The organism is Nonomuraea antimicrobica, from assembly GCF_039536965.1.
GTDB classification, from domain to species: Bacteria; Actinomycetota; Actinomycetes; order Streptosporangiales; family Streptosporangiaceae; genus Nonomuraea; species Nonomuraea antimicrobica.
On the sequence record NZ_BAAAZP010000096.1, the window covers coordinates 1 to 41,841 of the forward strand.

The window sequence follows — 41,841 nt, forward strand, 5'->3', positions numbered from 1 at the left end:
TCACCGGCCGCCACGGGCTCACCGGGCGCCGAGGGCTCCCCGGCCGCCACGGACTGGCCGGGCGCCGAGGGCTCCCCGGCCGCCACGGACTGGCCGGGCGCCGAGGGCTCCCCGGCCGCCGTGGGCTCGGCAGACTGAGCGGGCGCTGGGGGTGCTGGGGGTGCCGTGGGAACTGGGGGCGCTGCGGGGCGGGCGGCGGCGATGATGTCGGCGTCGCCCACCACGGTCAGCTCGGGGCGCTGGGGCTCGGGCAGGCGGCGGACGAGCTCCTGCAACTGCGCGTGCGACTCCACCGGCCACAGCGCGCAGCGCGGGCCGAGCGACACCACGCCGTCGTCCATCACGACCCAGGCGGAGTCGTGCAGCCGCCGCAGCGCGCCGACCGCCCAGTTGCGCATCAGGTCGTCGGTGCGGCCGATCAGCTCGCGGTAGGTGTCGAGCACCAGCTCCACGGGCGCGGGGTCGCCGGGCCACGGGTCGACGGACAGGTCGCTCCAGCAGCACTTGAGCACCGCCGCCAGCACCCGCCGCGTCTCGCCGGACCGCTCCACGGGAACGGCCGCCACCTGGTGCTCGTCGAGCAGGGACGGCGTCACCCCGTCGGGCCACACGGGCAGCGCCTCGCCGGTGGAGTCGCCCCGCGTCAGCCGCACCATCCCCGGCGCCGCCGCCTCCCCGGCCGCCAGCCGCACGGGCCCGTGGGCCCGCGCCAGCGTGTGCGCGCGTTCAGCCGCCCCCATCACCTGCGCTCCCGCCCCCATCACCTGCGCTCCCGCCCCTATCACCTGCGCTCCCGCCCTCATCGCCTGGGATCCCGCGCCCATCGCCCGGGATCCCGCCCTCGTCACCTGCGATCCCGTCGTCATCACATGCGCTCCAGATGCCCGTCGGAGAGCCACGTGGGCTCCCGCACCGGATCGATCGCCAGCCCGTCGGACCAGACCAGCCGATAGGGCAGCTCGGGCCGCAGGTCCACGGTCGTCAGGTCGGCCAGCACCCGCCGCGCCGCGGGCCACTCGGAGCCCAGCACGTCGCGCAGCGCCACCCGCGAGGCGTCGCCCAGCAGCGACTCCGCCATCCGCGTCAGCCGCTCCAGCGCCGCGCTGGGCGAGGTGTCGAGCGAGGACTCGGGCCCGGCGTCGGGCAGGTTGGAGCGCGGGGGAGTGGGCTGGGCGGGGGCGGGGCGCGGGGCCTCGTCGACGGCGCGGGCGATGGCGGCCGGATCGTGCCAAGGCGCGGGCGCGTCGAACACGAACCCGTTGAGGACCGCCGCCAGCCGCTCCTTGGACGCCGTCTGCGCGAACGTGCGCCACGTCTCCGTCGGCAGCAGCGTCAGGTTGCGGGTGGTGCCGGCCGAGTCGGCCAGGCGGCCGGCCGCGCGGCGGGAGGCGTCGCTGTAGGCGTAGATCGCCGCGCGAAGGTCGGTGCAGACCCGGTCGAGCTCGGGCCAGCGGGTCAGGATGGTGCCGTGCAGGCTCTGCGCCCGCCGCGCGATCTCCTCGGTGCCCCACAGCTTGGGCGCCTGCTCGCGCAGCTCCTCGATCGTGCCCGTGGTGAGGGTGATCAGCTCGAGCGCCCAGAGCCGGAAGGCCCGTGCCAGGTTGAGCGCGCTCTGCCTGGCCTCGTCCATCGTGGTGCGCGGGTCGGCGACGTTGAGGTCTTCGAGGGCGAGCAGCCGGTGCATCTCCGACTGGCCGCCGTCGTCCATCATCCGGCGGATGAACATCAGCCCCACCACGCTGGTGAACGAGGCGCGGTAGCGGAGCTGGTTGGGCTTGGGGAACACCTCGCGGATCGCGCCGAGCCCCTTGAGCACGCGCAGCCGGTTGTCGAACTGGTCGGTGGGGTAGGCCCGGCAGGCGAAGCGCATCTGCTCGTGGGTCAGCCACTCCTCGCCCGCCTCCGCGAACGCCGCGAACAGCGTCTCGGCGATGTCGACCAGGGCCGGATCGTCGACCACCGCCCCGCTGTCGCGGGCCAGCGCGGCGAACATACGGCGGTAGGTGGACAGGACCGCCTCGTCGGTGAGGACGGAGTCGAGGGTCAGGGGCTGTTCGGACACGGCACTAAGGTACGGCGTCACACCGACACTCTTGGCACACTCGCCCCCCGACTCCCACGACTACCACCCGGTACGCCTAGACAAGGCGTCCAAGAACGGCTCCGTAAGGGATGGCCGAGCGCTAGGGTGATGCCCGATACTACGGGGGAAATCGATAAATCGCGGTAAGTAGTCGTATATGTCGGGATGAGTAACGCTGGGCGGACCCGGCTACCTGAACGACGCTCTGGTGGCGACTCCGGACGGCGGGTTCCCCGAGGGCCCGCTCTTCGAGCGCACCGACTGAGAAGGGGACTCAGTTGACCCAGTACAACTACCAGGACCACTTCGAGCAGCAGCCCTACGCCCAACAGCCGCCGCCCCAACCGCAGCAGCCCCAACCGCAGCAACCGCAACCGCAGCAGTCCGCGCAGCTCGCCGGCCAGTTCGCCCAGCGCTTCCAGTTACTGGCCACGAACATCGAGCGCGTCATCCGCGGCAAGCACGAGGTCGTCGAACAGGCCCTGATCTGCCTGTTCGCCGAGGGCCACCTGCTGGTCGAGGACGTGCCGGGCACCGGCAAGACCACCCTGGCCCGCTGCGTGGCGGCCAGCGTGGACGCCGAGTGGCGGCGCGTCCAGTTCACGCCCGACCTGCTGCCCAACGACATCACCGGGGTGTCGATCTTCAACCAGGCGCACCAGAAGTTCGAGTTCCACCACGGGCCGGTCTTCGCCAACATCGTGCTCGCCGACGAGATCAACCGGGCCTCCCCGAAGACGCAGGCCGCGCTGCTGGAGGTGATGGAGGAGCGCAGGGTCACGGTGGACGCCGAGCCGCACCCGGTGCCCCGGCCCTTCCTGGTGGTGGCCACGCAGAACCCGGTGGACATGGACGGCACGTACCCGCTGCCCGAGGCCCAGCTCGACCGGTTCCTGATGAAGATCTCCGTCGGGTATCCGGACCACGTGTCCGAGGTCGAGGTGCTCAAGGGCATGCCGACGGGCCCACAGGTCGAACGGCTGCCCGTGGTGGCACGCGCCTCAGACGTCGCCGGGATGATCGACTTCGCCTCGCGCATCCACGTGGCCGACCCGGTCTACGACTACATCGTGGCGCTGTGCGGGGCCACCCGTACGAGCCCGTACCTGCGCCTCGGCGCCAGCCCCCGGGGCAGCCTGGCGCTGCTGCGCGCGGCGCGCGTCAAGGCCGCCGCGACCGGACGGCACTACGTGGTGCCCGAGGACGTCAAGGCGCTGGCCCTGCCGGTGCTGGGCCACCGGCTCATCCTGACGCCCGAGGCGGAGCTGCGCGAGGTCACCGCCTCCGCCGTGCTCGGTGAGATCCTCGCCGGGATGCCGGTGCCGCAGGCGGCGTGAGGCCCGGCACACGGTCCATGACGCTCGCGACCCCTGCGATGATGCCCGGGTGAGAAGCGTCGAGGCCCAGCTCCTGCACCGCCCGCCCGGCCTGGAGGCGGGCGAGATCGTCCGGCGCCTGACGGCCGTGCAGGCCCAGGACGTGCCCCCCGCCCTGCTCGCCTTCCGCGCCCGCTCGGCCACCCTCACCGCGGCCGACGTCGAGGCCGCGTGGCAGGCCCGCGAGATCGTCCGTACGTGGGGCCCGCGCGGCACCCTCCACTTCGTGCACGCCGACGACCTGCCCTGGATCCACGCCCTGACCAGCCGCGCCACGAACACCCTGCGCCGCCTGACCGAGGAGGGCGTCACCGGCGACGACCTGCTCCCGCTGATCGGCCGCGCCCTGGCAGGCCAAGGGCCGCTCACCAAGGCCGAGCTGGAGGACCGCCTGGCGGGCCGGGCGCGCGGCCAGGGCGTCGTGCACCTGGTGGCGCTGGCCGCGCACCACGGCCTGGCCGTGCTGGGGCCGATGCGCGGGGGCAAGCCGACGTACGTGCACACCGTCGACTGGCTCGGCGCCCCCGTCGTCCCCGAGCCCGACCGCGAGCGCGCGCTCGCGGAGCTGGGCACCCGCTACCGCCGCGCCCACCACCCCGCGACCCCCGATGACCTGGCCGCCTGGTCCGGCCTCCCGCTCGGCGAGGCCCGCACCGCCTGGCGCCTGAGCGCCGCGCACCCTCCGCCGCCCAAGGAGGAACCGGTGGCCCGCCTCGCGCCCGCCTTCGACGAGTACCTGATGGGCTGGCGTGGCAGCGACCAGGTGCTGGCCGCCGAGCACGCGAGGAAGGTGTTCCCCGGCGGGGGCGTCCTGCGGCCGTTCGTGCTGGTGGACGGCGTGATCAGGGGAGTGTGGGGACGGGAGGGGACGCGGGTGGGCGTGCGGCCGTTCGACGAGCTGCCCGAGGGGCTGCTGGACGACGAGATCGCCGACGTACGCCGCTTCCTGACCCGCCCATGAGCCCCCGCCGGAGCGCGCGTCGCGTCAGAGCCAGTCGCGGCGCTTGAAGACCGTGTAGAGCAGCAGGCAGACCACGCCCATGAGCACGATGGCGAACGGATAGCCGAACACCCAGTGCGTCTCCGGCATGAAGTCGAAGTTCATCCCGTAGATGGTGCCGACGAGGGTGGGCGCGAAGAGGATGGCGGCCCAGGCGGAGATCTTCTTGACCTCCTCGCCCTGCCGGATGCTGGCCTCCGTCATCCTGGCCATCTCCGCGTTCTGCGCCTGGGTCACCAGCGTGGAGTTGACGATGAGGATGTTCTGCAGCATCTGGCGGAACGACGAGATGCGCTCGGTCACGGTGATCGCGTGGTCGGCCACGTCGCGCAGGTAGCTCTGCAGCTCTTCGGTCACGCCGTACTTGCGCGCCCCCGCGATGAACCCGTGGACCATGCCGACGAGCGGCGCCGTGGCCCGCTGGAACTCGATCACCTCGCCCGACAGGTCGTAGACGCGCCGCGACACCGACGGGTCGCCGCCGAAGACCTGGGCCTCGATCTCCTCGATGTCCTTCTGCAGCCCGGCGACCACCGGCGCGTAGCCGTCCACCACGGCGTCGAGGATGGCGTACAGGACGGCCTGCGGGCCCTGCCGCAGCAAGTCGGGGTCGGACTCCATGCGCTTGCGCACGGACTGCAGGTCGGGAGCCTCGGCATGGCGTACGGTGATCACGAAGTTGGGGCCGACGAAGACGTGCACCTCCCCGAAGGCCACCTCCTCCACGTCGTCCAGGTAGCGGGCGGCGCGCAGCACCACGAACAGCGTGTGGCCGTACCGGTCGGCCTTGGGCCGCTGGGAGCCGACGATCGCGTCCTCCAGCGCCAGCTCGTGCAGCTCGAACTCCTCGCCGAGCTTGACCAGCTCCCACTCCTTCGGGCGGTAGAGCCCGATCCAGGCCATGGCGTCGGGCATCCGCTTGAGCCGTTCGAAGGCGTCGGCGAGCGAGCCGGGGTCGTCGATCCGCGCGCCGTCCTGGTAGATCGCGTTGTCGATGACCGTCGGCCGGTCGGGCGGCTCCTCCGTGGCGCGCGGGTCCATCGAGTGTTCGGGCGCTTCCTCGCGGACCTCTCCGCTGCGCCTGAACCCCTTCACCCTGGCCATGACCCCTCCTCGGCGTTATACGGACGTCAGTGACATATATCGATTTTTCACCCCTCCATCAGACCATGGCCACGCCGTTGTCCCACCACACGGCCCGCAGCCGGGCGTCGCCGGGATCGAGCCGCCGCCGCACCCGGCAGACGGGCGGCGGAGGGACCGGGACGCCCTCAGGTGGGTTTTCATAGGAACTCTCGGCGGCAGAGGCGTTGCGGAGCGATTAGGGTTTGTCCTCGATGGACAAGTTCTGGGCCCACCTGATCAAGGTTCAGCCTGACCCCGACCCCCTGGTCGTGGTGATCTCGGCTGTGGTCGCGCTCGCGCTCGTCGGTTTCCGCATGCCCTGGCACCTGTCAAGAGGGCTGATCACCATCGCCCACGAGGGCGGGCACGCGGTCATGGCGCTGCTCACGCGACGCAAGCTCGAAGGCATCCGCCTGCACTCCGACACCTCGGGCGTCACGCTGACCCGGGGCAGGCCCACCGGCCCCGGCATGGTGCTGACCGCGCTCGCGGGCTACGTCGCGCCCTCGCTGCTGGGCCTGGGCGCGGCGTGGCTGACCGAGGCGGGCCGCATCTCCCTGCTGATCTGGGGGGTGCTGCTGTTCCTGGTCTGCATGCTGCTGCTGATCCGCAACCTGTACGGCGCGCTCATCCTCCTGGTCACCGGCGGCGCGGTGTTCGCCCTGATCATGTACGCCCCCGCCGAGGTGCAGCAGGCCGTGGCCATGGTCGCGGTGTGGTTCCTGCTGTTCGGCGGCGTCCGGCCGATCATCGAGCTGCAGCGCAAGCGGCGCAGGCGCCAGGCCAGAGACTCCGACGCCGACCAGCTCGCCCGGCTGACGGTCCTGCCCGGAGGGTTCTACGTGTTCCTCTTCATGGCGGTGGCGCTGGCGTCCGTGGTGTTCGGCGCATACCTCATGAACCCACTCTGAACGCCGCGCACCCCAGCAGCGCACGCGGACCACCGCCACCGGGCAGCCACGGGACGAGGACCCCGCGAACGAGGACCCCGCCCCCATCGACGAGCAGCCCATCACCGCCGCACCGCATCAGAGGCGCGGTGGCCAGGTCAGCCCAGTAGTTTACGGGCCGCCTGCTCGATCTCCTCCTCCGACAGCAGCACGTGATCGGCCGCCCGCCCGAGCGGGATGAAGCTGTCGGACGAGGTCACCCGCGCGATCCTCCCGGTGAACCCGGCGTCGAGCAACTCGGTCACGATGCCCTCGGAGACGCCCCCGGTGCGCCGGGTCTCGTCGGCGATCAGCACGTTGCCGGTCAGCTCGGCCGCGCGCAGCAGGTCGTCCATCGGCAGCGGTGCCAGCCAGCGCAGGTCGAGGACGCGGCAGCCGTACCCCTCCTGGGTGAGCCGCACCGCGGCGCGCAGGCTCATCCGCAGCCCGTTGCCGAACGTGACGATCGTCAGGTCTCGCCCGTCGCCGTAGGAGCGCGCCCGCCCGATCGGCACGTGCGTCTCCGGCCAGCGCGCGGGCGGCGCGTACGACGCCGTCCACCCGCCGTCGCCCTCGTCGAACAGGTCGCGCGTGTGGTAGAGCGCGATCGGCTCCAGGAACACGCACACAGAACCGGAGGTGCGGGCCGCGGCCAGGCACGTGCGCAGCATGGCGGAGGCGTCGTCGGGACGCGCGGGCGAGGCGATGACCAGCCCGGGGATGTCGCGCAGCGCGGCCACCGCGTTGTCGTTGTGGAAGTGGCCGCCGAACCCCTTCTGGTAGGCGTAGGCGGCCACCCGCACCACCATCGGGTTGGTGTAGGCGCCGCGCGAGAAGAACGACAGCGTGGCCGCCTCGCCGCGGATCTGGTCGAGCGCGTTGTGCAGGTAGGCGAGGTACTGGATCTCCGGCACCGGCAGCAGGCCGGAGACCCCCGAGCCGAGGGCCAGCCCCAGGATGGCCTGCTCGTCGAGGAGCGTGTCGAACACCCGCGCCGCCCCGAACCGCTTCTGCAACCCCCTGGTCACGCCGTAGACGCCGCCCTTCTTGGCGACGTCCTCGCCGAACACCGTCATCTCGGGGTGGACGGCGAGCGCGTCGGCGAGCGTGCGGTTGATCGACTGGGAGAGCGTCATGGGCTTGTCGTTCTCGGGCAGCGAACCGGCGAACGCCTTCTCCCGCACGGCCGGCGGGGCCGCCGTCGGGGCGATCTTGGCGATCAGGTCGGGCTTGCGCGGCGCGATCGGCTCCATGACCTCCTTGGCCGAGCCGAGCCGCGGGCTGCGCGTGGTCTCGCGGGCCAGCAGCAGCACGTGCTCGCGTACGGACTCGTACGTCTTGAGCAGCCCCTCCGGCGTCTCCAGCCCGGCCTCCACCAGCAGCGCCGCCGTACGGACCAGCGGGTCGCGGTCGAGGTCGACCCTGATCTCGCGCTGGGTGCGGTAGGCCGACTCGACGTCGGACCCGGCGTGCCCCATGAGCCGCACGGTGGACAGGTGCAGGAACGCGGGGGAGCGCCGCTCGCGTACGTGCTCGACGGCGCGGACGGCGGCGTCGTAGGCGGCCACCAGGTCGCAGCCGTCGGCGGCGAAGTATTCGATGCCGGGCCGCCGCGCCGCCGCCTCCACCCAGCCCTTGGCCGTGCGCACGCTGATGCCGATGCCGTTGTCCTCGCACACGAACAGCAGCGGCAGCCCCATGCCCTGGTAGGTGGCGTAGGCGGCGGTGTTGAAGCCGGACAGGGCGCTGGCGTGGTTGATCGAGGCGTCGCCGAAGCTGCACACCGCGATCGCGTCGTCGGGCCAGGCGGAGCGGACCCCGAGCATCCCCGCCCGCTCGATGGCGAACGCCACGCCCACGGCCCTGGGCAGGTGGCTGGCGATCGTGGAGGTCTGGGGGATGACGGCCAGCTCCGGATGGCCGAACACCTTGTGCCGGCCACCCGCGATCGGCTCGGCGGACGCCGCGGTCAGGCCCATGAGCACGTCGCGGATGCCCTGCTCGGGCAGCCGCCCGGCCTGCTCGGACCGGGTCAGGTAGAAGGCGCCTGAGCGGTAGTGGAGCAACGCCGGGTCGGTGGGCCGCAGGGCGGCGGCCACGGCCGCGTTGCCCTCGTGACCGGAGGAACCGATCGTGTAGTGGCCCTCGCCCTGCTCGCGCAGCCAGCGGGCCGCGATGTCGAGCAGGCGGCTGTCCAGCTGCCGCCGGAACAGGGCCCTGCACTGCTCGCCGGTCAGGGTCGTGCCCTCGCGGATCGGGAGCCCTGGATCTCGCGGGGGACCCGCCTCCAGCGTCACAACCGTCTGGGCGAAATGAGTCTCAACTGTGTCGCGCGCCACACCTCCGATTATGTCGTTCGATCGGCCCTGACGTCTCACGGACGGCGCCGACCATGTTGTGGAGCGGTCCGATTGGCCCGGACTTATAACTCTTTGTCAGAATTCTCAACTTTCCTGGGGGCGCGTACGTCTATTGAGAGAACACACGTGGCACCCTCAATGCCGCGTTGAAACCCCTGGGGTCTCCGGAAGGAAAGGAACCCGCATGTTACAGCGCATCCGTGCGGCCGCCCTCGCTCTCGTGGTCGGCGCCGGGACACTCGTCCTGGCCCCGTCCGCCGCGACCGCGGCAGCCGCCCCCACCATCTCCGCGGTGGATCTCAGCCCGGCCGCGCCGATCGTCGTCTCCGGCGGCGACGTCAGCGTCACGTTCAGCTTCACCACCACGGACGCGACCACGGCCGATCTCAAGCTCAACGGAGACCCGGTCGCCGTCACCTCCGCGCCGGTCACCGGCGGCCTGAAGTGGACGGGCACCAAGTCGTTCGGCCCCGGCGCCGCCGGCAAGTGGAGCTACACCGCCACCGCCCACGGTGACGGCGACATCGCCAAGTCCGGCTCGTTCGACGTCGTCAAGGCGCTCACCACCAAGATCGCCGACTTCGACGCCGGCCCCGACCTGGTCGACAAGGGCGACACCGTCAAGGTCTCCGGCCGCCTCCTCGCCGACGCCAAGGGGTACGACGGCCAGAGCGTCACCATCACCTTCCGCGAGCGCGGCACCGACGCCTACCGCCACGTCGCCAAGGTGACGACCGGCCGCGGCGGCTGGTTCGGCGCCCGGGTGCGGGCCGAGGCCACCGGCTGGTGGCGGGCCGAGTTCGCGGCCACCTCCGTGGCCCTGGGCAGCACCAGCGACACCGACCGGGTCGACGTCAGGCACGGCGACCTCGGCAGCCGCATCACCGGCTTCGACGCCCGGCCCGAGCCGGTGGACAGGGGCGACAGGCTCTCCCTGTCCGGCACCCTGAAGGTCGAGGACGGCGGCAGCGCGTCGGGCCGGCGCGTGGCCGTCTACTTCAAGGAGGAGGGCACGTCCCGCTGGGAGTACGTCACCAGCGACGTGACCGACCGCCACGGCCGCTTCTGGGCCTCCGCCGTGGCCTATGACTCCGGTTGGTGGCGGGCGGAGTTCGACGGCGTCCGCGGCGTCAACGGCTCGGTCAGCGGCGCCGACTGGGTGCACGTCAACCAGCCCGCCCCGGCGCCCGAGCCGGAGAAGGCGGACACGCGGCTGACCAAGTTCAACGCCACCCCGGAGCCGGTCAAGCGCGGCAAGTACCTGATGTTCAGGGGCGTGCTGCAGGTCGACGACGAGGGCTCGTGGGACGGCTACAAGGCCAAGGTGGCGCTCTACTTCAAGCCGCTGGGCTCGAAGAAGTGGAAGTACGTGAAGTCGACCTGGTCGAACACGAGCGGCAGGCTCTACACCAAGACCAAGGCCGCCAAGTCGGGGACCTGGAAGTTCGTGTTCGCCGGTGACGGCGACACCTACGGTGACCACAGCGGCACGGACTACGTCCGCGTCAAGCGTTGATGTCGAAGCGCTGACCCCCGTACGGCGGGGGCTGGGGCCCGGGACGTGCTCCCGGGCCCTTCGGCGTTCAGGCGCGCCGCCGAGTCTCCCCGGGGGCCGGGGAAGTGCGGGCGGCCACCCCTCCTGAGCAGGGCGAAAAGTTAGTGATCCTTAACAGCGGCGTTGATCGCCGCGCGCGCCATCGCGTGCAGGAGCGGGCGCATCTCTTGGGCGGGCAGCTCTCCCGCGCTGTGCGGCGTCGAGTTGAGCAGCCCGAACGCCGCGTGCGTGGCGGCGCGCAGGCGGGCCGCCGGGCACTCCGGGTGCAGCTCGGCCAGCACCGTCACCCACTCCTCGACGTAGAGCCGCTGCAGCCGCCTGATCTGCCTGCGCTGCGGCTCGGGCACGTTGCCCAGCTCCCTGTCGTGGACGGTGATCAGCGCGGGCTGCTCGATCGCGAACGTGATCTGCACGTGGAGCAGCGCGTCCAGGGTCTCATCCGGGCCTGAGGCGGAGGTGACGACCGCGCCGGCCGACTCGCGCAGGCGCGAGCTGACGTCGAGCAGCATCTCCGACAGCAGCGCGTCCTTGCCGTTGAAGTGCCGGTAGAGCGCGGGGCCAGAGACGCCGACCGCGCCGCCGATGTCCTCGATCGAGACGCCGTGGAAGCCGCGCGCCGCGAACAGCCGGGCGGCCGCGTCCAGGATCTCCGCACGCCTGTTGCCGCGGCTGCGGGTAGAGGAGGAGACGGTGGTCACGTCTCACATGCTAGACGATTTCGTTAATGATGACTAACATCCGAACCATGAGAGGGGAGCCATGAGCGGCGACTGGCCCGTGCTGAGGTCTGCGGCCGACCCGGGGAGCGCGGCGTACAAGCAGAATGCCGAGCTGAACGAGCGGCTCGCCGCCGAGTTGCTCGACCGGCTGGCGACCGCGGCGCTGGGCGGGCCGGAGAGGTCGCGGCGGCGGCACGTCGAGCGCGGCAAACTGTTGCCGCGCGAGCGCGTCGACGGCCTGCTCGACCCCGGCTCGCGCTTCCTGGAGCTGTCGCCGCTGGCCGCCGACGGCCTGTACGACGACCAGGCGCCGGCCGCGGGCATCATCACCGGGGTCGGCCGCGTCTCAGGCCGCGAGTGCGTGATCGTGGCCAACGACGCCACGGTCAAGGGCGGCACCTACTACCCGGTCACGGTCAAGAAGCACCTGCGCGCGCAGGAGGTGGCCCTGCACAACCGCCTGCCGTGCGTCTACCTCGTCGACTCAGGCGGGGCGTTCCTGCCCAGGCAGGACGAGGTGTTCCCCGACCGCGAGCACTTCGGCCGCATCTTCTACAACCAGGCCACGATGTCGGCGCGCGGCATCCCGCAGATCGCCGCCGTGCTCGGCTCGTGCACCGCCGGCGGCGCGTACGTGCCCGCGATGAGCGACGAGGCGGTCATCGTGCGCGGCCAGGGCACGATCTTCCTGGGCGGCCCGCCGCTGGTGAAGGCGGCCACCGGCGAGGAGGTCACGGCCGAGGAGCTGGGCGGCGGCGACCTGCACGCGCGCGTCAGCGGCGTCACCGACCACCTGGCCGACGACGACGCCCACGCGCTGGCCATCGTCCGCGACATCGTCTCCACCCTCGCCCCGCGCGCCCCCCGGCCCTGGGAGACGACCGCGCCGGAGCCGCCCGCCCACGACCCCCGCGACCTGTACGGGATCGTGCCCGCCGACACCCGCCGCCCGTACGACGTGCGCGAGGTGATCGCCAGGATCGCCGACGGCTCGCGCTTCCTGGAGTTCAAGGCCGAGTACGGCTCGACCCTGGTCACCGGCTTCGCCCACGTGCACGGGCACCCGGTGGGCATCCTGGCCAACAACGGCATCCTGTTCAGCGAGTCGGCCATGAAGGGCGCCCACTTCATCGAGCTGTGCGACCAGCGCCGCATCCCCCTGGTCTTCCTGCAGAACATCAGCGGCTTCATGGTCGGCAAGGCGTACGAGGCGGGCGGCATCGCCAAGCACGGGGCCAAGATGGTGACGGCCGTGTCGTGCGCGCGGGTGCCCAAGTTCACGGTGGTGATCGGGGGGTCGTTCGGGGCGGGGAACTACGCGATGGCGGGGCGGGCGTACTCGCCCAGGTTCCTGTGGATGTGGCCGAACGCCCGCATCTCGGTCATGGGCGGCGAGCAGGCCGCGAACGTGCTCACCACCGTCGGCGACGCCGACCCCGACGCGATCAGGGCCCAGTACGAGCACCAGGGCAACCCGTACTACTCCACGGCCAGGCTCTGGGACGACGGCGTGATCGACCCGCTCGACACCCGCACCGTCCTGGGCCTGGCGCTGTCCGCGGCGGCCAACGCGCCGCTCGAACCCGCCGGTTATGGCGTCTTCAGGATGTGACGCATGTTGTTCGACCGTGTTCTCATCGCCAACAGGGGCGAGATCGCCGTACGGATCGCGCGTACGCTGCGCGGGCTCGGCATCACGTCCGTGGCCGTGCACACGCCGTCCGACGCGGCGGCCAGGCACGTGCGCGAGGCCGACGTCGCCCTCCAGGTGCCGAGCTACCTGGACGGCGAGGCGATCGTGGGAGCCGCGCTGGAGTCGGGCGCCCAGGCAGTGCACCCCGGATACGGCTTCCTGGCCGAGAACGCCGGGTTCGCGCGGCGGTGCTCGGCGGCCGGGCTGGTGTTCGTCGGCCCGCCGGCCGAGGCCATCGAGGCGATGGGCGACAAGATCCGCGCCAAGGCCACGGTGTCGGCCGCCGGGGTGCCGGTGGTGCCGGGCGGGGCCGAGCCAGGCGACGTCCTGGCGGAGTGGCGCGACTTCCCCGCCCTGATCAAGCCGTCCGCGGGCGGCGGCGGCAAGGGCATGGTCCTCGTACGCTCGGCCGCCGAGCTGCCCGACGCCCTCGAATCGGCCCGGCGTACGGCACGGGCCGCGTTCGGCGACGGCACCCTGCTGATCGAGCGCTACGTCGAGAACCCGCGCCACATCGAGATCCAGATCCTCGCCGACGCCCACGGCGACGTCGTGCACCTCGGCGAGCGTGAGTGCAGCCTGCAGCGCAGGCACCAGAAGATCATCGAGGAGGCGCCGTCGCCCTTCGTGACCCCCGAGACGCGCGCTCGCATGGGCGCGGCGGCCGTGGAGGCCGCCCGCGCGGTCGGCTATGTCGGCGCGGGCACCGTCGAGTTCATCGTGGACGGCACCACCGGCGCACACCACTTCATGGAGATGAACACCCGGCTGCAGGTCGAGCACCCGGTCACCGAGCTGGTCACCGGCCTCGACCTGGTGGCGCTCCAGCTCCGGGTGGCGGCGGGCGAGCCGCTGCCGTTCGGGCAGCCTGACGTACGGCTCGACGGGCACGCGGTGGAGGCCCGCGTCTACGCCGAGGACCCCGCGCGCGGCTTCCTCCCGACCGGCGGCCGGGTGCTCCTGCTGCGCGAACCAGGCGACCAGGGCTCGGCCGCCACCGGGCAGACGGTCGTCAGGGTGGACTCGGGGCTGGTCGAGGGTGGGGTCGTCGGCAGCGAGTTCGACCCCATGCTGTCGAAGGTCGTCGTCCGGGCGCCCGACCGGGCCGCCGCGCTCAGGGCGCTGGACCGGGCGCTGGCCCGTACGGCGGTGCTCGGCGTGGTCACCAACATCCCCTTCCTGCGCGCCCTGGCCGCCCACCCGGCCGTCCGGGCGGGCGAGCTGGACACGGGCCTGGTCGAGCGGGTGCTGCCCGGCCTCCTACCGGCCGTGGAGGCGCCGCAGGAGGTGCTCGCCGCGGCGGCGCTCGTCTTCCACGCCATGCCCCAGGGCGACGACCCGTGGCAGGTCACCGACGGCTGGCGGCTGGGTGAGCGGGCATGGACGACGTGGCGGCTGCAGTCGCGCGACGGCGTGCACGCGATCCAGGTCCGCGGGCTGCCCGAGGAGTCCGCCGAGGTCCGTATCGGTGACGAGACGGTGCCGGCCCGGATCCGCCGCGACGGCGCCGGCCTGGCCGTCACGCTCGGCGGGCGCGGCGAGCACTACCTGTGCGTACGCCACGCCGACACCCTCTGGCTGGGCAGGGACGGCGCGTCCTGGACGTTCACCCGCCACCTCATCGGCGACCCCGGCGACCGCCCAGGCGCCGCCGCGGCCGGCGACGGTGTCGTCAGGAGCCCCATGCCCGGCACGGTCCTGCTGGTCAAGGCCCAGGTCGGTGACCGGGTGAGCGAAGGGCAGCCGCTGGTGATCGTGGAGGCCATGAAGATGGAGCACACGGTCACCGCCCCGCGCGACGGCGTGCTCTCCGAGCTGCCCGCGCAGGCGGGCCGGCCGGTCGACATGGACGCCGTCCTGGCCGTCGTCACCGCTGAGGAGGCGTGATGCCGTACCCGCTGGAGGGTCTTCCGCAGCAGGTCACGATCTACGAGGTCGGCCCGCGCGACGGCCTGCAGAACGAGTCCGCGGTCGTGCCCGTCGAGGTGAAGACCGAGTTCATCGACCGGCTCGCCGACGCCGGGCACAAGGTCATCGAGGCGACCAGCTTCGTGCACCCCAAGTGGGTGCCGCAGCTCGCCGACGCCGACGAGCTGATGTCCGGGCTGCGCCGCAGGCCGGGCGTGCGCTACCCCGTCCTCGTGCCGAACCCGCGCGGACTCGACCGCGCGCTCGCCCTGGACGTGGACGAGATCGCGATCTTCGCCAGCGCGACCGAGACCTTCGCCGCGAAGAACCTGAACCGCAGCCTGGAGAGCCAGTTCGAGATGTTCGAGCCGGTCGTGGCCAGAGCGCTGGACCACGGGGTCAGGGTGCGGGCGTACGTGTCGATGTGCTTCGGCGACCCCTGGGAGGGGCCCACGCCGATCCCGCAGGTGGTCGCGGTCGGGGAGCGGCTGCTCGGGCTCGGCTGTTACGAGCTGTCGCTCGGCGACACCATCGGCGTCGGCACACCGGGGCACGTGACCGCCCTGATCCGGGCCTTCCGCAGCCCGGAACGGCTCGCCGTGCACTTCCACGACACCTACGGTCAGGCGCTCGGCAACACGCTGGCCGCCCTGACAGCGGGTGTGACCACCGTCGACGCCTCTACCGGAGGCATCGGCGGCTGCCCGTACGCCGAGTCCGCCACCGGCAACCTCGCCACAGAAGACCTCGTGTGGATGTTGCGCGGACTCGGCATCGACACTGGGCTCGACCTGGGCAAACTCGTCGCCACCAGCACCTGGCTGGCGGGGCTGCTCGGGCGGCCCAGCCCGTCCCGCGTCGTACAGGCGCTGTCGAAAGGCTGAGAGATGCTCACTGACGAGTACGAAGAGCTGCGCAAAACGGTCGAGGCGTTCGCCCGCGAGGTGGTCGCCCCCGTGATCGGGGACTTCTACGAGCGCGAGGAGTTCCCGTACGACATCGTGCGGCAGATGGGCGCGATGGGGCTGTTCGGGCTGCCGTTCCCGGAGGAGTACGGCGGGATGGGCGGCGACTACTTCGCCCTCTGCCTGGCCCTGGAGGAGCTGGCCAGGGTCGACTCCAGCGTGGCGATCACGCTGGAGGCGGCGGTGTCGCTCGGCGCGATGCCGATCTTCCGGTTCGGCACCGGCGAGCAGCGCGCCACCTGGCTGCCCAGGATGGCCTCCGGCGAGGTGCTGGGCGCGTTCGGGCTGACCGAGCCGGGCGGCGGGTCCGACGTGCCGGGCGGGATGCGTACCACGGCCGTGCTGGACGGCGGCGAATGGGTGATCAACGGGACGAAGGCGTTCATCACGAACTCCGGCACCGACATCACCGGCGTCGTCGGCGTGGCCGCGCTGACCGGCGAGCGGGAGATCTCCACCATCCTCGTGCCCAGCGGCACCCCCGGTTTCGTGGTGTCGAAGAAGTACTCCAAGGTGGGCTGGAACGCCTCCGACACCCGCGAGCTGGCCTTCACCGACTGCCGCGTCCCCGCCGCCAACCTGCTGGGCGAGCGCGGCCGGGGCTACGCCCAGTTCCTGCAGACCCTCGACGAGGGCCGCATCGCGCTCGCGGCGCTCAGCGTGGGGCTCGCCCAGGGCTGCGTGGACGAGTGCCTGAAGTACGTCAGGGAGCGCACGGCGTTCGGCCACCCGATCGGCCACTACCAGGCCATCCAGTTCAAGATCGCCGACATGGAGGCCCGCGCCCACACCGCGCGCCTGGCCTACTACCACGCGGCGGAGAAGATGCTGGCCGGGCTGCCGTTCAAGAAGGAGGCGGCGATCGCCAAGCTGGTCGCCTCCAACGCGGCGATGGACAACGCCAGGGAGGCGACGCAGGTGTTCGGCGGATACGGCTTCATGAACGAGTTCCCCGTCGCGCGCTTCTACCGCGACGCCAAGGTGCTGGAGATCGGCGAGGGCACCAGCGAGGTCCAGCGCATGCTCATCGCCCGGCAGCTCGGCCTCGGCGACCTGTGAGGCATGTTTGCGCGCGGCCCGCGTGACGATCTAGTGTCGTTGCTCATGACGGCTGACGATCTTCTCATCAGGAAGGCGGAGAAGGCGGACGCGGACGAGGTGTTCGCGCTGGCCCGCGAGTTCGGCCTGACGTTCAGGCCCGAGCGCGACGCCTTCGACGCCGCGCTGCCCGCGCTGCTGGCCAACGACGACGCTCTGCTGCTCACGGCCGTCATAGGCGGGCGCGTGCGCGGCTACCTGCTGGGATTCGTGCACCTGACGCTGTTCGCCAACGGGCCGGTGGCCTGGGTGGAGGAGGCCATGGTCCAGTCGGGGTCGCGCAGGCAGGGCGCCGGGCGGGCGCTGCTGGAGGAGTTCGAGCGGTGGGCCCGGTCGCGCGAGGCCGGTTACGTGGCCATGGCGACGCGGCGCGCGCCGGAGTTCTACCACGCGCTGGGATATGAGGCGTCGGCCACATTCTTCCGCAAGGTCCTGCGCTGAGTCCGGGCTGACGCCACCTACCCTGGACGTTCCTGTCGGCGGCGGGTGGCATCCTTGGGGGCGTGAGAGTCCACGCCGTGAGCCCGCTGTTCGTCGGGCGCGCCCGAGAGCTGACCGCTCTCGGTGACGCGCTGGCCAGGGCGCGTGCCGGGGTGTCGTCCACGGTGCTCGTCGGCGGTGAGGCGGGGGTCGGCAAGACCCGGCTGATCAAGGAGTTCGCCGCCCGCCGGGCCGGCGACGCCCGGGTGCTCGTCGGCGGCTGTCTCGAGCTGGGCACGGAGGGCCTGCCGTTCGCGCCGTTCACCGCCGTGCTGCGCGGGCTCGTGCGCGAGCTGGGCAGCGACGGGGTGGCCGCGCTCGTGCCGGGCGGCAACGCGCGAGGGCTGGCGCGGCTGCTGCCCGAGTTCGGCGAGCCGGGCAAGGACGGCGCGGAGGCCAGGGCGCGGCTGTTCGAGCAGGTGCTCGGGCTGCTGGAGCGGCTGGCCGAGGAGCGTCCCGTGGTGCTGGTCGTGGAAGACGCCCACTGGGCCGACCGCTCCACCCGCGACCTGCTGACGTTCCTGGTCCGCTACCAGCGGGCCGCGACCCGCCTGCTCATCGTGGTGACCTACCGCACCGACGAGCTGCACCGCACCCACCCGCTGCGGCCGCTGCTCGCCGAGCTGGGCCGGGTCGAGGGCGTGACCAGGGCCGAGCTGCGCAGGCTCACCCGAAGGGAGGCCGTGGCGCTGGCGGCCGGCATCCTGGAGCGCGAGCCGTCCGCCGCCGCCATGGACCTGATCTACGCCCGCAGCGAGGGCAACCCGCTGTTCGTCGAGGCCCTGCTCAGCGAGTCCGGCGAGGGAGAGGCCCTGCCCGAGTCGCTGCGCGACCTGCTGCTGGCCGCCGTCGAGCGGCTGCCTGAGGAGACCCAGGAGCTGCTGCGGGTGGCCAGCGCCGGCGGCCAGCGCATCGAGCACGACCTGCTCAGCGCCGTCGCCGGGCTCGGCGAGAGCGCGCTGTCACGCGCGCTGCGGCCCGCCGTCGCGGGCAACGTCCTCGTGGTCGACGGCGAGGGCTACGGCTTCCGGCACGCGCTCATCCGCGAGGCGCTCCACGACGACCTGCTGCCCGGCGAGCACACCCGCCTGCACACCCGCTACGCCGAGGCCCTCGAACGCGACCTGTCGATCCTGCCCGCCCCGCGCGGCGCGATCGAGCTGGCCCACCACTGGCACGCCGCCCACGACTCCACCTGGGCGCTGGTCAGCGCCTGGCACGCGGCCGCCGCCGCCCGCAAGTCCACCGCCTACGACGAGCAGCTTCGGATGCTCTCCCGGGTCCTGGAGCTGTGGGACCAGGTGCCCGACGCGGCCCAGCGCATCGACGCCGACCGGCTCGACGTGCTCAGGCAGACCGCCACGGTCGCCCACCTGGCCGGCGAGTACGAACGCAGCATCGCCCTGGCCGGCGCCGTCCTCGCCGAGCTCGACTACGACGCCGACCCGATCAGGTCGGTCACCATGCTCCGCCAGCGCGGCCTGACCCGCTACGACCTCGGCCGCACCGGCTACCTCGACGACCTGCGCCAGGCCGCCGCGCGCGTGCCCGACGACCAGCCCCGGCTGCGCGGCCAGGTGCTGGAGACGCTGTCGCGCATGCTCCACCGGCCGCAGGACTGGCCGGAAAAGCTCGCCGCGGCCCAGCTCGCCATGGAGATCGGGCACGCGGTGGGCGACGCCAACGTCGAGGCCCACGCGCTCATCAGCCTCACCTGGGCACGGGCCCGCTACTCCGAGATAGAGTCCCAGCTCGGGGCGTTCGCGGAGGCCCGCCGCATCGCCTCCCGCAGCGACGCCTTCAACGCGCTGATGCGCTGCGCGATCTCCGAGTCCGACGCGCTCGAAGGCGCGGGCCGGCACGAGCGGGCCGCCCAGGTCGCCCGCGACGGGGTCGAGGAGGCCGGACAATACGGCCTGGCCCGCACCTCCGGCACGTTCCTGTCGATCAACCTGGCCGAGCCCCTGGTGTCGCTCGGGCGCTGGGACGAGGCGCTCCAGGTCGTCGAGGGCGCGCTCGACCTCGCGCCGCCCGCCCCCTACCGGGCCAGCCTCCAGGGGTTCGCGACCGACATCGCGCTCGCGCGGGGGCACTACGACCGGGCGGAGAAGTCGCTGGCGTGGGCCCGTACGGTGTTGTCGCGCGGCACCTTCCGCGACCAGACGCTGCTGCCCCACCTGCGCAGAGAGGTCCTGCTGCTGCGGGGGCGGGGGCAGCTCGACGCGGCCGTGGAGATGGCGGCGCGGGCGCTGGACGAGCGCGACCTGGCCGGCAGCGCCCGCTATGCCTGGCCGGTGCTGGTGGCGTTCGCGCAACTCGTCTGGACCGTGGTGCCGCCAGCCCGTCTCGTCGGGGCCGTGATGCCGGGCGGGCGGCCCGTCGGGAGCGCGGTGTCGTCCGAGCGGCCCATGGCGAGTTCGGGCGCGGGGGCGGCGGGGGCGGGGTCGTCGGTGGCCGTGGCGTCCGCAGGCGTCGAGACCGCAGGTGTCGGGACTGCAGGTGTCGGGATTGCAGGTGTCGCGTCCGACGACGGCGCGGGGGCGGGTGCGCTCGAACGGCTCGCGTTGTCGCTGCTGCCCCGGCTTCGGCAGCTCGCGGGGCGGCTCGAGGTCGAAGGTGAGCTGCAGGAGGCGCACCGGCTCACGTTCACCGCCTTGACCGGTCCCGACCTCCCATCGGTCGCCGAGACCGCCACCGCTTCCGCCGCCGCTTCCGCCGCCGCTTCTGCTGGCGCTTCCGCTGGTGCTCAGCCCGCCGACGCCACTCCTTCTCTTGCCGCTGCTGTTCCCGGTGTCTCTGCCGACGCTGCTGAGGTGGCCGCGTGGCGGTTCAAGGCGTGGGACCTGGCGGTGGGGGCCTGGGCGGCGTTGGGGCAGCCGTACGCGGAGGCTCAGTGCCTGGCGGCGGCGGCGCAGGCGGCGCTCGCGTGCGGTGACCGGCAGGAGGCGGCGGACCGGCTGGAGCGGGCGCGTGCCCTGGCCCGCGCGCTCGACGCCGCGCCGCTGCTGGAGCAGCTCGACGTGCCCGGTCGGCGGTTCCGCGTCGGCGGCTCCGAGCCGGGCGCCGACGGGCAGTCGCTGGGGCTGACCGCGCGGGAGCTGGAGGTGCTGCGAGAGGTGACCGGCGGGCGCAGCAACCGGGAGATCGCGCAGTCGCTGTTCATCTCGGCCAAGACGGTGAGCGTCCACGTGTCCAACATCCTGGCCAAGCTGGGGGTGGCCACGCGTGGTGAGGCCGCCGCCACCGCCCACCGCCTGCGGCTGTTCGACGAAGAGTGAGCCACGAAGAGTGAGCCACGAAGAGTGAGTCACGAAGAGTGAGTCACGACGGGCCGCCGTGCCCGGACGCCTGGCCGACGGTCGTGGTGGGGGAGGATTCGCGGGTTGGGGGTCAGGCGGTGAGCTGGGCTTCCAGGCGGTAGCCGTCCACCGTTACGTAGACCTGGTCGCCGGGGCGGGCGTTCAGGCGCATGAGCACCGGCTGGAGTGAGTCGAAGACCGGCTGGTGGCCCTGCCAGACCAGGACGATGGCGTTGTCTCCCGGGCCCGTGACCGAGAGGAGGGTGCCGGGGCGCATGCCGAGCTGGGCCGCGTACCCCTCCGGGACCGGCACGGGGCCGCCCCTGAGGTGTTCCGGCGTGACCTCGATGCGCTGCCAGCGGCGCGGGTCGGACGACGGGCTCGGCAGCGGCGGGGGAGGCGTCGCGGGAGCGCCCGCGAGGCCGCCGGGCAGCATCGGCGAGCGGCCCCCCGACAGGGCGGACAGCGTGGCGAGCGCGGCGGACGGGTCGATCGCGCTGGCGGTCGCGGCCGGGATGGGCTGGCCGCCGCGGTGGTGGTGACCGTTCGCCCCCGGGGTACGACGGGGGAGGGGCTGCGCGGGAACCGGGGCCGAGGCCGCCGGATCAGAGGCCGCCGTCTCCGGGGGGAGGGCGTCGAGCCACGCCTTGGCCGAGTGGGTCCGGATGCCCAGCTCGCCCATGAGCGCCACCAGGTCGGCGTCGGGCGGGCTGGCGGCCAGGAGCTGCCGCGTACGGGCCTGCAAGCCGTGGATGTCGCCCACCACCAGCCAGCCGTCCTGGAGGCGGCGGTCCGGCATGAGCGTCACCAGCACACGCCAGAGCGGCGTACGCAGCGACGGCACCATCACAGGGTGGGCCGGGTCGGCGCCGACGAGCTGGTCCTCGGTGGCCGCCGCGCCCAGCCACTCGGTCAGCCGGAACATGTGACCCGTGACCGGGGCCGACTCGGAGGAGCGCAGCCAGTGCAGCACGCGTTCCTCGGCCGTGCGCTGGGCCTGGGAGAGCGCGTCCCGGTCCACGAGCATCTTGTGGGCGAGGGTGCGCAGGCTGACCGGGTCCTCGGCGAAGAGCCGGTGCACGGCCACCGCCAGCTCCAGCTTGTCCAGGCTGCGGAAGAGGTTGTCCACGACCCGGACCATCGCGTGGTCGGTGTCGGACGGGGCGGCCTGGCCGGAGGGCGGGTAGCCGGGCGCGGACGGGCCGCCGGGAGTGCCCTTGGCGGCGTCCGGGCCGGGGATGGCGGGCATCGAGCCGGTGTGCGGGCCGGGGATGGCGGGCATCGAGCCGGTGTGCGGGCCGCTGCTGGTGAACATGCTGCCGGGGGCCGGGGCGCCGGTGGAGAGGGAGCCGAGGTCCTGGCGTCCGGATGGGGGACCGGACTGGGGGCCGCCGGGCTGCGCGCCGGGCTGAGGGCCGCCGGGCTGAGCGCCCGATTGAGAACCGGGCTGAGGGCCGGGCTGGGAGCCCGTGGGGCGCTGCGGGAGCCGTTCCGGCTGGGAGGGCTGGGCAGGCGGGGCGGATTGAACGGGTTGGGCGGATTGCGTGGGCTGGGAGGGGCGGCCGGGTTGTCCGGGCTGGCTCGGCTGCGCGGGCTGCCCAGGTTGGCCGGGTTGGCTGAGGTGGGCCGACTGCCCGGCCAGGCCGGGCTCGGCGGAGGCCGGGCGGGGCGGGAGCGCTTCGCCCGGGCGTTGCGGCAGGCCCTCGCCCGGGGCGGGGCGCGGTGGGAGGACCTCGAAGCCCTGGCGCGGCCCGCCGCCCTGCGGTGGCTCAGGGAACGAGCCGCTCTGCTCGGGCGACGAACCGGCTTGTGTCGGGAACGGGCCGCTCTGTCCTGACGGGGGGCCCGCCTGTGTCGGGAAGGGGCCGCTCTGTCCTGACGGGGGACCTGCCTGTGTCGGGAACGGGCCGCTCTGCCCGGACGGGGGACCCGCCTGTGTTGGGAACGGGCCGCTCTGCCCGGACGGGGGGCCCGCCTGCGCCGGGAACGACCCCGTCTGGCGCCCCTCGGCGGCCCCTTCGCCCAGTGCCGGGAACGACCCGGTCTGACGCGTTCCGGGGCCGCCTTCGGACACGGCCGGGAAGGACCCCGTCTGCCGTACTCCAGGGACGTCGCCCGAGGGCTGTTGCGGGGAGGACCCCGTCTGACGGCCGCCGGCCGCCTCGTCGGAGGCCGCCGCCTGGGCGGGGAACGACCCCGTCTGACGCGGGCCCGCCGCGCCCTCCGCCGCCGCGAAGGGGCCGCTCTGACCCTGCGGAAGGCCGCCGAACGCCCCCGTGGCCGGGCCCTGGGCGGCCGCCGCGGCCTCGCCCTGGGCGGCGAACGCGCCCGACTGCGGCTGGGGCACGCCCTCCGGCTGCGCGGGGAACGACCCCGTGCCGGGCGGGGAGGCGGGCCGACCGGGCGCCTGTCCGCGCTGGAGCGGCCGGGTGACCTCGGGATGACCGGCCCCGGGCGCCTCGCGCTGGGCCGGGATGCGGCCGAGGATCTCGCGGAAGACCGCGCCCATCACGACTTCGGGCGTGGCCGACGGGGTGGTCAGGTCACTGGGGGAGAGGCGGCGCAGCCGCTGCCAGCCGCCGAGGCCGGTGATCGCCGTACGGGTGGGCTCGGGCCAGCCCGGCAGCGCGGGATCGATGCGGTGAACCGTCAGCGCGGGCAGCAGGTCGGTCAGCGGCAGGTGGTCCCAGCGGGAGGAGGCCAGCCGGGCCAGGCGTTCGCAGATCCAGTCGAGCCCCGCCGTGCCGAGCGCCTTCGACAGCGCGAGGGAGGACCACCACCCCGCGGGCAGGCGCGGATCACCCAGCACCTCGGCCACCTGCTGAGGGCGGCTCCAGCGGAGCGCAGGGACTAGGTCGCTCAGGCAGATCGATGACTCGACTTCCATCGGCGGACCTTATCCTCCCCAGTGAGCCGCGTGTGCTGCTCGTTACGCTTGTGGCTAATGGTGCAGCCTACGCGGCAAGCTATCAATCAGTGTGAATAGGGTAAAGACGGTTCAGATCCAAACCGTACCGTGGACGGCCCCCCACCTGGGCCACACATTCGGCACCGGCACGGCAACCTACCTCCAGCGCCGCCTGTTCGCCGGAGCCCCGCAGGGTCGCGGAGAGGAACCCGGCGGCGAACGCGTCGCCCGCTCCCGTCGAGTCCACGACCTCGGTGGACACCCCCCGCGTCGTCGCCACCACCGCGCCGCCCACGGCGGCCAGCGCGCCCTCCGCGCCGAGCTTCACGACCGCTGTGCCGTACGTCTCACTCAAATGTACGGCCGCCGCCTCCGCCGTCGTGGCCCCGGTGAGAAGGAGGGCCTCGTCGAGGTTGGGGATGATCAGCCCGGCGGGGGCCGTCTCGCGGGTGAAACGTTCGACGCCGAAGTCGCGCAGCGGCCCCGTGGAGGCCGGGTCGATGCTGACGATGACGCCCGCGGCCCCCGCGTCGGCCATGGCACGCCTGGCCAGCCCGAGCCCCGCCTCGGCGAACAGGACGTACCCGGACAGGTGCAGCCAGACGACACCGTCGAGCAGGGCCGGGTCCCAGTCGGCCGCCGAGATCAGGCCCCCGGCGCCGCGGTTGGTCAGCATCGAGCGTTCGCCGCTCTTGTCGACCATCGCGATCACGACGGCCGTGGGGTGGTGGGGGTCCACGGCCATGTGAGGGTGCACGCCCGTCTTGATCAGTTCGGTGGTGTGCCACTCGCTGCTGTCGTAGCCGAGCTTGGCGAGCAGGCGGACCTCGGCGCCCAGGCAGGCGGCCCAGGCGGCGGTGTTCGCGCCCGAGCCGCCCGGACGCAGGACGATGTCGGCGGCCGTGTCGGTGCCGGACATGACCGGAGAACCGTGCAACGCCACCACATCGGTGACGACGTCCCCGATGACCAGGAGGGCGTTGCCCGTCACGACCGCGACCAGGACTGGGCGATCCGGGCGGCGAGTGCGGTGTTGCCGCGCACGGCGGCGAGGTTGGCTTCGAGCGAGGCGCCGGAGGTGCCGTTCACCAGGTAGCCGAGCAGGAAGGGAGTGATCGCCTGACCCTTGACGCCCTCGCGCTCCGCCGCCGCCAGCGCCTCACCCAGCACGCGGTCGTGCAGCTCCGGGTCGAGCTGCTGGTCCTCGGGGACCGGGTTGGCCACGATCAGCGCCGTCTGCGGGCCGCCGAGCGCGTCCTGGCCGCGCATGATGTCCGCCGCCTCGTCGGGCGACTCGACGCGCCAGTCGATCGGCTGGCCGGAGGAGTGTAGATAGAAGCCGGGGAAGGTGTCCGTACGGAAGCCCACCACGCTCACGCCCCGCGTCTCCAGCCGCTGGAGCGTGGCGGGCACGTCGAGGATCGACTTGACGCCCGCGCACACCACGGTGATCCGCGTACGGGCGAGCGTGTCGAGATCGGCGGACTCGTCCTGGTCCTCGGTCCAGCCGCGGTGCACGCCGCCCAGCCCGCCGGTGGCGAAGACGCGGATCCCGGCGCGGGCGGCCAGGAACGACGTGGCCGACACGGTGGTCGCGCCGCTCGCCTTCAGCGCCGCGGCCACGGGCAGGTCGCGCTGGCCCAGCTTGCGCAGGCCCGACTCGGTCGCGATGCGCTCCAGCTCCACCACGTTCAGGCCGATGCGGGGCACTCCGTCCAGCACGGCGATGGTGGCGGGCACGGCGCCCGCCGCCCGTACGATGCCCTCCAGCTCCCGCGCCACCTCCAGGTTCCGGGGCTGCGGCAGCCCGTGGGAGATGATCGTGGACTCCAGCGCCACCACCGGTGCGCCGGTTGCCAGGGCCGCGGCGACCTCGTCGGTCGGTTGGAGAACGGAGTCGGTGGCGGTGCGCATCGTGAGTTTCGTGCTCCTTGAGTGGTCCCTGGCCAAGCAAGCGGGGAACAGTCGCTTTCGCGAATTTTGTTCCAAATGGAACAGCGTACGGGCCGCCTGGCTCGGACGTCCACTCGAGGATCACACGACGAGGACGACCCCCGCCAGCGACGTGGCCGCGATGATCGCCGTGGCGATGCCGCCGAGCAGTGCCGCCCGGCCGCCCTTGACCAGTTTCCGCAGGTCGATGCCGGTTCCGAGGCCGAAGAGGGCGGCGGCCATGAGCACGTTCGTGACCGTGGGCACCGCCTGGACGACGGGCGCGGGCACCCAGCCGGTGCTGCGCAGGGCCACCATCGCCAGGAAGACGGCCACGAACAGCGGCACGACAGGCGGGCGCGACAGGCGTCGGGCGGTGCGTTCGGTGGGGCGGTCGGTGGGGCGGACGGTGGCGGTGGCGGTGGCGGTGGCGCGGCGGTGCCGGTAGGACGTCAGGGCGACCAGCGGGGCCAGCAGGATGACGCGGGCCAGCTTGACCGTCACGGCCCCGGCCAGCACGCCCGACGCCGCGCCGATCGCGGCCACCTGCGCCACCTCGTGCACGGCGGCGCCCGTCCACACACCGAGTTGCTCGGGCGACAGGTCCACGAGGGACGCCAGCAGGGGGATGACGGCGATGGCCGCGGTGCCGTACAGGACCACGACGCTCAGGGCTCCTGCCGCGGCGTCGTCACCGTCGGGGAGGTCGGTGCTCTCGCGCATGGCGGCGATCGCGGAGGCGCCGCAGATGGACACGCCCGTCGCGATGAGCAGCGACGTCCCCGGGCTCAGCCCGAGCCGGCGGCCGATCAGCGGCGTGACGGCGAACGTGAGCCCCGTGGCGACGACCACGACGGCCAGCGTCCGCCAGCCGAGCGCGAGCACCTGCGGGAGGGCGATCTGCAGGCCGAGCAGCGCGACCGCCGTACGCAGCACCCGGCGGGACACGAACGCCAGCCCTGGCTCGAACGTCGGCAGGTACGCCGTGGTCCTGGACCGCTCCGCGAGCCGTGCCACGTTGGCCAGGGCCGCGCCGGTGACCACGGCGACGACGGCGGGGCTGAGCGCGGGGACGTACCGGCTGACGAACACCGAGAACAGCACCGCCACCACCGTTACCCCGACCCCGGGCCAGAGCAGCCGCACCCTCCGGAGAGCGGTGACGGGGGCGGGGAGACGCACTGCGGGCGCGGAGCGACTGAAGGGCGCGGCCCCTCCAGCGGGCGTGGAGCGACTGGTGGACCCGGTCTCTCCGGCGGGCGCGGAGTCACCGGGGGACGCGGCCCCTCCGGTGGGCACGGAGTCACTGGCGGAGGTGGTGCCTGCGGCGGGTGCGGAGTCACCGGGGGATGCGGCCCCTGCGGCGGGCGCGGAGTTTCCGGCTGACGCGTGTTTGCCGGGGGAGGTGGGGGGCGGGGCGGCGGCGTTGGGTCCGTGGGTGCCGACGGTCATGATCCCAGTCTTTTGAGCGGCCGACCCCACCGGTAGCCGGTGATTGCCTGGGAGGTCATAGCCTGTGGCTATGACTGCGCTCCCCGACCTCGGCTCACTCAAGCTCCTCGTCGACGTCGGCGAGCTGGGCAGCCTCGGCCGGGCAGCCAGGGCCGCGGGCATCGCGCAGCCGTCGGCGAGCAAGCGGATCGCCCAGCTCGAACGCCGCCTCGGCCTGCCCCTGATCGAACGCACCCCGCGCGGCTCCACGCTCACCTCCGAGGGCAGGATGGTGGCCGGCTGGGCCGCGCAGGTGCTCGCCGCGGCGGACGAGCTGATGCGCGCCGCCCAGGCCGTACGCCACACCGAGGCCGCCCATCTGCGGGTGGCGTCGAGCATGACCGTGGCCGAGTATCTGGTGCCGCGCTGGCTCGGGGAGCTGCAGAACCGGGAGCCCGAGGTGCAGGTGGGGCTCGACGTGGTCAACTCCGCCGACGTCGCGGCCCGGGTGCTGGCCGAGGAGGTGGAGCTGGGCTTCGTCGAGGGGCCCACGGTGCCCGACGGGCTGGCCGGGCGCGTCGTGGGGACCGACCGGCTCGTCGTCGTGGTGGCGCCGGGGCATCCGTGGGCCCGCCGGCGTACGGCGCTGAGGGGGCCGGAGCTGGCCGCCACGCCGCTCGTGGTGCGGGAGCCGGGCTCGGGCACGCGCGAGACCCTCGACGTCGCCTTCGGCCGCCTGCACCGGGCCAGCCCGCGGCTGGAGCTGGGGTCCAACTCGGCGGTCAAGGGCGCGGCGCAGGCGGGGGCCGCCCCGGCGGTGCTGAGCGGGTACGCGGTGGAGTCCGACGTGGCCACGGGACGGCTGGTGGAGGTGCCCCTGTCGGGGATCAACCTGGTACGGAGCCTGCGCGCGGTGTGGCGCCGCGGTCGCGCCCTGACCGGCCCGGCCGCGACCCTCCTCACCATCGCCAGCCGCCCCTGACCGGGGCACGACGCCTCTGACCGTCGTCGGTGGCCTTTTGGGAGGTGCGGGTGGGCGTTGACGCGGGGTGCGGGGTGGGTCGTAAGGTGCGGGGATGGGCGCGTATGACGTGATCGTGGCAGGTGGCGGGCACAACGGGCTGGTCGCCGCGGCGTACCTCGCCAAGGCCGGGCGGCGGGTGCTCGTGCTGGAGCGGTACGGGCAGGTGGGCGGCCTGGCGGTCTCCGCCCAGGCGTTTCCCGGCGTGGACGTGCGGCTGTCGCGCTATTCGTACCTGGTCAGCCTGCTTCCGTCGCGGATCGTCCGCGATCTGGGGCTCGATCTGGAGCTGCGCCGCCGCCGGTACGCCTCCTACACCCCGAAGGGCGGCACCGGCCTGCTCGTCGACAACGAGGACGACCTGCGTACGGCGGCCTCGTTCAGAGAGGTGACCGGGGGCGAGGCCGACCACGGGGCGTGGCGGCGGTTCTACGGCCTGACCGCCGAGGTGGCGCGGGTGCTCGCCCCCACCCTCCTCGAACCGCTGCGCACCCAGGCCGAGATCGAGCGGCTGGTCGGCCAGGAGGCGTGGCGCGACCTGTTCGCGCGGCCGATCGGCGCGACCGTGGACGAGCGCTTCGCCGACGACACCGTACGCGGCGTCGTGCTGACCGACGCGCTGATCGGCACGTTCGCCGACCCCGCCACCGACCTGCTGGCCAACCGGTGCTTCCTCTACCACGTGATCGGCGACGGCACCGGCGAGTGGAACGTCCCCGTCGGCGGCATGGGCGCGGTCTCCGGCGCGCTGGAGGCGGCGGCGCGGCGGGCGGGCGCCGAGATCAGGACCGGGGCGGAGATCATCGGCATCTCACCGTCGTCGGGCGAGGTGACGTTCGTGGCGGAAGACGGCGAGCACACCGTGAACGGCGGCCACGTGCTGGTCAACCTGCCGCCGGCCGTGCTCGACCGGCTCACGGGCGGGCGGCCGGCGGTGCCCGAGGGCGCGCAGCTCAAGGTCAACATGGTGCTGACGCGGCTGCCGAGGCTGGCGGACCCGTCCGTGGATCCGCGGGCGGCCTTCAGCGGTACGTTCCACATCAACGAGGGACGCGACCAGCTCGCGACGGCCTACGCGCAGGCGGCACGGGGAGAGATCCCGGAATTGCCGCCCGCCGAGGTCTACTGCCATTCCCTGACCGATTCCTCCATCCTCGGGCCCGAGCTGAGAGGCCGGGCCGAGACGATGACGCTGTTCGGCCTCCACATGCCCGCCCGACTTTTCCGGCAAGATCCAGAAAAAGCGCGGAAAGCGGCGTTGGCTGCCACCTTTGCCTCCATCAACTCCGTGCTGGCCGAACCCATCGAGGAATGCCTGCTCACCGCCCCCGACGGCAGCCCGTGCGTGGAGGTCAAAACCCCCGTCGACCTCGAACGGGACGCCTCGCTCCCCGGCGGCCACATCTTCCACACCGACCTGAGCTGGCCGTACGCGGAAGAAGGCGGATGGGGCGTGGAGACCGAGCACGAACGCGTCCTGATGTGCGGCGCCGGAGCGCGCAGGGGCGGCGGCGTCAGCGGAATCGGCGGTCACAACGCGGCGATGGCCCTGCTGCGCCCCGGAACGATCACCTGACCGCCTGTCGACGCGGAGCGCCTCACTCCCGGGGTGCCCCGGTGCTCGATCTCGGCAATGACGCCGCGGGAGACCGTTGCCGACGAGAAGCCGCCCGCGAAGTACGATGGAGCCGTCGCGAGGTTCAAAGCCGTGCCCGTCACGTGGCGATCCTCCTGAAAGTGATCCTCATAAAATCTCCGTGAAATCGTTCATAGCGTTTTCATGATCAACCCCTAGCGTTTGTGAACATGAGTGAGCCCGCACGATTGCTGGTAGTGGACGACGAGCCCGCGTTGCGCGAGGCGCTGCAGTCGAGCCTGGAGTTCGAGGGCTACAAGGTCACCACCGCCGACGACGGGCACCAGGCACTCGACGCGCTGGCGGCGGAGACCTACGACGCGGTGCTGCTCGACGTCATGATGCCGCGCCTCGACGGGCTCACCGCGTGCCGCAGGCTCCGGGCCTCGGGCAACCACGTCCCGGTCCTCATGCTCACCGCCCGCGACGCGGTGGGCGACCGGGTGTCGGGGCTCGACGCGGGGGCCGACGACTATCTGGTCAAGCCGTTCGAGCTGGACGAGTTGCTGGCCCGGGTGCGGGCGCTGCTGCGCCGGGGCGCGCTGAGCGCGGGCACCCCCGAGGGCGACACGCTCTCGTACGGCGACCTGCGCATGGACCCGGCGACCAGAGAGGTCACCCGCGGCGCGCGCACGCTCGACCTGACCCGCACCGAATACCTGCTGATGGAGCTGTTCCTCGCGCACCCGCGCCAGGTGCTGACCCGGGACCAGATCCTCAGCGAGGTGTGGGGCTTCGACTTCGAGCCGACATCCAACTCGCTCGACGTCTACGTGATGTACCTACGGCGCAAGACCGAGGCCGCCGGAGAGCCGAGAGTGATCCACACGGTGCGCGGGGTGGGTTATGTGCTCCGGGCCGCGCCGTGAGCAGGGAGGGTCCACGGGCGCGCGTGAGCCGCCTGCTCATGCGCGGCAGCCTGCACACCCGTCTGACGCTGCTGGTCACGGTGGCCGTGGCGCTCGCCATCGCGATGTGCGCGGGCGTGTCGTGGTACATCACGCAGAGCCAGCTCATGAGCAATCTCGACCGGAGCAACCTGGAGTCGGCGAGGCAGGGCGACAAGCGCTACCTCGAGCGCAACTGCACACCCGACGGCTCGTACATTCCTTACGACGGCATGGCGACGCTGCTGTTCGCCGACGGCACCACGTGCTCGCTCGGTCCGCCCATCGTGCCTGACCTGCAGAAGGATCTGACGGCGCTGAAGCCGTGCGAGCCGCAGTTCCGCACCGGCGAGACCCGTGACGGCAAGCCGGTCCGCGTGGTCGCGGTCAACTTCAGGCCCGGCGTGGCGGTCCTGGAGGCGCGGCCGACCCACGACGTCCAGAACATGATGCGGATCGCGGCGATCACGCTGGGCGGCATCACCGCGCTCGGGGTGGTGGGCGCGGCCTGGGCCGGGCTGGTGATCTCGCGGGCCGCCCTGCGCCCCGTGGGCGACCTGACCCAGGCGGTCGAGCACATCGCGCAGACCGAGGACCTCGACACCCGCATCCCCGTCAGGGGCGACGACGAGATCGCGCGCCTGTCGTCGTCCTTCAACGCCATGACGGCCGCGCTGGCCGGGTCACGAGAGCGGCAGAAACAGCTCGTCGCCGACGCCGGGCACGAGCTGCGTACCCCGCTCACCACCCTGCGCACCAACATCGACCTGCTGTTGCGCAGCGAGCAGACCGGCCGCAGCCTCGATCCAGGCGCCAAGGAACGCCTGCTGATCAACGTGAAGGCGCAGTTCGCCGAGCTGTCCACGCTCGTCGCCGACCTGCTCCAGCTCGCCAGGGGCGACACCGACCACGAGCCGCACGTCGAGCTGGGCTTCCACGGGGTGGTCACCGCCGCCGTCGAGCGCGCCAGGCTGCGCGGCGCGGAGGTCTCCACCGACCTGCGCCCCTGGTACGTCGTGGGCAGCGCCACCTCGCTCGAACGCGCCGTGCTCAACCTGGTCGACAACGCCGCCAAGTTCAGCCCCGGCGGCCGGGTCGAGGTGAAGCTGCGCGACGGCCGCCTGACCGTGCGCGACCACGGCCCTGGGCTGTCGGAGGAGGAGCTGCCGCACGTCTTCGAACGCTTCTGGCGCTCCCCGTCGGCCCGCAGCCTGCCCGGCTCCGGGCTCGGGCTGGCGATCGTGGCGCAGGCCGTCGCCGAGGCCGGGGGGACGGTCAGTCTGGCCAACGCGCCGGGCGGCGGCGCCATCGCGACCCTGGAGCTACCGGGAACTCTCATCCGCAACTCAGAAATGGATAAGGCACGTTAAAGACCTGAATCGTGAGCTTGCTGCATGGAGACAACAGCAGTAAGGACACGCCTGGTCGAGGTGGTCGTCCCCGTCTACAACGAGCAGCGGGCGCTACAGGACAGCGTCACCCGGCTGCATACCTACCTCAACAGGAACTTTCCCTACGGCTTCCGCATCACGATCGCCGACAACGCCAGCACCGACAACACCTGGCAGCTCGCGGTCGAACTGGCCAGGGAGCTGACCTTCGTACGAGCGGTGCACCTCGACGAGAAGGGGCGCGGGCGGGCGCTGCGCCGGGTCTGGTCGCAGAGCGAGGCCGACGTCGTCAGCTACATGGACGTGGACCTGTCCACCGACCTGGACGCGTTCCTGCCGCTGGTGGCGCCGCTGCTGTCGGGCCACAGCGACCTGGCCATCGGCACCCGCCTGGCCAGGGCGTCACGGGTCGAGCGGGGGCCCAAGCGGGAGTTCATCTCCCGCTCGTACAACCTGCTGCTGCGCTTCGGCATGGGAGCGGGGTTCTCCGACGCGCAGTGCGGATTCAAGGCCGTCCGTACGGAGATCGCCCAGGCATTGCTGCCCGCCGTCGAGGACGAGCAGTGGTTCTTCGACACCGAGCTGCTGCTCCTGGCCGAGAGCCACGGACTGCGCATCCACGAGGTGCCCGTGGACTGGGTGGACGACCCCGACAGCCGGGTGGACATCGTGCAGACCGCGCTCGACGACCTGCGCGGCCTGGCGCGGGTGGGGCGCAAGACGTTGTCCGGCGCGGCGCGCATCCCGGTGCCCGCCCGGGTCGAGCGGGCCGAACTGCCCAAGGGCATGGCCAGGCAGCTCCCGCGCTTCGCGATCGTCGGCGCGATCTGCACGCTGTCGTACCTGCTGCTGTACTCCCTGCTGCGCCAGATCGTGCCGCCGCTGACGGCCAACGCGATCGCGCTGCTGGTCACCGCCGTGGCCAACACCGCCGCCAACCGCCGCTTCACCTTCGGCGTCAAGGGGGCGGGCGGGGCGCTGCGGCACCAGTTCGAAGGGCTGATCGCGTTCCTGGTCGGGCTGGCGCTCACCTCCGGCAGCCTGGCGCTGCTGCCAGACGGGGTCTCGCACGGCGTGGAACTGGTCGCCGTCGTGATCGCGAACGCGGCCGCCACCCTCGTCCGGTTCATGCTGCTGCGCGTGTGGGTCTTCAACCCCAAGCGGCAGGGGAGCACCCGATGACCGCTACCGCTCTGCGGGCGGCCGGGCACCGGGCGCCCAGGAGCCGCCCCCTGCTCGCCCGCGTCTTCCTCGGCGACGCGGACGATCCCCGCTGGGCGCGGCCCGCGCTCTGGGCGGTGCTGGCCGTCGCGTTCGTCCTGTACGCCTGGGGGCTGAGCGGCAACGCCAACGAGTACTACGCCGCCACCGTCCTGTCCGGCACGCAGAGCTGGAAGGCGTTCTTCTTCGGGGCGCTCGACGCGGGCTCCTTCATCACCGTGGACAAGCCGCCGCTGGCGCTGTGGGTGATGGGCCTGTCGGCGCGGATCTTCGGGTACTCCACATGGAGCATGCTGCTCCCGCAGGCGCTGGCCGGGGTGGCCGCCGTCGGGCTGGTGTACTCGGCCGTCCGCCGGGCCTTCGACGTGGCCGGTCGTACAGGGAGAGCCGCCGGGCACGTGGCGGCCCTGGTCGCGGCCGTCGTCATGACCCTGACCCCGATCACCGTGGCGATCAACCGCGACAACAACCCCGACACCGTCCTGGTGCTGCTGCTGGTCGCGGCGGCGTGGTTCTGCCTGGAGGCGCTGCGTACGGGGCGGCTGCGCCCGCTGCTGCTGGCGGCCTTCTTCGTGGGGCTGGGGTTCAACGCCAAGATGTTGCAGGCGTACCTGGTGGTTCCGGCGTTCGCGCTGGCGTACCTGGTGTGCGCGCGGGCCACGTGGCCCCGGCGGATCGGGCACCTGCTGGCGGCCGGGGGCGTGCTGGTCGTGTCGAGCGGCTGGTGGATGGTCGTCGCCGACCTGTGGCCCGAGGACTCCAGGCCCTACATCGGCGGCTCGACCGACAACACCGTCTGGGACCTGGTCGTCGGCTACAACGGCCTGGGCCGGATCTTCGGGGAGGGCGGTGCCGGCGGTGGCTTCGGGGGCGGCCGTGGCTTCGGCGGCGAGTCGGGCGCCGGGCGGCTGTTCAACGACATCCTCGCCGGGCAGATCTCGTGGCTGTTGCCGTTCTGCGTGGTGGCGCTGGTGTTCGCGGTCCTCGCCAGGCGGCGGGGGCTCACGTCAGGTGACGGTCCGCCGGGGGCGGCCTGGCTGATGTGGGGCGGCTGGCTGGTCGTGCACGCCGTGGTGTTCAGCTTCTCCAGCGGCACCTTCCACCCGTACTACACGACCGCCATGGCTCCGGCGGTGGCGGCGCTGTGCGGGATGGGCGTGGTGGCGATGTGGCAGGCGTACCGGGCGTCGCGTTCGTGGGCCTGGGTACTGCCGACGGCGGTCGCCGTGACCGGCGCGTGGTCGTTCGTGGTGCTGCGCCGTACGCCCGACTGGGCGCCGTGGCTGGCCTGGGTCGTGCTCGGGGCGACCTTGGTGGCCGTGGGGGTGCTCGCGCTGGCCAGGGTGCGGGCGCTGGTGACCGTACGCGTCACGGCGGTCGCGCTGGCGGCCGCGGTGATCGGCGGGCTGGCCGGGCCCGCGGCGTACGCGGTGACGCCATTGCAGTCGCCGATCAACGGCACGAACCCGACCGCCGGACCCGCGACGGGCGGCGGGATGCGCTTCGGGGGGCAAGGGGGAATGCCCGGAGGCGGCCAGTCGTCCCGTGGCTGGCGCGACCAGCAGGGCGGCGACGACCAGCCGGCCGGAACCGCCCAGCCCGACCGCCCAGCGCGGCCCAACGGCCAGAACGGTCAGACCGGGCAAGATGCGCAGGGCGGGCAGCCCGGCCAGGACGGCCAGCCCGGCGCCACGGGGCAACCGGGCGGCGGCCGGGGCGGACCCGGCGGCGGCGGTAACGACGCGATGGCCGACTACCTGGTGGCCAACCAGGGCAACGCCACCTGGTTGGTGGCGGTGGGCAGCGCCAGGGAGGCGTCGGCCCTGATCCTGTCCACGGGCAAGCCCGTGATCGCCATGGGCGGCTTCACCGGCAGCGACCCCGCCATGACCGTGGAGCGTCTGCAGTCCCTGGTCTCGTCGGGGCAGCTCCGCTACGTCATGTCAGGCGGCGGCGGCCGTGGCGGCAGTGAGGCGATGACCTGGGTGCAGGAGAACTGCACGGCGGTCGAGGGTCAGGACGGCCTGTACGACTGCGCCGGATAGCCGGGCCGAGGGCTCCTCCCGACGCAGGGGCGGAGCCTTGACGGCCACGACATGAGAGGTGCCCCACGAGGTGGGGCACCGTACCCCAGGCGCGCCCGCGGCACCCCGCTGGAGGAGGGCGTCAGGCGGGCAGTGCGGCCAGGAGGAAGGCCAGGCGGGCGGCGGCGGACTCCACGTCGTCGGCGGTGCCCAGGCGGTAGCCCCACGACGTGATGAAGGCGCCCTCCTCGGAACAGGTCACCGTCTCCGCGAGGGTGGCCGAGAAGCGGTTGCGGACCGACACGTATGCCGGGTCGCTCGACAACGAGAGGCGATGGACCGCCAGATCAGCGTGCCGACTCGCGTGCCACGCGAGCCGCTCGAGGCAGAGCGCGGTATCCAGCATCATGCGTCACCTCCGCAACGTCTCGCGACAGAATTGCACGATCTTGGGTCGGGAGGCAAGCAATTGCTGCGGTTAATGTGCGGTTTGTTGCCGGTATTCGCGAAGAATCGCGATGATGACTTCTCTCCCCGTCTCCTCGAACTCGGCCGCTTTCGCGTAGTCCTCGAAGGCCCGCACGTAGAAGGCGATGTCATCGGGATCGCGCAGGATGAAGTCCTTCGTCATGGTGGCGACCGCGACCAGCGCCTCGTTGTAGATCCAGAAGCCGTTGATCGGGTTGGCGGGCAGCTCGGTGCTGAACGGGATCACGCCGAACTCCACGTTCGGCAGCGTGCTGACGGCGAGCAGGCGGTCGAGCTGGCCGCGCATCACGTCGGGCGGGGCCAGCGCCGTGCGCAGCGCCGCCTCGGTCACCACGAACCGGAACGTGCGGGTCCGGTCGTAGAGGATCTCCTGGCGCTGCATGCGTACCCGGACCGCCGCGTCGATCTGGTCGGCGGCGCTGTAGAGCCGCTTGACCTTGCGGAACACGTGCCGGGCGTACTCGGAGGTCTGCAGCAGGCCCACGACGATGCCCGGCTCGAAGACGCGGAAGAGCTTCGTGCGCGCCTCCAGGTCGCGGATGTCCTCCTGGAGCGCGGCCAGGCCGCTGCGGTGGCGCTGTTTCCAGTCGTCGTGCCGTTCGAGCAGCGCGATCGACTGCCTGATCAGCTCGTCGGTGGTGTCGGGCAGGGCGTTGACGGCCTGCGCCCACACGACCACGTCGTCCTCGGTGGCCGTCTGCCGGGCGTTCTCCAGCCGGGAGACCTTGGACGGCTGCCAGCGCAGCCGCTCGGCCAACTCTTTGCCCGACAGTTGGGCGGACTCGCGCAGTTGGCGCAACTGGCTGCCGAGGTCGATGCGCGCCTGCTGAAAGGACGTCACGCAGCAAGAGGCTAGCCCTGTGACGGCCGATCATGCCAGGGCCCGCGCCGATTGTGATCAGGTGGTGGCCGAGGGTGTTCCTCCACTGGTGGGGAAAGCGATTGCCGCCGTCGTGCCGGAGCCGGCGCGGGCGTCGGGCAGGACCCGGCGGGCGATCTCGGTGATCAACTCGCGGGGCACCTCGACCGCGGTCTCGCCGTCGAGCACGTCGCGGAGGTCGGCGAGCGCCTCCGCGTCGGTCACCTGCAGACCCTGCACCACGATGGTGCCGCGGTCGGTCTCGTACAGGGTGGGGCAGGCGCCCGCCTCCGAGGTGGAGCCGAGGAACCGCATGCGCATGACAATCCTTCCCCGTAAATCGGTGCAATTGCGCGCAATAGTATGGCTATGGGATCAATCCACGTTCGTACTTCCATAAATCGTGATAAAAGGCTGTCCGTGAACGCCTGCCATTGCGGCCCGGCGACCTAATCCAGCTCGCCCTCCATGAACGCCCGCGCCCGCTCGAACAACCCCAGCGTCGTCGCGTGCAACAGGTCGCCGATGTCCTTGGGCGCCTTGCCGGCGAACGCCCGCGCGTGGCTGCCTTCGAGCACGATGCCGAGCTTGAAGCAGGCCATGACCGCGTACCAGCCGACGGCCGACAGGTCACGCTCCGACAGCGCCGCGTAGTACGCGACGATCTCCCTCGGCGGCGGCAGCCCCGGCACGTGGCCGTTGTTGGCGGGCCAGGTGGCCAGCAACCAGCCGAGGTCCACGAGTGGGTCGCCGATCGTGCACATCTCCCAGTCGACGATCGCGGCCACGCGGGGGCCGTCGCAGGCGAACATGAGGTTCGCGAAGTGGTAGTCGCCGTGCATGACGCCCGGCGCGAACGTACGGGGCAGGTGGCGGGTCAGCCAGTCGGCCGTCTCGTGCAGGCCGGGGATGTCGGGCCCTGGATAGCCGTCGAGCTCACCGTACGAGTCGAGCTCCTTGAGCCAGCGCGGCACCTGCCGCTCCAGGAAGCCCTCCGGCCGCCCGAACCCCGGCAGCACGCCCGGATCGACCCGCCCCAGCTCGGCCAGCGCCGCCGCGGCCTCCAGCCCCATGCGGTGCCTGATCGCCGCGTCGGACGCGTGCGGCTCGGGCAGCCCCGTCGAGGGGTTGAACCCGTCGACCGGCTCCATCAGATAGAACACCGGCTCGCGCTCGGTCTGCGCGGCCACCACCCGGGGCGCGGGCACGGGCGTGTCGCGCAGCGCCGCCAGCACCCGCGCCTCGCGGCGCAGCACCTCGTTGCTCTTGCGGCGGGCGTGCACGGGCGGGCGGCGCAGCACGTAGGGGCGGCCGCCGCGCTCGAAGCGGACCATGACGTTCTGCGTGCCGCCCAGGACCGGCGCCGGGCCCGTGATCGGGCCGCCGGGCAGCCCTTGGGCGTCCATCCACGCGCCCAGCTCGTCGAGGTCGATGGCGCCGACGTCGATGTGGGTGGAGCTCATGGACCGCCCTTCTACAGAACGATATTCTAGCGGGCGACCCTACGAGAGCGCCGCGCGCACGGTCAACCCAGGGCCTGCATGAACGGCAGGAACTGCCGGGAGCGGTCACCGGGCGGCTCGCCGCCGCGCGACATGACCGAGACCGTCCACGGCTCGCCGATGCCGTGCTCGCCCGCCCACCTGATCATCTTCTCCTTGGCCAGGTCGAAGTCCATGCGCACCTCGCCGCCCGCGTCCAGCGCCAGGTCACCGATCAGCGCCTGGGCGGTCTCCTCGTCCCCGGCCACGACCGGCCCGATCACGGTGTTGCCGTCGTTGCGCCAGCAGTGTCCGAAGCCGCCGTCGGCCACGCGTACGCGCACGCCGAAGTCGAACATCCGCCGCAGCGCCGCCGACCGGTCCGTGCCGAACACTTCGGCGTCCAGCTCCAGGACGCGGTCCAGGTCAGCCTCCGTGGCCGGGCGGGTCCTCCCGGAGGGCTCGCCCTGGAAGACGCCCGTGTGCTTGGCCGCGCGGCAGATGACGCGGAAGCCGAGCCGTTCGTAGAGGGGGCGGCCCTGCTCGGTGGCGTAGAGAGAGACCGTGCGCCCGCCGGCCTGCGCCAGCAGGTGCTCCATGACCCTGCGGGCCAGGCCCTGCCTGCCGAACCTGGAGGCGGTCAGGACCATGCTGATCGCCGCGTGGTCGTCGCCGTAGCGGGTCAGGACGGCGGTCGAGGCCAGGCCGTCGCCGTCGGGGGCGTCGATGCCGTACGCCTCGCCGAGGTCGAACAGCAGCCGCCACTTATGCCGCTCGGGCGGCCAGTCGCGGTCTTCGGCCAGGCGGACGCAGTCGTCGAGGTCGTCGGTCGAGAGGCGGCGTACGGTCATGGGGACATCCTTCTCCATGGGGGAGGCCGCGCTCAAAGTGTTTGTTGAGGGGCGAGCGCCCTCCGCGGGCACTCAGGGGGTCAGGGACCGGGGGATCTCCACCGGGCAGGCGCGCAGCTCCTCGCCCAGGGCCTTCGCCTGCGGGTCCATGCGCGGGCTGGCCGACACCCCACGGCCCAGGAGGCCGTGGACGACGAAGTTGAGCGCCTTGAGGTTGGGGAGGTCGTGGCGGTCCACCCGGTACGGAGCCAGCCCGGGGAGCAGCCGCTTGAGCGTGCCGGTGGTGAGGTGGGCGGCCAGCCAGTCGTACCGGTCGCGGGTGTCCGTCCAGACGCCCAGGTTGGCGTTGCCGCCCTTGTCGCCCGACCGCGCTCCGGCGATCCGCCCGAGCGGCACGGGGACGGTCGCCTCCCCGCCCCACGAGCCCGCCGCCGATCGCGCCGCAGGACCGGAGGGCACGGGGGCCGCGACGGGCACGTCGGGCACGTCGGGCTCCGCGTACGGGATCTCCTCCCCGTCCAGGAACACCCTGGGCCGGACCTCCGAGCGCGGCACCAGGACCGGCCAGTACACCCCGTACGGCGAGGCGTTGCCAGGCGGGGTGAGGCCGTGGAGGCCCGGGTAGCTCGCCAGCCCCGTCTCGGTCACGGCCGCGGAGAACGCGCGCCCCGCCAGCCGCTCGTCCGCCGACATGACCGTGATCCGCAGCAGCCCCGAGCCGGTGAGCGTCACGTCCACCTCGTCGAACGACTCCCGCGGGACCCGCGCCCAGATCGCCTCCTCCGCCACCCGCGCCTTCTCCGCCACGTCGAGGCCGGTCAGCACGAGCGTCATCGTGTTGCGGTATCCGCCCAGGTGGTTGACCGCGACCTTGAGCGTGCCGGGCGGCGGCTCGCCGCGCACGCCCGAGACCAGCACCCGGTCGGGCCCGTCGTCGGTCAGCGTGATCGTGTCGAAGCGGGCGACCACGTCGGGGCCGAGGTAGCGGGGGCCGCCCAGTTCGTAGACGAGCTGCGCGGTGACCGTGCCGATCGAGACGAGCCCGCCCGTGCCGGGGTGCTTGGTGATCACGGCCGAGCCGTCCGCGCGCAGCTCGGCGAGCGGGAAGCCGCAGTGCGCGAGGTCGGGCACGTCCTGGAAGAACGCGTAGTTGCCGCCGGTCGCCTGGCAGCCGCACTCGATGACGTGCCCCGCCACCACCGAGCCCGCGAGCGGGTCGAGGTCGCCGGGCCCCCATCCGTACCGCCAGATGCCGGGGCCCGTCACCAGCGCCGCGTCCGTCACGCGGCCGGTCACCACGACGTCCGCGCCCGCGGACAGCGCGGCGGCGATGGGCCGGCCGCCGAGGTAGGCGTTGGCGGTCAGGGGCGTGGCGTCGAGGCGCTCGCCCGTGTCGGCGTTGACCAGGTCGAGCGGGTGGCCGGTGAGGTCGTCGCCGGTCACGTACGCGACGGCGGGCGACAGGCCCAGCCGCGAGGCCAGCTCGTGAACGGCGGCCGCGCACCCGGCCGGGTCGAGCCCGCCCGCGTTCGCCACGATCTTGATGCCCCGGTCGAGGCAGGGCCCGAGGACGTCCTCCACCTGGCGCAGGAACGTCGGCGCGTAGCCGGGACGGCCCTTGAGCCGGTTGCCGGCCAGGATGAACATCGTCAGCTCGGCCAGCCAGTCGCCGGTCAGCACGTCGATCGGCCCGCCCTCGACCATCTCCCTGGCGGCGGAGAGCCGGTCGCCGTAGAAGCCGCTGCAGTTCGCGATCCGCAAGACCATGATCAGACCTGTGGCGGGACCCACGCGGGCGGGCGCTTGGCCATGAACGCGGCGATGCCCTCCTGGCCCTCCTCCGAGGTGAACCGCTCGGCCGACAGCTCGGTCATCCGCCGCAGCCCCTCACCGAACGACATCCCGGGCACCTCCCTGACCATCCGCTTCGTGATCGCCAGCGCCTCGGGCCCGCCCTTCGTCAGCATCTCGGCGTAGTGGGCGACGGCCGCGTCGAGCTCGTCCTCCGGCACGGCCTTCGACAGCAGGCCGATCTCCACCGCCCGCGCGGCGTCGAACACCTCGCCGGTCAGGAAGTAGTCGGCCGCCGCGCGGGGGCCGAGCCTCCTGAGCACCGGCACCGAGATCATGGCGGGCACGACCCCGAGGCGTACCTCGGTGAACGCGAACGACGCCGTCAGCGGCGCGATCGCGAAGTCGCACGCCGCGACCAGCCCCAGGCCACCCGCCCGCGCGGTGCCGTTGAGCCGGCAGATCACCGGCTTGGGGCTCTCCCAGAGCAGCTCCAGGACCTGCGGGAACGACGCCGTCACGGGAGCGCCCGGCCGATCCTCCGCGGCGCGCTGCTCCTTGAGGTCGGCCCCGGAGCAGAACACCTTGCCCGTGGCGGTCAGCACGATCACCCTGGCCGCCGGCTCGGCCAGCGCCCAGGCCAGCCGGTCCGACAGGTCGGCCAGCAGGCGTACGGACAGCGCGTTGCGGTTGGGCGGCGAGTCGAGCGTGATCGTCGCGATCCCCGCCGCGAGGTCCTTGTGCACCAGGCCCGTCATGACTTCCCCTCCTGGATGACCGCCAGCACCGCTCCCGCGTCGACCTGGCGGCCCTTCTCCACGTGTACGCCGGACACCACGCCGTCGGCCGGTGCGGTGATCCGGTGCTCCATCTTCATCGCCTCGATGACCACGACCGCCTGGCCCCTGGCCACTCGGTCGCCGGGCGCCACCTCGACCCGCAGCACGCTACCCGGCATCGGGGCCAGCAGGGATCCGGGCGCGACGTCGTCGGCGGGTTCGGGCAGGACGGGGACGGGGGTCAGCGCGGCGTGGCCCTCGGCGTGGTCGACGTACACCCTGGGGTCGTCGTCGTACCTGGCCACCTCGAACCTGCGCCGGACGCCGTCGCTCTCCAGGACCACCTCGTGCGGCCCCGCGCTGATGACCGTGACGCCTTCGGGGACGGGATCGTAGACGACCGGCGGGCACTCCTCGAAGTGGGCGCGGCGCGGCTGCGAGCGGACGTTGCGCCAGCCGGACGGCAGACCGGCCAGCACCCGGGCCCGGCCGCGGTTGTCGGCGGCCGCCGGCAGGGCGGCGCCGAGCGCGGCCAGCGCGGACATGGCCC

General features: G+C 72.7%; 32 protein-coding genes and 1 pseudogene. 16 read left to right on the plus strand and 17 right to left on the minus strand.

The window, feature by feature from the left end:
- Positions 1-866: pseudogene (locus tag ABD844_RS26115) on the minus strand (hypothetical protein); the annotation flags it as partial.
- Positions 866-2,062 (minus strand): hypothetical protein, encoded by a 1,197-nt coding sequence (locus ABD844_RS26120; RefSeq protein WP_344883228.1) that lies wholly within the window; start codon positions 2,060-2,062, stop codon positions 866-868. The pseudogene ABD844_RS26115 and the gene ABD844_RS26120, both read right to left, overlap by 1 nt.
- A 299-nt stretch (positions 2,063-2,361) precedes the next feature.
- Here ABD844_RS26120 and ABD844_RS26125 point away from each other — a divergent pair, with 299 nt between their 5' ends.
- Positions 2,362-3,420, plus strand: a complete 1,059-nt coding sequence (locus ABD844_RS26125) for an AAA family ATPase (protein WP_344883231.1) — start codon at positions 2,362-2,364, stop codon at positions 3,418-3,420.
- Between the two features lie 49 nt (positions 3,421-3,469).
- The gene (locus tag ABD844_RS26130; RefSeq protein ID WP_344883234.1) at positions 3,470-4,420 is read left to right on the plus strand and encodes a winged helix DNA-binding domain-containing protein; all 951 of its coding nucleotides are present in this window, start codon (positions 3,470-3,472) and stop codon (positions 4,418-4,420) included.
- 24 nt (positions 4,421-4,444) lie between these two features.
- Here ABD844_RS26130 and ABD844_RS26135 read toward each other — a convergent pair whose 3' ends face one another.
- Positions 4,445-5,563, minus strand: a complete 1,119-nt coding sequence (locus ABD844_RS26135) for a magnesium and cobalt transport protein CorA (protein WP_344883237.1) — start codon at positions 5,561-5,563, stop codon at positions 4,445-4,447.
- A 233-nt stretch (positions 5,564-5,796) separates the two neighbouring features.
- On the opposite strand from ABD844_RS26135, the gene ABD844_RS26140 reads away from it, so the two are divergent.
- A complete protein-coding gene (locus ABD844_RS26140; RefSeq protein WP_344883240.1) occupies positions 5,797-6,495 on the plus strand; it encodes a M50 family metallopeptidase in 699 nt (232 codons plus the stop codon).
- A gap of 137 nt (positions 6,496-6,632) precedes the next feature.
- On the opposite strand, the gene ABD844_RS26145 is transcribed toward ABD844_RS26140, so the two are convergent.
- The gene (locus ABD844_RS26145; RefSeq protein WP_344883243.1) at positions 6,633-8,852 is read right to left on the minus strand and encodes a dehydrogenase E1 component subunit alpha/beta; all 2,220 of its coding nucleotides are present in this window, start codon (positions 8,850-8,852) and stop codon (positions 6,633-6,635) included.
- Between the two features lie 205 nt (positions 8,853-9,057).
- Here ABD844_RS26145 and ABD844_RS26150 point away from each other — a divergent pair, with 205 nt between their 5' ends.
- On the plus strand, positions 9,058-10,389 hold the full coding sequence (locus ABD844_RS26150; RefSeq protein WP_344883246.1) for a hypothetical protein: 1,332 nt from the start codon (positions 9,058-9,060) through the stop codon (positions 10,387-10,389).
- A 140-nt stretch (positions 10,390-10,529) separates the two neighbouring features.
- Here ABD844_RS26150 and ABD844_RS26155 read toward each other — a convergent pair whose 3' ends face one another.
- Positions 10,530-11,126, minus strand: coding sequence for an SACE_7040 family transcriptional regulator (locus ABD844_RS26155; RefSeq protein WP_344883249.1), 597 nt, complete (start codon positions 11,124-11,126; stop codon positions 10,530-10,532).
- Between the two features lie 61 nt (positions 11,127-11,187).
- Here ABD844_RS26155 and ABD844_RS26160 point away from each other — a divergent pair, with 61 nt between their 5' ends.
- The 6 genes from ABD844_RS26160 to ABD844_RS26185 all read left to right on the plus strand — a co-directional run bounded on the left by ABD844_RS26160 (position 11,188) and on the right by ABD844_RS26185 (position 20,569).
- The gene (locus ABD844_RS26160) at positions 11,188-12,759 is read left to right on the plus strand and encodes a carboxyl transferase domain-containing protein (RefSeq protein ID WP_344883254.1); all 1,572 of its coding nucleotides are present in this window, start codon (positions 11,188-11,190) and stop codon (positions 12,757-12,759) included.
- Between the two features lie 3 nt (positions 12,760-12,762).
- Positions 12,763-14,727 (plus strand): acetyl/propionyl/methylcrotonyl-CoA carboxylase subunit alpha, encoded by a 1,965-nt coding sequence (locus ABD844_RS26165; protein WP_344883257.1) that lies wholly within the window; start codon positions 12,763-12,765, stop codon positions 14,725-14,727.
- Positions 14,727-15,632, plus strand: coding sequence for a hydroxymethylglutaryl-CoA lyase (locus ABD844_RS26170; RefSeq protein WP_344883260.1), 906 nt, complete (start codon positions 14,727-14,729; stop codon positions 15,630-15,632). Before ABD844_RS26165 ends, ABD844_RS26170 begins: the two co-directional genes overlap by 1 nt.
- 3 nt (positions 15,633-15,635) lie before the next feature.
- Positions 15,636-16,772: an acyl-CoA dehydrogenase family protein gene (locus ABD844_RS26175; protein ID WP_344883263.1), complete on the plus strand. Its 1,137-nt coding sequence runs from the start codon at positions 15,636-15,638 to the stop codon at positions 16,770-16,772.
- 45 nt (positions 16,773-16,817) lie between these two features.
- Entirely contained in the window at positions 16,818-17,252 is a 435-nt protein-coding gene (locus ABD844_RS26180; protein WP_344883266.1) for a GNAT family N-acetyltransferase, read from the plus strand.
- A 62-nt stretch (positions 17,253-17,314) separates the two neighbouring features.
- Positions 17,315-20,569 carry a helix-turn-helix transcriptional regulator gene (locus ABD844_RS26185; protein WP_344883269.1) on the plus strand — a complete coding sequence of 1,085 codons (3,255 nt, stop codon included), beginning with the start codon at positions 17,315-17,317 and terminating at the stop codon, positions 20,567-20,569.
- Positions 20,570-20,681: 112 nt separating this feature from the next.
- Here ABD844_RS26185 and ABD844_RS26190 read toward each other — a convergent pair whose 3' ends face one another.
- From ABD844_RS26190 to ABD844_RS26205, 4 genes are all read right to left on the minus strand, one after another.
- On the minus strand, positions 20,682-23,477 hold the full coding sequence (locus ABD844_RS26190; protein WP_344883272.1) for a hypothetical protein: 2,796 nt from the start codon (positions 23,475-23,477) through the stop codon (positions 20,682-20,684).
- An 82-nt stretch (positions 23,478-23,559) separates the two neighbouring features.
- Entirely contained in the window at positions 23,560-24,489 is a 930-nt protein-coding gene (locus ABD844_RS26195) for a carbohydrate kinase family protein (protein ID WP_344883275.1), read from the minus strand.
- Positions 24,486-25,412: a pseudouridine-5'-phosphate glycosidase gene (locus ABD844_RS26200; RefSeq protein ID WP_344883278.1), complete on the minus strand. Its 927-nt coding sequence runs from the start codon at positions 25,410-25,412 to the stop codon at positions 24,486-24,488. Before ABD844_RS26200 ends, ABD844_RS26195 begins: the two co-directional genes overlap by 4 nt.
- Before the next feature lie 120 nt (positions 25,413-25,532).
- Positions 25,533-26,576, minus strand: coding sequence for a YeiH family protein (locus ABD844_RS26205; RefSeq protein WP_344883281.1), 1,044 nt, complete (start codon positions 26,574-26,576; stop codon positions 25,533-25,535).
- Positions 26,577-26,952: 376 nt separating this feature from the next.
- Here ABD844_RS26205 and ABD844_RS26210 point away from each other — a divergent pair, with 376 nt between their 5' ends.
- The 6 genes from ABD844_RS26210 (at position 26,953) to ABD844_RS26235 (ending at position 35,062) form a co-directional block, all read left to right on the plus strand.
- Positions 26,953-27,843 carry a LysR family transcriptional regulator gene (locus ABD844_RS26210; protein ID WP_344883284.1) on the plus strand — a complete coding sequence of 297 codons (891 nt, stop codon included), beginning with the start codon at positions 26,953-26,955 and terminating at the stop codon, positions 27,841-27,843.
- Between the two features lie 94 nt (positions 27,844-27,937).
- A complete protein-coding gene (locus ABD844_RS26215) occupies positions 27,938-29,458 on the plus strand; it encodes a phytoene desaturase family protein (RefSeq protein ID WP_344883287.1) in 1,521 nt (506 codons plus the stop codon).
- A 230-nt stretch (positions 29,459-29,688) separates the two neighbouring features.
- Complete coding sequence (locus ABD844_RS26220; RefSeq protein ID WP_344883290.1) at positions 29,689-30,387, plus strand: response regulator transcription factor; 699 nt, start codon at positions 29,689-29,691, stop codon at positions 30,385-30,387.
- A 23-nt stretch (positions 30,388-30,410) separates the two neighbouring features.
- On the plus strand, positions 30,411-31,775 hold the full coding sequence (locus ABD844_RS26225) for a sensor histidine kinase (RefSeq protein WP_344883293.1): 1,365 nt from the start codon (positions 30,411-30,413) through the stop codon (positions 31,773-31,775).
- A 24-nt stretch (positions 31,776-31,799) separates the two neighbouring features.
- On the plus strand, positions 31,800-32,978 hold the full coding sequence (locus tag ABD844_RS26230; protein WP_344883296.1) for a bifunctional glycosyltransferase family 2/GtrA family protein: 1,179 nt from the start codon (positions 31,800-31,802) through the stop codon (positions 32,976-32,978).
- A complete protein-coding gene (locus ABD844_RS26235) occupies positions 32,975-35,062 on the plus strand; it encodes an ArnT family glycosyltransferase (protein ID WP_344883299.1) in 2,088 nt (695 codons plus the stop codon). Before ABD844_RS26230 ends, ABD844_RS26235 begins: the two co-directional genes overlap by 4 nt.
- A gap of 121 nt (positions 35,063-35,183) precedes the next feature.
- On the opposite strand, the gene ABD844_RS26240 is transcribed toward ABD844_RS26235, so the two are convergent.
- From ABD844_RS26240 to ABD844_RS26275, 8 genes are all read right to left on the minus strand, one after another.
- Positions 35,184-35,450 carry a hypothetical protein gene (locus ABD844_RS26240; protein ID WP_344883302.1) on the minus strand — a complete coding sequence of 89 codons (267 nt, stop codon included), beginning with the start codon at positions 35,448-35,450 and terminating at the stop codon, positions 35,184-35,186.
- Positions 35,451-35,519: 69 nt separating this feature from the next.
- Positions 35,520-36,371, minus strand: coding sequence for a helix-turn-helix domain-containing protein (locus ABD844_RS26245; RefSeq protein ID WP_344883305.1), 852 nt, complete (start codon positions 36,369-36,371; stop codon positions 35,520-35,522).
- Between the two features lie 57 nt (positions 36,372-36,428).
- On the minus strand, positions 36,429-36,710 hold the full coding sequence (locus tag ABD844_RS26250; RefSeq protein ID WP_344883308.1) for a hypothetical protein: 282 nt from the start codon (positions 36,708-36,710) through the stop codon (positions 36,429-36,431).
- A gap of 128 nt (positions 36,711-36,838) precedes the next feature.
- Positions 36,839-37,852: a phosphotransferase family protein gene (locus tag ABD844_RS26255; protein ID WP_344883310.1), complete on the minus strand. Its 1,014-nt coding sequence runs from the start codon at positions 37,850-37,852 to the stop codon at positions 36,839-36,841.
- 62 nt (positions 37,853-37,914) lie between these two features.
- A complete protein-coding gene (locus ABD844_RS26260) occupies positions 37,915-38,721 on the minus strand; it encodes a GNAT family N-acetyltransferase (RefSeq protein ID WP_344883313.1) in 807 nt (268 codons plus the stop codon).
- A gap of 72 nt (positions 38,722-38,793) precedes the next feature.
- Positions 38,794-40,488, minus strand: a complete 1,695-nt coding sequence (locus ABD844_RS26265; RefSeq protein WP_344883316.1) for an acyclic terpene utilization AtuA family protein — start codon at positions 40,486-40,488, stop codon at positions 38,794-38,796.
- Between the two features lie 2 nt (positions 40,489-40,490).
- Positions 40,491-41,270, minus strand: coding sequence for an enoyl-CoA hydratase-related protein (locus tag ABD844_RS26270; protein WP_344883319.1), 780 nt, complete (start codon positions 41,268-41,270; stop codon positions 40,491-40,493).
- Positions 41,267-41,841 (minus strand): biotin/lipoyl-containing protein (locus tag ABD844_RS26275; protein WP_344883322.1); only part of this gene is annotated, 575 nt, incomplete at its 5' end. The genes ABD844_RS26270 and ABD844_RS26275, both read right to left, overlap by 4 nt.

Bases quoted from the DNA above. Each gene is read 5' to 3' on its own strand.
- ABD844_RS26135 (WP_344883237.1), bottom strand. From the start codon at position 5,563: ATGGCCAGGGTGAAGGGGTTCAGGCGCAGCGGAGAGGTCCGCGAGGAA.
- ABD844_RS26140 (WP_344883240.1), top strand. From the start codon at position 5,797: ATGGACAAGTTCTGGGCCCACCTGATCAAGGTTCAGCCTGACCCCGAC.
- ABD844_RS26150 (WP_344883246.1), top strand. From the start codon at position 9,058: ATGTTACAGCGCATCCGTGCGGCCGCCCTCGCTCTCGTGGTCGGCGCC.
- ABD844_RS26160 (WP_344883254.1), top strand. From the start codon at position 11,188: ATGAGCGGCGACTGGCCCGTGCTGAGGTCTGCGGCCGACCCGGGGAGC.
- ABD844_RS26165 (WP_344883257.1), top strand. From the start codon at position 12,763: ATGTTGTTCGACCGTGTTCTCATCGCCAACAGGGGCGAGATCGCCGTA.
- ABD844_RS26170 (WP_344883260.1), top strand. From the start codon at position 14,727: ATGCCGTACCCGCTGGAGGGTCTTCCGCAGCAGGTCACGATCTACGAG.
- ABD844_RS26175 (WP_344883263.1), top strand. From the start codon at position 15,636: ATGCTCACTGACGAGTACGAAGAGCTGCGCAAAACGGTCGAGGCGTTC.
- ABD844_RS26180 (WP_344883266.1), top strand. From the start codon at position 16,818: ATGACGGCTGACGATCTTCTCATCAGGAAGGCGGAGAAGGCGGACGCG.
- ABD844_RS26190 (WP_344883272.1), bottom strand. From the start codon at position 23,477: ATGGAAGTCGAGTCATCGATCTGCCTGAGCGACCTAGTCCCTGCGCTC.
- ABD844_RS26200 (WP_344883278.1), bottom strand. From the start codon at position 25,412: ATGCGCACCGCCACCGACTCCGTTCTCCAACCGACCGACGAGGTCGCC.
- ABD844_RS26210 (WP_344883284.1), top strand. From the start codon at position 26,953: ATGACTGCGCTCCCCGACCTCGGCTCACTCAAGCTCCTCGTCGACGTC.
- ABD844_RS26215 (WP_344883287.1), top strand. From the start codon at position 27,938: ATGGGCGCGTATGACGTGATCGTGGCAGGTGGCGGGCACAACGGGCTG.
- ABD844_RS26220 (WP_344883290.1), top strand. From the start codon at position 29,689: ATGAGTGAGCCCGCACGATTGCTGGTAGTGGACGACGAGCCCGCGTTG.
- ABD844_RS26230 (WP_344883296.1), top strand. From the start codon at position 31,800: ATGGAGACAACAGCAGTAAGGACACGCCTGGTCGAGGTGGTCGTCCCC.
- ABD844_RS26235 (WP_344883299.1), top strand. From the start codon at position 32,975: ATGACCGCTACCGCTCTGCGGGCGGCCGGGCACCGGGCGCCCAGGAGC.
- ABD844_RS26240 (WP_344883302.1), bottom strand. From the start codon at position 35,450: ATGATGCTGGATACCGCGCTCTGCCTCGAGCGGCTCGCGTGGCACGCG.
- ABD844_RS26250 (WP_344883308.1), bottom strand. From the start codon at position 36,710: ATGCGCATGCGGTTCCTCGGCTCCACCTCGGAGGCGGGCGCCTGCCCC.
- ABD844_RS26255 (WP_344883310.1), bottom strand. From the start codon at position 37,852: ATGAGCTCCACCCACATCGACGTCGGCGCCATCGACCTCGACGAGCTG.
- ABD844_RS26260 (WP_344883313.1), bottom strand. From the start codon at position 38,721: ATGACCGTACGCCGCCTCTCGACCGACGACCTCGACGACTGCGTCCGC.
- ABD844_RS26265 (WP_344883316.1), bottom strand. From the start codon at position 40,488: ATGGTCTTGCGGATCGCGAACTGCAGCGGCTTCTACGGCGACCGGCTC.
- ABD844_RS26270 (WP_344883319.1), bottom strand. From the start codon at position 41,270: ATGACGGGCCTGGTGCACAAGGACCTCGCGGCGGGGATCGCGACGATC.